Source organism: Paraburkholderia sp. BR10141 (genome assembly GCF_056155635.1).
The window spans coordinates 224,687-282,357 of the sequence record NZ_JBMIQH010000007.1 but is presented as its reverse complement, the minus strand read 5'-3'; the positions used below and the strand labels follow the sequence as shown (position 1 = coordinate 282,357).

The 57,671-nt window shown below is 66.1% G+C and carries 49 protein-coding genes and 2 tRNA genes (2 of these 51 running past the window's edge); 23 read left to right on the top strand and 28 right to left on the bottom strand.

Annotation, left to right across the window (positions count from 1 at the left end; all coding sequences use genetic code 11):
- The 7 genes from minD to ACOJB8_RS13090 all read right to left on the bottom strand — a co-directional run.
- On the bottom strand, positions 1-720 hold the 5' portion of the coding sequence (gene minD / locus ACOJB8_RS13120; protein WP_042260914.1) for a septum site-determining protein MinD. Its footprint begins 96 nt before the window's first position; the window shows 720 of its 816 coding nt (coding positions 1-720); its start codon is at positions 718-720; the stop codon falls past the left edge of the window.
- 92 nt (positions 721-812) lie between these two features.
- Positions 813-1,691, bottom strand: coding sequence for a septum site-determining protein MinC (gene minC, locus ACOJB8_RS13115; protein ID WP_368603991.1), 879 nt, complete (start codon positions 1,689-1,691; stop codon positions 813-815).
- 136 nt (positions 1,692-1,827) lie between these two features.
- Complete coding sequence (locus ACOJB8_RS13110; protein ID WP_069262697.1) at positions 1,828-2,364, bottom strand: GNAT family N-acetyltransferase; 537 nt, start codon at positions 2,362-2,364, stop codon at positions 1,828-1,830.
- Between the two features lie 142 nt (positions 2,365-2,506).
- Positions 2,507-3,292, bottom strand: a complete 786-nt coding sequence (gene map / locus ACOJB8_RS13105) for a type I methionyl aminopeptidase (RefSeq protein WP_069262698.1) — start codon at positions 3,290-3,292, stop codon at positions 2,507-2,509.
- 324 nt (positions 3,293-3,616) lie between these two features.
- Positions 3,617-3,707, bottom strand: a tRNA-Ser gene (locus ACOJB8_RS13100).
- Between the two features lie 145 nt (positions 3,708-3,852).
- A complete protein-coding gene (gene serS / locus ACOJB8_RS13095; RefSeq protein WP_368615981.1) occupies positions 3,853-5,145 on the bottom strand; it encodes a serine--tRNA ligase in 1,293 nt (430 codons plus the stop codon).
- A gap of 96 nt (positions 5,146-5,241) precedes the next feature.
- Positions 5,242-6,573, bottom strand: a complete 1,332-nt coding sequence (locus ACOJB8_RS13090; RefSeq protein ID WP_342948541.1) for a replication-associated recombination protein A — start codon at positions 6,571-6,573, stop codon at positions 5,242-5,244.
- Positions 6,574-6,799: 226 nt separating this feature from the next.
- Between ACOJB8_RS13090 and cytX the strand changes: the two genes are divergently transcribed.
- A complete protein-coding gene (gene cytX / locus ACOJB8_RS13085; RefSeq protein WP_368728513.1) occupies positions 6,800-8,116 on the top strand; it encodes a putative hydroxymethylpyrimidine transporter CytX in 1,317 nt (438 codons plus the stop codon).
- A 79-nt stretch (positions 8,117-8,195) separates the two neighbouring features.
- On the opposite strand, the gene bioB is transcribed toward cytX, so the two are convergent.
- The 10 genes from bioB to ACOJB8_RS13035 all read right to left on the bottom strand — a co-directional run bounded on the left by bioB (position 8,196) and on the right by ACOJB8_RS13035 (position 19,759).
- Positions 8,196-9,281: a biotin synthase BioB gene (gene bioB, locus ACOJB8_RS13080; protein WP_368682171.1), complete on the bottom strand. Its 1,086-nt coding sequence runs from the start codon at positions 9,279-9,281 to the stop codon at positions 8,196-8,198.
- A 49-nt stretch (positions 9,282-9,330) separates the two neighbouring features.
- Positions 9,331-10,041, bottom strand: a complete 711-nt coding sequence (bioD, locus tag ACOJB8_RS13075) for a dethiobiotin synthase (RefSeq protein ID WP_368603996.1) — start codon at positions 10,039-10,041, stop codon at positions 9,331-9,333.
- Positions 10,038-11,234 carry an 8-amino-7-oxononanoate synthase gene (gene bioF / locus ACOJB8_RS13070; protein WP_368728514.1) on the bottom strand — a complete coding sequence of 399 codons (1,197 nt, stop codon included), beginning with the start codon at positions 11,232-11,234 and terminating at the stop codon, positions 10,038-10,040. Before bioF ends, bioD begins: the two co-directional genes overlap by 4 nt.
- Position 11,235: 1 nt before the next feature.
- Positions 11,236-12,606 (bottom strand): adenosylmethionine--8-amino-7-oxononanoate transaminase, encoded by a 1,371-nt coding sequence (bioA, locus tag ACOJB8_RS13065; RefSeq protein WP_368728515.1) that lies wholly within the window; start codon positions 12,604-12,606, stop codon positions 11,236-11,238.
- A 415-nt stretch (positions 12,607-13,021) separates the two neighbouring features.
- On the bottom strand, positions 13,022-14,416 hold the full coding sequence (locus tag ACOJB8_RS13060; protein ID WP_342948536.1) for a dienelactone hydrolase family protein: 1,395 nt from the start codon (positions 14,414-14,416) through the stop codon (positions 13,022-13,024).
- 562 nt (positions 14,417-14,978) lie between these two features.
- Complete coding sequence (locus ACOJB8_RS13055; RefSeq protein ID WP_368728516.1) at positions 14,979-15,443, bottom strand: YchJ family protein; 465 nt, start codon at positions 15,441-15,443, stop codon at positions 14,979-14,981.
- A 53-nt stretch (positions 15,444-15,496) separates the two neighbouring features.
- Complete coding sequence (locus tag ACOJB8_RS13050) at positions 15,497-16,174, bottom strand: SDR family oxidoreductase (RefSeq protein ID WP_069262706.1); 678 nt, start codon at positions 16,172-16,174, stop codon at positions 15,497-15,499.
- 80 nt (positions 16,175-16,254) lie between these two features.
- Positions 16,255-17,451, bottom strand: a complete 1,197-nt coding sequence (locus ACOJB8_RS13045) for an acetyl-CoA C-acetyltransferase (RefSeq protein WP_368682177.1) — start codon at positions 17,449-17,451, stop codon at positions 16,255-16,257.
- A gap of 51 nt (positions 17,452-17,502) precedes the next feature.
- On the bottom strand, positions 17,503-19,305 hold the full coding sequence (gene aceK, locus ACOJB8_RS13040) for a bifunctional isocitrate dehydrogenase kinase/phosphatase (protein WP_368728520.1): 1,803 nt from the start codon (positions 19,303-19,305) through the stop codon (positions 17,503-17,505).
- 25 nt (positions 19,306-19,330) lie between these two features.
- Positions 19,331-19,759, bottom strand: coding sequence for a MerR family transcriptional regulator (locus tag ACOJB8_RS13035; protein ID WP_342948533.1), 429 nt, complete (start codon positions 19,757-19,759; stop codon positions 19,331-19,333).
- 229 nt (positions 19,760-19,988) lie between these two features.
- On the opposite strand from ACOJB8_RS13035, the gene ACOJB8_RS13030 reads away from it, so the two are divergent.
- Positions 19,989-21,059: an MBL fold metallo-hydrolase gene (locus ACOJB8_RS13030; protein WP_368728517.1), complete on the top strand. Its 1,071-nt coding sequence runs from the start codon at positions 19,989-19,991 to the stop codon at positions 21,057-21,059.
- Between the two features lie 78 nt (positions 21,060-21,137).
- Here ACOJB8_RS13030 and lolA read toward each other — a convergent pair whose 3' ends face one another.
- A complete protein-coding gene (lolA, locus tag ACOJB8_RS13025; protein ID WP_342948531.1) occupies positions 21,138-21,845 on the bottom strand; it encodes an outer membrane lipoprotein chaperone LolA in 708 nt (235 codons plus the stop codon).
- A gap of 90 nt (positions 21,846-21,935) precedes the next feature.
- Complete coding sequence (locus tag ACOJB8_RS13020) at positions 21,936-24,257, bottom strand: DNA translocase FtsK (RefSeq protein WP_069262711.1); 2,322 nt, start codon at positions 24,255-24,257, stop codon at positions 21,936-21,938.
- Positions 24,258-24,665: 408 nt separating this feature from the next.
- Here ACOJB8_RS13020 and trxB point away from each other — a divergent pair, with 408 nt between their 5' ends.
- Complete coding sequence (gene trxB, locus ACOJB8_RS13015) at positions 24,666-25,661, top strand: thioredoxin-disulfide reductase (protein WP_475012805.1); 996 nt, start codon at positions 24,666-24,668, stop codon at positions 25,659-25,661.
- 35 nt (positions 25,662-25,696) lie between these two features.
- Positions 25,697-26,473, top strand: a complete 777-nt coding sequence (locus ACOJB8_RS13010) for a Smr/MutS family protein (protein ID WP_069262713.1) — start codon at positions 25,697-25,699, stop codon at positions 26,471-26,473.
- A 98-nt stretch (positions 26,474-26,571) separates the two neighbouring features.
- On the opposite strand, the gene ACOJB8_RS13005 is transcribed toward ACOJB8_RS13010, so the two are convergent.
- From ACOJB8_RS13005 to ACOJB8_RS12990, 4 genes are all read right to left on the bottom strand, one after another.
- A complete protein-coding gene (locus ACOJB8_RS13005) occupies positions 26,572-27,690 on the bottom strand; it encodes an ABC transporter ATP-binding protein (RefSeq protein WP_069262714.1) in 1,119 nt (372 codons plus the stop codon).
- Between the two features lie 40 nt (positions 27,691-27,730).
- Entirely contained in the window at positions 27,731-28,588 is an 858-nt protein-coding gene (locus tag ACOJB8_RS13000; protein WP_176732845.1) for a carbohydrate ABC transporter permease, read from the bottom strand.
- A complete protein-coding gene (locus tag ACOJB8_RS12995; protein WP_069262716.1) occupies positions 28,578-29,519 on the bottom strand; it encodes a carbohydrate ABC transporter permease in 942 nt (313 codons plus the stop codon). Before ACOJB8_RS12995 ends, ACOJB8_RS13000 begins: the two co-directional genes overlap by 11 nt.
- A gap of 124 nt (positions 29,520-29,643) precedes the next feature.
- Complete coding sequence (locus ACOJB8_RS12990) at positions 29,644-30,891, bottom strand: ABC transporter substrate-binding protein (protein WP_069262717.1); 1,248 nt, start codon at positions 30,889-30,891, stop codon at positions 29,644-29,646.
- A 577-nt stretch (positions 30,892-31,468) separates the two neighbouring features.
- Here ACOJB8_RS12990 and zwf point away from each other — a divergent pair.
- From zwf to ACOJB8_RS12975, 3 genes are all read left to right on the top strand, one after another.
- A complete protein-coding gene (zwf, locus tag ACOJB8_RS12985; RefSeq protein WP_069262718.1) occupies positions 31,469-32,938 on the top strand; it encodes a glucose-6-phosphate dehydrogenase in 1,470 nt (489 codons plus the stop codon).
- 93 nt (positions 32,939-33,031) lie between these two features.
- Entirely contained in the window at positions 33,032-33,733 is a 702-nt protein-coding gene (gene pgl / locus ACOJB8_RS12980) for a 6-phosphogluconolactonase (protein ID WP_368682180.1), read from the top strand.
- Complete coding sequence (locus ACOJB8_RS12975; RefSeq protein ID WP_475012803.1) at positions 33,714-35,630, top strand: bifunctional transcriptional regulator/glucokinase; 1,917 nt, start codon at positions 33,714-33,716, stop codon at positions 35,628-35,630. Before pgl ends, ACOJB8_RS12975 begins: the two co-directional genes overlap by 20 nt.
- Before the next feature lie 92 nt (positions 35,631-35,722).
- On the opposite strand, the gene ACOJB8_RS12970 is transcribed toward ACOJB8_RS12975, so the two are convergent.
- Positions 35,723-36,955, bottom strand: a complete 1,233-nt coding sequence (locus tag ACOJB8_RS12970; protein WP_475012801.1) for a Bcr/CflA family multidrug efflux MFS transporter — start codon at positions 36,953-36,955, stop codon at positions 35,723-35,725.
- Positions 36,956-37,175: 220 nt separating this feature from the next.
- Between ACOJB8_RS12970 and ACOJB8_RS12965 the strand changes: the two genes are divergently transcribed.
- The 9 genes from ACOJB8_RS12965 to ACOJB8_RS12925 all read left to right on the top strand — a co-directional run bounded on the left by ACOJB8_RS12965 (position 37,176) and on the right by ACOJB8_RS12925 (position 47,055).
- A complete protein-coding gene (locus tag ACOJB8_RS12965; protein ID WP_475012800.1) occupies positions 37,176-37,715 on the top strand; it encodes a hypothetical protein in 540 nt (179 codons plus the stop codon).
- Positions 37,716-37,923: 208 nt separating this feature from the next.
- Complete coding sequence (hemL, locus tag ACOJB8_RS12960; RefSeq protein WP_475012798.1) at positions 37,924-39,249, top strand: glutamate-1-semialdehyde 2,1-aminomutase; 1,326 nt, start codon at positions 37,924-37,926, stop codon at positions 39,247-39,249.
- Positions 39,250-39,327: 78 nt separating this feature from the next.
- Positions 39,328-40,446 carry a bifunctional diaminohydroxyphosphoribosylaminopyrimidine deaminase/5-amino-6-(5-phosphoribosylamino)uracil reductase RibD gene (ribD, locus tag ACOJB8_RS12955; protein WP_475012796.1) on the top strand — a complete coding sequence of 373 codons (1,119 nt, stop codon included), beginning with the start codon at positions 39,328-39,330 and terminating at the stop codon, positions 40,444-40,446.
- A gap of 35 nt (positions 40,447-40,481) precedes the next feature.
- Entirely contained in the window at positions 40,482-41,120 is a 639-nt protein-coding gene (locus tag ACOJB8_RS12950; protein ID WP_475012795.1) for a riboflavin synthase, read from the top strand.
- Positions 41,121-41,524: 404 nt separating this feature from the next.
- Complete coding sequence (locus tag ACOJB8_RS12945; protein ID WP_475012793.1) at positions 41,525-43,360, top strand: ABC transporter ATP-binding protein; 1,836 nt, start codon at positions 41,525-41,527, stop codon at positions 43,358-43,360.
- Positions 43,361-43,606: 246 nt separating this feature from the next.
- On the top strand, positions 43,607-44,773 hold the full coding sequence (ribBA, locus tag ACOJB8_RS12940) for a bifunctional 3,4-dihydroxy-2-butanone-4-phosphate synthase/GTP cyclohydrolase II (RefSeq protein WP_069262725.1): 1,167 nt from the start codon (positions 43,607-43,609) through the stop codon (positions 44,771-44,773).
- 57 nt (positions 44,774-44,830) lie between these two features.
- Positions 44,831-45,346, top strand: coding sequence for a 6,7-dimethyl-8-ribityllumazine synthase (ribH, locus tag ACOJB8_RS12935; RefSeq protein WP_069262726.1), 516 nt, complete (start codon positions 44,831-44,833; stop codon positions 45,344-45,346).
- Positions 45,343-45,777 carry a transcription antitermination factor NusB gene (gene nusB, locus ACOJB8_RS12930; RefSeq protein WP_042260852.1) on the top strand — a complete coding sequence of 145 codons (435 nt, stop codon included), beginning with the start codon at positions 45,343-45,345 and terminating at the stop codon, positions 45,775-45,777. Before ribH ends, nusB begins: the two co-directional genes overlap by 4 nt.
- A gap of 84 nt (positions 45,778-45,861) precedes the next feature.
- Positions 45,862-47,055: a pyridoxal phosphate-dependent aminotransferase gene (locus tag ACOJB8_RS12925; RefSeq protein ID WP_342948521.1), complete on the top strand. Its 1,194-nt coding sequence runs from the start codon at positions 45,862-45,864 to the stop codon at positions 47,053-47,055.
- A gap of 75 nt (positions 47,056-47,130) precedes the next feature.
- On the opposite strand, the gene ACOJB8_RS12920 is transcribed toward ACOJB8_RS12925, so the two are convergent.
- Positions 47,131-48,360 (bottom strand): transglycosylase SLT domain-containing protein, encoded by a 1,230-nt coding sequence (locus tag ACOJB8_RS12920; RefSeq protein ID WP_475012791.1) that lies wholly within the window; start codon positions 48,358-48,360, stop codon positions 47,131-47,133.
- 643 nt (positions 48,361-49,003) lie between these two features.
- Here ACOJB8_RS12920 and ACOJB8_RS12915 point away from each other — a divergent pair.
- From ACOJB8_RS12915 to ACOJB8_RS12905, 3 genes are all read left to right on the top strand, one after another.
- Positions 49,004-50,581: a UbiD family decarboxylase gene (locus ACOJB8_RS12915; protein WP_475012789.1), complete on the top strand. Its 1,578-nt coding sequence runs from the start codon at positions 49,004-49,006 to the stop codon at positions 50,579-50,581.
- 139 nt (positions 50,582-50,720) lie between these two features.
- A complete protein-coding gene (locus ACOJB8_RS12910) occupies positions 50,721-52,187 on the top strand; it encodes an NAD-dependent succinate-semialdehyde dehydrogenase (RefSeq protein WP_475012824.1) in 1,467 nt (488 codons plus the stop codon).
- 92 nt (positions 52,188-52,279) lie between these two features.
- Positions 52,280-52,954, top strand: a complete 675-nt coding sequence (locus ACOJB8_RS12905) for a LysE family translocator (protein ID WP_406953973.1) — start codon at positions 52,280-52,282, stop codon at positions 52,952-52,954.
- A 166-nt stretch (positions 52,955-53,120) separates the two neighbouring features.
- Here ACOJB8_RS12905 and ACOJB8_RS12900 read toward each other — a convergent pair whose 3' ends face one another.
- Together ACOJB8_RS12900 and ACOJB8_RS12895 are read right to left on the bottom strand one after the other, a co-directional pair.
- A complete protein-coding gene (locus ACOJB8_RS12900) occupies positions 53,121-53,429 on the bottom strand; it encodes a hypothetical protein (protein ID WP_069262732.1) in 309 nt (102 codons plus the stop codon).
- A 428-nt stretch (positions 53,430-53,857) separates the two neighbouring features.
- Positions 53,858-54,019 (bottom strand): hypothetical protein, encoded by a 162-nt coding sequence (locus tag ACOJB8_RS12895; RefSeq protein WP_165822777.1) that lies wholly within the window; start codon positions 54,017-54,019, stop codon positions 53,858-53,860.
- 599 nt (positions 54,020-54,618) lie between these two features.
- On the opposite strand from ACOJB8_RS12895, the gene ACOJB8_RS12890 reads away from it, so the two are divergent.
- From ACOJB8_RS12890 to trmB, 4 genes are all read left to right on the top strand, one after another.
- Positions 54,619-54,939, top strand: a complete 321-nt coding sequence (locus tag ACOJB8_RS12890) for an EthD family reductase (RefSeq protein WP_475012787.1) — start codon at positions 54,619-54,621, stop codon at positions 54,937-54,939.
- 104 nt (positions 54,940-55,043) lie between these two features.
- Complete coding sequence (locus ACOJB8_RS12885; protein ID WP_069262734.1) at positions 55,044-55,607, top strand: YggT family protein; 564 nt, start codon at positions 55,044-55,046, stop codon at positions 55,605-55,607.
- 107 nt (positions 55,608-55,714) lie between these two features.
- Positions 55,715-55,789: transfer RNA gene (locus tag ACOJB8_RS12880), tRNA-Gly, on the top strand.
- Between the two features lie 534 nt (positions 55,790-56,323).
- Complete coding sequence (trmB, locus tag ACOJB8_RS12875; RefSeq protein WP_368682185.1) at positions 56,324-57,091, top strand: tRNA (guanosine(46)-N7)-methyltransferase TrmB; 768 nt, start codon at positions 56,324-56,326, stop codon at positions 57,089-57,091.
- A 57-nt stretch (positions 57,092-57,148) separates the two neighbouring features.
- Here the strand turns inward: trmB and ACOJB8_RS12870 are convergent, their stop codons facing one another.
- Positions 57,149-57,671, bottom strand: the 3' portion of a protein-coding gene (locus ACOJB8_RS12870; protein WP_475012786.1) for an undecaprenyl-diphosphate phosphatase. It continues 332 nt past the right edge of the window; the window shows 523 of its 855 coding nt (coding positions 333-855); its start codon lies beyond the right edge, outside the window; it ends in the stop codon at positions 57,149-57,151.

The window sequence follows — 57,671 nt, the reverse complement described above, 5'->3', positions numbered from 1 at the left end:
CTTGTACGACTCGGCGACGTCGGTGCCGTCCAGATGCACTGCCGGCAGACCCTGGTTCGATGCGTGCAGCACCGCTTCCGATTCGGGAATCACGCCGATCAGTTCAATGCGCAGGATTTCCTGAATGTCGTTCAGCGAGAGCATTTCGCCTTCGCTCACGCGCTTCGGGTTGTAGCGGGTGATGAGCAGGTGCTCCTTGATCGGGTCCTTGCCTTCGATCGCACGCTTCGTCTTCGACGACAGCATGCCGAGGATACGGTCCGAGTCGCGCACGGAAGACACTTCCGGGTTCGTCACGATGAGCGCTTCGTCGGCGAAGTGCATCGCGAGCAGCGCGCCCGACTCGATGCCCGCGGGCGAATCGCACACGATGTACTCGAAGTCCATCTTGCGCAGGTCCTCGATCACCTTCTCCACGCCTTCTTTCGTGAGCGCGTCTTTATCGCGCGTTTGCGAGGCCGGGAGAATGAAGAGGTTTTCGCACTTCTTGTCCTTGATGAGCGCCTGATTGAGGTTCGCCTCACCCTGGATCACGTTGATCAGGTCGTACACGACGCGGCGCTCGCAACCCATGATGAGGTCGAGATTGCGCAGGCCCACGTCGAAGTCGATGACCGCGGTCTTGTGGCCGCGCAACGCGAGGCCCGATGCGAAACTCGCGCTCGTGGTCGTCTTGCCGACACCACCTTTGCCCGAAGTCACCACAATGATTTTTGCCATTCCCTTACCTTGCGTTCGTCAGTTTCTCAGTTTGGTCTCATCGCGTGCCGCTCATGCCCCTGATCGCCTGCGCACGACGCTCGAGCTGCGACTCAGGTGAGCCTCAACGGTTCGATCAACAGCTTTTCTTCCTCGAGCCGGATTTGCGCCGGCTTGCCCCGCACGTCGTCGGCGAGTGGAACTTCAGTCGTACGGTAGATGCCCGCAATCGAAATCAGTTCCGCCTCGAGGCTCGTGCAGAAAATGCGTGCGTCGTGGTTGCCGTGCACACCCGCGAGCGCGCGGCCGCGCAGCGGCGCGTAAATGTGGATGTTGCCCTCGGCGATCACTTCCGCGCCGTTGGATACGAGGCCGAGCACGACCACGTCGCCCTTCGCGTAGATGCGCTGGCCCGAGCGCAGCGGCCGGTCGATCACGAGCGTGGGTTCCGCGCGCGTGCCCGACGCGCCGGCGTCGAGGGCCGCCGCGGCACTCACCGTTGCCGCTGCGCTCGCTTCGGCGGCGGCCGGGTCCGTTTCGGCCGTAAAGAGTTCGGGCTGCGCAGCGGTGGCGTGCGGCGCGGCCGAACCGGTGGCGGATGCGCTCGCCGAAGCATTCGCTGCCTCGCCTTCGCTTGCGCCTTCTTCGGCGGCCGGCTTCGCGCCCGCGCCGCGGCGGTCGCGGGCCTCGAGGAACGGCAGGCCTGCCGCAGCGGCCCAGCTGTGTTGTTCAGGTTGCGCAACCACGCCTACCGGACGCATGCGCACGCTTTCGAGCAGGCGCGCGATGTCGCCGAGCGCGACCTGCTCGCCGTCGGCGAGACGCCGCACGTCGATCGCGACAGTGTCGTTCGCGAAGAATTCGGGCGTCGCCTCGAAGCGCCGCGTGAGCTCGGCGCGCATGGCGTCGAGCTCGGTCGTCTTGACCACGAACAGAAGCGTATCGACTGAACCGCTCTTCAGTTCAAAATATGGCGATTTCTTGGGCGACATGGCGTTCGGCTAAAAATTTTGCGTATTTTACAGGCGCGGACGCACACGGCCATTATTTTTAATGGTGTTTCGGTGTGACGTGCGGAGGGCAGCGAAACGCGCGCGACGCCGCACGCAGCGGCGCGAACGCGGGGCGTTACGGCGAGGAAGCGGACTTCGTATGCTCGCCGAGCGTGCGCATGAGCAGCGTTTCCCACTGCTCGGGCTGCTGCTGGCTGCGCGCGTGGTCGCCGGTGGCGACAAAGCCGAGGCGCTCGTAGAAGCGCATGGCCGTGGCGTTCGTGTCGGTGATCCAGGCGTAGACCTGCGTGGCGCCTTCGCTCACGAGCCAGTCGATGGCGCTGTTCAGCAGCAGTTCGCCGCCGCTCAGATGACGCACCGCAGGCGCGACCCACAGCGCCGAGACGAACGCGCGGCGCGCCGGCGCGCTTTCGAAGCTCGCGCCGATCAGACCGGCCGGATGGCCCTCGGTATAGAGAATGAACGACGTGCCCGTGTGCGAGACCGCATGCCGGGCCGCCGCGGCGTCGAAAACGGCGACATCGGCGGATAGCGCGTCTTCGAGCGTGTCGCCGAATGCATAAGGCGCGTCGCGCAGCGAAGCTGTTCGAAGCTCGCGGAGCACGGCACCCTGATCGGCGGCGATACGGCGAACGGTCAGTGACGGACTCATGCAGTCGTAAACCCCAATAAAGCGCTAACGCGTAGCTTTAACCGAACTGGCTTGAGAGTCAAATCCTTATTTGACAATTGCCGGCACGCGACGCCCCGCGCGCGAGCCTTGACAGACGGCCCCAGAGGCCGCACAGCCACGCTCACGGGGCCTCGTAGGCGCCTGTGCCGTCCGGCCAGGGCGTGAGGAGTTCGTAGCCGTCGTCGGTAACCGCGACCATGTGTTCCCACTGCGCCGAAAGCGAGCGGTCCTTCGTGACGACCGTCCAGCCGTCGCGCTGCACCGATGTGCCGGCGCGGCCCGCGTTGACCATCGGCTCGATCGTGAAGACCATGCCCGGCTTCAGGCGCACGCCCTGCCCCGGCTGGCCGTAGTGCAGCACCTGCGGTTCCTCGTGGTAGACCTTGCCGATGCCGTGGCCGCAGTACTCGCGCACGATCGAGAAGCCGTCCGCCTGGGCGCGCTTCTGGATGGCGTTGCCGACGTCGCCGAGCGTCGCCCCCGGCTTCACCTGGCGGATGCCCGCGAGCATCGCCTCGTAGGTCGTGTCGATCAGCTGGCGACCCACCGAACTCGGCGTGCCGACGCAGTACATGCGGCTCGTGTCCCCGAAATAGCCGTCCTTGATCACGGCCACGTCGATGTTGATGATGTCGCCGTCCTTGAGCACCTCGCCGCGATTCGGAATGCCGTGGCAGACCACGGAATTGACGGACGTGCAGATCGTCTTCGGAAAGCCGAGGTAGCCGACATTGGCCGGCACGGCCTTGAGCGTGTTGACGATGTAGTCGTTGCAGATCGCGTCGAGGTCGTCGGTGGAGACGCCCGGCTTCACGTGCTCGCCGATCATCGCGAGCACGTCGGCGGCGAGCCGGCCCGAAATGCGCAGGCGGGCGAGATCATCGGCAGACTTGTAGGTGATAGGCATCGATGGACCGGAGTGGGCGCGGCGGTGACAGAGAAGCCTGCGCCGCAATTCAAAGGAGCGATTGTACCGGCGCTGCGGCGTCGCCAGCGCAGCAACCCGCAGCAATCTGTGTCATCCCGATGACGCCGGACGCCGAATTTTCAGAGATCTCCGATCGTTCGAGCAAAAGCCGCCGTCAAGAATGAGAAATATCTTACATCGCGCGCTGGCAGTCCGATCATGACCCCAAGCGCAAGTGAATGCGCGCGCCGGCCTGCATGCCGGAACTCGAGCAGAAAAGCAAAAACCCCTGCAGCGGGTAAGCATGCAGGGGTTTTCTGAATCTGGCGGAGAGGGTGGGATTCGAACCCACGGTACGGGGAAACCGTACGCCTGATTTCGAGTCAGGTACATTCGACCACTCTGCCACCTCTCCGGTGTACGGCTCTTTACTGCTTCCCCGGTGTTGGTCGGCAACCGGAGAAGCGAAGATTATAGAACATTTTTTGACTTCTGCAAGCCCTCATCGGAAAAAAGTTTCGAGGGCAAGGAATCACATGTCCTGCGCGCGAGACAGCGCCTCAGGCGCCGGCTTCGAGACGCGCCACGCCGCCCATATACGGCCGCAGCACCTCCGGCACGGCGACCGAGCCATCGGCTTCCTGATAGTTCTCCAGCACGGCAACCAGCGTGCGGCCGACGGCGAGGCCCGAGCCGTTGAGCGTGTGCACGAGTTCCGGCTTGCCCTGCGCGTTGCGATAGCGCGCCTGCATGCGGCGCGCCTGGAACGCTTCCGTGTTCGAGCAGCTCGAAATTTCGCGATACGTGTTCTGCGCAGGCAGCCACACTTCGAGGTCATACGTCTTGGTGGCCGAGAAACCCATGTCGCCCGTGCACAGCGTGATGACGCGATACGGCAGGCCAAGCTTCTGCAGAATGGTTTCCGCGTGGACGACCATCTGCTCGAGCGCGTCGTACGACGTTTCGGGCGCAACGATCTGCACCATCTCGACCTTGTCGAACTGGTGCTGACGGATCATGCCGCGCGTGTCGCGGCCATACGAACCGGCTTCCGAGCGGAAGCACGGCGAATGCGCCGTGAGCTTGATCGGCAGCGCGCTGCCTTCCACGATGCTCTCGCGCACGGTGTTCGTGAGCGAGATTTCCGAGGTCGAAATGAGGTACTGCGTGACCGTGTTTTCGCCGCCGCCCTTTTCCACGCGGAACATGTCGTCGGCGAACTTGGGCAGCTGGCCCGTGCCGTACAGAATTTCCGGGTTGACGATGTAGGGCGTGTACGTTTCCGTGTAGCCGTGGTGGAGCGTGTGGGTGTCGATCATGAACTGCGCGAGCGCGCGGTGCAGGCGCGCGATCTGGCCGCGCAGCATCGTGAAGCGGGCGCCCGAGAGCTTCGCGCCCGTTTCGAAGTCCAGACCCAGCGGCGTACCGACGTCCACGTGATCCTTCACCTCGAAGTCGAACGCGCGCGGCGTGCCCCAGCGGCGCACTTCCACGTTGTCGGCCTCGTCCTTGCCCGCGGGCACGCTTTCGTGCGGCAGGTTCGGCACGCCGAGCAGCAGGTCCGAGAGCTTCGACTGGATCTCGTCGAGCTTGGCCGCCGACGTCTTCATCTCGTCGCCGATGCCGCCCACTTCGGCCATGACCGCCGAGGTGTCCTCGCCACGGCCTTTCATCGCGCCGATCTGCTTCGACAGGCTGTTGCGGCGCGCCTGGAGCTCTTCGGTGCGGGTCTGGATGGCGCGGCGTTCCGCTTCGAGCGCGGAGAAGGCCGCGACGTCGAGGGTGTAGCCGCGGTCGGCGAGGCGCTTCGCGACGCCTTCGAGGTCTTTGCGCAGCAGCTGGATGTCGAGCATGGGATTGTGAGACGCAGTTTCGTTGTGTGAAGGGACGATTTTAGCGCACCGGCCGGGCAGCCCGGCGCGGCGGGCATCGCCGTTGTTTGGGGCGATTCAGCCCTTGCGCTTCCTCTCGCGGATGTCCGCGCGGTGCTCCTCGCGCCAGTGCGCGTCGAGATCGGCCAGGCGCGCGAGCTTTTCGCCGATCTTGCCCTCGAGCCCGCGCGGCGTGGGCTGATACCAGCGCGGCTCGCGCATGCCGTCGGGCAGATAGGTCTCGCCGGCTGCGTAGGCGTCGGGTTCGTCGTGCGCGTAGCGATATTCGTGACCGTAGCCCAGCTCCTTCATCAGCTTCGTCGGCGCATTGCGCAGATGGATGGGCACCGCGCGCGACTGGTCCTTGCTCACGAAGCGCCGCGCCTCGTTATAGGCGTTGTAGCCCGCGTTCGACTTCGGCGCGACGGCCAGATAGATCACGGCCTGCGCGAGCGCGAGTTCGCCTTCGGGCGAACCGAGGCGCTCGTAGGTTTCAGCGGCATCGAGCGTGATGCGCCCGGCGCGCGGGTCGGCCAGGCCGATGTCCTCCCACGCCATGCGCACGATGCGCCGCGCGAGATAGCGCGGGTCCGCGCCGCCGTCGAGCATGCGGCAGAACCAGTAGAGCGCGCCGTCCGGATTGCTGCCGCGCACCGACTTGTGCAGCGCGCTGATCTGGTCGTAGAAGGCGTCGCCGCCCTTGTCGAAGCGGCGCAGGTTCTCCGCCAGCGCGCTGCCGAGCAGTTCGCCGTCGATCTCGGTCTTCTTTTGCTGGGCGGCCGCGCGCGCGACGATTTCGAGGTTGTTCAGGAGCTTGCGCCCGTCGCCGTCGGCGGAACCGATCAACGCCTTCTTCGCTTCGTCCGTGAAAGTCAGGCCGCCCAGTTCCTCGCTCGCGCGCGCGAGCAGTTCGCCCTGCTCTTCCTCATCGAGGCTCTTGAGCACGTACACGGCGGCGCGGGACAGCAGTGCGCTGTTCACCTCGAACGACGGGTTTTCCGTCGTCGCGCCGACGAACACGAAGAGGCCCGACTCCACGTGCGGCAGGAAGGCGTCTTGCTGGCTCTTGTTGAAGCGATGGACCTCGTCGACGAACACGAGCGTCTGGTGGCCATGCGCACGATGCAGCTGCGCCTGCTCCACGGCCTCGCGGATGTCCTTCACGCCCGAAAGCACCGCCGAGAGCGCAATGAATTCGGCGTGGAAGGCATCGGCCATGAGGCGCGCGAGCGTGGTCTTGCCCACGCCCGGCGGCCCCCAGAGAATCATCGAATGCGCTTCGCCGGACTCGAACGCGACGCGCAGCGGCTTGTTGGGCCCGAGCAGATGCTTCTGGCCGATGACCTCGTCGATGGAGCGCGGGCGCAGCCGTTCGGCGAGCGGGACGTTGGCACGGGTTTCTTCAAACATGACGTTTTCGCGATAATGACGGCTTTCCGGCTGGCCGCACATGTGCGGCAAATTCGGTGGCAGATTCGGGGACACAGCGCCCCACTCCACAAAACGGCGCGCCGCACCGGATGCAGTCGTGCATTATGACAGCGTGCGCCGCGGCGCGAAGCGCGGGCCGAGCTGCTGAAGCCGACGCACCCGGACAAAACAGACAAAACAGACGATACAGAGGAAAGCGTTCCACATGACTCAAGATTCGCACGCCGGCGAGACCGGCTCCACCTACGCGCCGAATGTGCCCGTGCCCGACGCGCGCCGTCAGTTCCGCACCGGCGACGCCTTCGCGCTATGGTTTTCGCTCGGCATCGGCCTGCTCGTCGCGCAGGCAGGCGCGCTGCTCGTGCCGGGCCTCTCGCTGCCCCACGCGCTTATGGCCATCGTCATCGGCAGCGTGATCGGCGTCGTGCTGCTCGCGCTCGCGGGCGTGATCGGCACGGACACGGGCCTCGCCGCCATGTCGTCGCTGCGCCCGACGCTTGGCGTTCGTGGCGTGTCGGTGCCGGCCGTCATCAACATGGTGCAGCTCGTGGGCTGGGGCTCGTTCGAGATCATCGTGATGCGCGATTCCGCCGATGCGCTCGCCAGGCAAGCCTTCGGCCTGTCGATGCCGCTCGTCTGGACCGTGATCTTCGGCGTGCTCGCCACGCTGCTCGCCGTGAGCGGGCCGCTCTCCTTCGTGCGGCGCTTCCTGCGCACGTGGGGAATCTGGCTGCTGCTCGCGGGCGCCGCCTGGCTCACGTGGGGCCTGCTCGTGAAGCAGGACCTGGGCGCGCTGATGCGCCGCCCCGGCACGGGCGAAATGCCGTTTGGCAGCGCCATCGACCTCGTGGTGGCGATGCCGCTCTCGTGGCTGCCGCTCATCGCCGACTACACGCGGTTCGGCCGCAAGGCGGGCGAAACCTTCCGCGGCACGCTGTTCGGCTATGGCATCGCGAACCTGTGGTTCTATGCGCTCGGCGCGATCTACGGCCTCGCCGCGGGCGGCGGCGACGCCCTCCTCACCACGGCGCTCGCGCAGGCCGGCGGCGGCTTCGCGCTGCTGCTCGTGCTGATCGACGAAATCGACAATGCCTTCGCCGATATCCACTCGGCCGCGGTCTCGACCGGCACGTTCTGGACGCGCGCCAGTGTGCCCTGGCTCTCGGCGGCGTTCGGCGCGCTGTGCACGCTGATCGGCCTCGTCGTGCCGATGGCGAAGTACGAGAACTTCCTGCTCTTTATCGGCTCGGTGTTCGCGCCGCTCTTCGGGGTAGTGCTCGCCGATCACTTCGTCGTGCGCCGCCGCCGCATCGACACCCAGGCCCTCGCCGATCTGAACGGCGCCTATGGCTATTCGGGCGGCTGGCACGTGAGCGCGTTCGTCGCGTGGGTGGTCGGTTTCGGCGCGTATCAGGCGCTCAACCAGTGGCTGCCGAATCTCGGCGCGACGCTGCCTTCGCTCGTGATCGGCGCCCTGTGCTATCTCGCGCTCGCGGGGCGCCGGCGCGCGGCTTACGCGTAACGCGCCGTACTTTCGCTGGACAATAAAAAACGCCAGGCTACGCAGCCTGGCGTTTTTGCTTTTGGCGACATGCGCAGCGTCACTCGCAATGGCCGCAGCCGCCGTGCGCATGACCGTGATGGTCGTGATGAGCGTGGTCGTCGGCGGGCAGATGCTGCGCGGCCTGCGCCGTGATGCCCAGGCGCTGCAGCAGCTTGCGGTCGGCTTGCGCCTGCGGGTTGCTCGTGGTGAGCAGCTGGTCGCCGTAGAAAATCGAGTTCGCGCCCGCCATGAAGCACAGTGCCTGGAGCGCGTCGTCCATCTGCTCGCGGCCCGCCGAGAGGCGCACCATCGCCTTGGGCATCGTGATGCGCGCCACCGCGATCGTGCGCACGAATTCGAACGGGTCGATCGGTTCCGTGCCTTCGAGCGGCGTCCCCGCGACTTGCACGAGGTTGTTGATGGGCACCGACTCCGGATACGGCTCCATGTTCGCGAGCTGGGCGATCAGGCCCGCGCGTTCGCGGCGCGACTCGCCCATGCCGACGATGCCGCCGCAGCACACGTTGATGCCCGCGTCGCGTACGCGTTCGAGCGTCTCGAGGCGGTCCTCGTAGGTGCGCGTCGAAATGATCTTGCCGTAGAACTCCGGCGACGTATCGAGGTTATGGTTGTAGTAGTCGAGGCCCGCATCGGCCAACGCCTTCGCCTGGTGATCTTCGAGCATGCCGAGCGTCACGCAGGTTTCGAGACCCATCGCCTTCACGCCGCGGATCATGTCCTTGATCGGTTCGAGGTGGCGATCCTTCGGATTGCGCCACGCCGCGCCCATGCAAAAGCGCGTCGCGCCGTTTGCCTTGGCCGCGCGCGCCGCGTCCAGCACGGCGTCGACTTCCATCAGCTTGCCGGCTTCCAGTTCCGTGTCGTGATGCGCCGATTGCGGGCAGTACGCGCAGTCTTCCTCGCAGCCGCCGGTCTTGATCGAGAGAAGCGTGGAAAGCTGCACGGCGTTCGCATCGAAATGCTCGCGATGCACCTGCTGCGCGCGGAACATCAGGTCGTTGAACGGCAACTCGTAGAGTGCGGCGACGTCGGCGACTTTCCAGCGCGCGGCGGCTTCGGCTGCGGCCTGGGCGCTCGGCGCGGTGGCCTTGAGCGTTGTGATGTCGATGTGGGTTTGCGTCATGGTGTCGGGTCCTTCTTTACGTGACTGTGCTTGACTGTGCTTGAGTGCATTACGCGTTGGCGCGCAGGCGTGCGAGCAACGCATCGATGTTCAGATGTCCGGCTGCGTCGTCGGCGCTCGCACCGCGCATGTGCGGCACGACGCCGACGAGCGGCGCACCGTACTGAGCGGCGAGGCGCTCGCGCAGCGTGCCGATGTTTTCCTCGGGGAACGTCATGGCCGGGTCGATACGGTTCGCGACCCAGCCCGCGAGCGTCAATCCGCGCGCGGCAATCGCTTCGGCAGTGAGCAGCGCGTGGCTGATGCAGCCGAGGCGCATGCCCACCACGAGCACGACGGGCAGACCGAGCGCGACGGCGAGATCGGCGGTGTCTTCGGTCGGCGTAAGAGGCACGCGAAAACCGCCCACGCCTTCCACGACGACGGCATCCGCGCGCTCGCAGGCCGCCTCGTAGCAATCGACGATGCGCGCCATATCGAGCGTCACGCCTTCGAGCGCGGCGGCGATGTGCGGCGCGGCGGGCTCTTTGAGCAGGAACGGCGTGCGGATCTCGGGCGGCAGCAGCACGCTCGCGGCGGCGTCGAGCTGATCGGCGTCCTCGTTGTGCCACACGCCGTCGCGCTCGTAAGCGCCCGCGGCGATCGGCTTGAGCGCCGTGGCGCGCAGCCCCGCGCGAGCGAAGCCGCGCAGCAGCGCCGCGCTCACGAAGGTCTTGCCGATCTCGGTATCGGTGCCGGTGACGAAAAGCGAAACCGTCATTGCACAAGCTCCCGTGCTTCGAGGCTCGCGCGTTGCAGCGATGCGTTCAGCCGGTCGAGGTCGGCATCCGAATGCGCAGCGGAGAGCGAAATGCGCAGACGCGAGGTGCCCTCGGGCACGGTCGGTGGACGAATGGCGGGCACCCACAGGCCGTCGCGCTCGAGCGTGGCCTGCAGCGCGAGCGTCGCCTCGTTCGCGCCGATGACGAGCGGCTGCACGGCGGTATGCGAATCGACGGGTTGCCAGCAGGTATCGCTGAGCAGCGCGCGCGTGCGCGCGATCAGATGCTTGAGATGCGCGCGGCGCGCGTCGCCCTCCTCGCCTTCGATCAAACGCAGGCTCGCGGACACCGCATGCGCAACCGCCGGCGACGAAGCCGTGGTGAAGATGTACGGACGCGCACGCTGCACAAGCCACTCGATCACGGTGCCATGCGCGCAAATGAACGCGCCCGACACGCCCGCCGCCTTCCCGAGTGTGCCGACCATCACGAGATGCTCCGAGCGCAGCGCGGCTTGCGCGAGCGAGCCGCGGCCCTGCGGGCCCAGTACGCCGAAACCATGTGCGTCGTCGACCACGAGCCACGCGCCATGCTGTTGCGCGAGTTCGACGAGACGCGCGAGCGGCGCGACATCGCCGTCCATGCTGAACACCGTGTCGCTCACGATCAGCTTCGCGCTCGCGTCGGAGGCTTCGAGCATCGCGGCGAGCGCCGCCATGTCGGCATGCGGATAGATCTGGATGTCGGCGCGCGAGAGCCGCGCGCCGTCGATCAGCGAGGCGTGGTTGAGCGCATCGGAAAAGATCGTCGTGCCGCGCCCCGCGAGCGCCGTGAGCACGGCCAGGTTGGCCATGTAGCCGGTGCTGAAGTACAGCGCGCGCGGCGCAGCGACGAAGGTGCCCGCGAATGCCGCGAGATCGTCTTCGAGCTGGGCGTGAGCGCGCGAGTGGCCACCGAGCAGATGCGAGCCGCCGCTGCCCGCGCCGTAACGCTGCGCGCCTTCAGCGATGGCCGCGACCAGTTGCGGGTGCGCGGCGAGGCCGAGATAGTCGTTGCTGGCAAAACCGATAGTCGCGCGGCCGTCCACCTGCATATGGGCGCTGCAAGGCGAGTCGGCGGTGCGGCGGCGCCGGCGCAGGCCGTGCGCGTCGATATCGCGCAAGCCCTGTTCGAGGGTATCGAGCAATGCCATGTCAGAGGTCCTCCGCGACGGTGGCGTCGAAAGTCTCGCGCGTGCGTGCAGCGAGGAACGCCTGCATTTCGTTGTCCAGAATATACGGCGGCATGACGTAGACCGTCGTGCCGATCGGGCGCAGCAGCAGTTCGCGCTGCAGTGCGTTTTCGAAGAAGCGGCGCGAAAACGTCGCCGCGCGCTGCGCGTCTTCGAGCGCCACGTCGAACGCGAGAATCGTGCCGCACTGGCGCAGGTTGCGCACGAGCGGATGCGCGGCGAGAGGATCGAACAATTCGCGCAGATGCGCCGATTTGCGGGCGTTCGCAACCAGCACGTCATCGCGCTCGAACAAATCGAGCGTGGCGAGCGCGGCGCGGCACGCGAGCGGATTGCCCGTGTACGAATGCGAATGGAGGAAGCCGCGCGTCGTGTCGTCGTCGTAGAACGACTCGTAGATCGCGTCGCGCGACAGCACGATCGAAAGCGGCAGATAGCCGCCGCTGATGCCCTTCGAGAGCGTGAGCAGATCGGGCCAGATGTCGGCCTGCTCGCACGCGAAGAACGTGCCGGTGCGCCCGCAGCCGACGGCGATTTCATCGGCGATCAGGTGAACGCGATGGCGGTCGCACAGCGCGCGCAGGCCCTTGAGATACGCGGGATCGTGCATCGCCATGCCGGCGGCGCACTGCACGAGCGGCTCGACGATCAACGCAGCGATGCGCCCCTCGCGCTCGATGAAAAGACGCTCGACATCGGCCAGCGCGCGCGCGGCGACATCCGCCGCCGTTTGGCCGGGTTGCGCCGCGCGGGCGTCGGGCGAAGCGACCACATGCGCGTGATGCAGCAACGGATCGTACGCATCCCTGAAGAGCTTCACATCGGTCACGCCGAGCGCGCCGATGGTCTCGCCGTGATAGCTGTTGGCAAGGCAGACGAATTCACGCTTGCCGCTCTCGCCGCGGTTGCGCCACGAATGAAAGCTCATCTTGAGCGCGATTTCGACGGCCGACGCGCCGTCGGAAGCGAAGAACGCATGGCCGAGCACGCCGCCCGTGCGCGCCGACAGCCGCTCGGCGAGCTCCACGGCGGACTCGTGCGTGCAGCCCGCGAGCATGACGTGCTCGAGCGTGTCGAGTTGCGCCTTGAGCGCGGCATTGATCGAGGCGTTGGCGTGGCCGAAGAGGTTCACCCACCACGAACTGATCGCGTCCAGGTAACGGCGGCCCTCGCGGTCATGCAGCCACGGGCCTTCGCCCCGTGCGACGGCCACGAGCGGCAGGCGCTCGTGATGTTTCATCTGGGTGCAAGGGTGCCACACGGCGCGCAGGCTGCGAGCGACCCAATCGGTCGCGGCGCGATCTTCGCGGGCAAGGTGAGATTGCGAATTCAAATACGACTCCCGATACGACAGCGGGATCGAGATTAACGTGTTAGCTGCCGCAATGCACTACCCCGGAAATCGCCCTCCAACGCACGGCGGTGCGGCGTTTCGCGCCGTTCGGGACAACTCCGGACCGATGGAAAAGAAAGACCAGAAATGCGCGGAGATGACGACGGCAAAGTGAACCCGCCTTACGCAAAAAAATCTGCGCGGCGGTGCGAAATTGCAGAATGCAGGACGGCGCGGCGGATATTTTTGGCGACGCGTCCGCCGGCGCGGGCGCGCGAAAGTCAGCCGATAGTGGGCGGCACAACGGGTTGCGTGCGAGGCAATGGGCCGCGCAAAGGCAAAGCGGCCCGCTCTGGGGCCGCAAGCTTCAAACGCGATGGAGAGTGTGAGCCCGGCGCTCGCCGGGCAGCGGTCCTTACCGGCTCGCCAGCGGGTGGTCGCTGTCGTTGGCGGTGTTGTCCGCCGTGGCGCGCGTGGTGTCGCTCTCGTCGGTCTGGGCGGTCTGCGTGCCGCCGTTGTTCCAGACCACCGTGTTGTTGACGGCATAGAGGCGGCAAGGATCGGCGCTGTGCTTTTCACAGTTCGAGATCGCCACGGCCATCGGATTGTCGCCGCCTTCGGCCCATGACCACGCGCCGGAGTCGGACACCGCGAAGGCGCGGCTCGGATACTGCTTGAGGAAGTTGCGATAACCGTCGCGGCCCGCCTGATCGACGAACGGCACCGCGCCGACCGAGTCGATTTGCGCGAAGCCGGTGCCGCGCGGCGCGACCGGCGAGGCCACGCGATACTGCACCGCCGTCGGCAGGCCGCGGTTGGCGAGGAACGCCTCGACCGTCGGCCACCAGATCTTCACGCCGTCGCGATCGCCCACGAGGCGATGCGCGTCGTTCTTGTAGGCGCCGAAGTCCACGAGCTTGGCCGTCGCGGCCGGGTGATCCTCACCCGTCTGGGCGTCGCGGTAAGCGGCGAACATCTTCGCGACGAGATCGGGCGACCAGACCGAGTCGTTGTCGCCGTAGAGCCAGAGCGAGGCCACGCGGGCCTTGCCGCCGTAGTCGCCGAACGCCTGCGTCAGGTTGTTCTGCCAGCCCGTGCAGGCGTCCTGGCGCAGGCCGCCCGAGAAGTTGATGAGTGCGCGCACGCCGTTGGCCGCCTCGGTGCCATAGGCCATGGTGGCAAGGCCGCCGTGCGAGGTGCCCGCGACGATGATCTGGCTCGCGTCGACATAAGGCTGCTTCGACATGTACGCGATGGTCGAGGCAACATCGGCCGCCTGGCCCAGGCCGTTGTTCGCGACATCGCAGCCGTCCTGCTGATACGAGCCGCCCGACTCCGCGAAGCCCTGGCGGTTCGGCGCGACGACGACGTAGCCGCGGCGCACGAATTCGCGCGCGAACGAGAGCGGGTCGCTGCGTGACTGGAGGTGCGGGTCGCCGGGAATCTTGCCGTGGTTGAAGATCACCATCGGGAACGGGCCGGGGCCGTTCGGGCGGTAAATCGTGGTTTCGAGCGTGACGTCACCCGATGCATCGACGGGAACGCGGATCACCTGCTCGTTCATGCTGGCGGGCACGACGGGCAGATACGCGTCGTCGAGCGCGATGCGCGGCACGTTGGCGCTGCCGAGGGGACCGCCTGCGAGGCTGGATTGGGGGCCGTTGGCGGAATGCGTGGCCGGGGTGTTGGCGGCGAGTTGCGCGTTCGCGCTCGCACTTGCCGGATCGGAAAGCGACGCTGCGTGAGCCACCGAAAGCACACACGCGGTGCCGGCTACGACCCATCCGGTAAGGAGCTTCCTGAACGCCATGCGCTACACCACCTGCAAAAGACCTGCTGCTGTGAACCCGACAACCGTCCGACCATTACCCACGCTTCAGCCCTTTCAGGGCACAACGAGACACCGTTGCGCCTGGCCGCGACGCCAGGAGCGGGCGTGTACCCGTAACGGGGAATTGCATCGATCGGAACACCTGCGCGGCGCAGTTCTATCGTCGATCAGACCCGCCGCCAGCACCCGTTGCAGTCGATACACGCATCACGTGAAAAAACTTCTTCACTATGCACTTACGTATCGTGCGGGGCACCGTGATTAGATACTCGCACGACAAATATTTGTTGTGCAATTCAGGGCTAACCCGGCATAACGCATGCCAACCTCGCGCGGCCCTACGAGGCAAGGCGGACAAGCACTTTCGGCCCGCGCCGGACGCGCGCGTTTTAAAAAAGGTCCGGGTGGTGAGCGTCGCGCGCGGACAACAGCCGCGGGATTCTGCAGTAAGCGCCTGTTTGCAAAGGCATTAATTTTGGCGTCGTCAGCGAACCGGCGAGGGAATTCGCTGCGGAAAATATTGCCGGCAGTCAGTTATTCGTTAGCCCGACGAAACGTCGCCGTCAACATAACGCCAGCGGCCGTCGTCGCCGCGCGTAAAGCGGCTCGTCTCGTGCAGCCGGAACGCGCGGCCGCCCGTTTTGTAGCGCGCGACGAATTCGACAATCGCGTGCGCGTCGTCGCGTTGTTCGTGGCGCTTCACCGCGAGACCCAGCCAGCGCGGGGCGCCTTCGGCTGCGGGATCGACGTCGAGATCGGCGGGACAGGTTTCGGGCGCCCACGTCGAGCGCAGATACGCCTCCTCACCCAGCACATAGGCCGTGTAGCGCGAGCGCATCAGCTCGAGCGCCGTGGCGGGGATCGCCGCTGCGTCGATGAAGCGGCCACAGCACTGCGCGTAACGCGGCGGCTTGCTGACCGCCTTCTGGTTGGGCGCAGCGCCGCCGCAAGGACAATCGGTGGGCCGGGTGGCGGGCGAGACAACGCGCGCGGTTTCAGCGTTCATGGGTCGAGGCTCCGTTGCGAGAGGCCGCAAGCGTAGCGCAGACGGGCGGCGCTTTACCAGTCGAGTTCGGTGCCGTCGTACTGGAAGAAGCGGCCATTGAAGACGTCGCGCGCGGCGGCCGCCTCGGCCACCACCTCGCGCATGCCGGCGACGCTCACCGCCGGGTCGATCGCCGCGTGCGCGCCGCCCATGTCGGTGCGCACCCAGCCCGGATGCAGCGCGACGCAGGTGGCGCGGCGAGTTTGCAGCGAGGTGATCTTCAGCACGTCGTTGAGCGCGGCCTTGCTCGCGCGATAGAGCCAGCCCGTCGTGCCCGTGGTCTCCGCAATGCTGCCCATGCGGCTCGACAGCACGCCGAGCACGCCGTGGGCGTCGTCGACGAGCGGCAACAGAACGGGGATCAGTTGCATCGGACCGCGCACGTTGGTGTTCATCACGTATTCGAAGTCTTCGGCCGTGATGGTCTCCACGCCCTCGGTGCGCGGGCCGTAGACGCCGCAGACGACGAGCGCCACGTCGAGCCGTTCGCCGTCGAGCTTCCAGCCGAGCGCAGCAATTTCCTCGGGCCGCGCGATATCGAGCTGGAAGGTCTGCGCGCCGATTGCGCGCAGGGCTTCGAGCGCTTCGGGCCCGCGCGCCGTGGCCAGCACGCGCCAGCCGGCTTTCGCATACTGCCGCGCGAACTCGAAACCCAGGCCCCGCGACGCGCCCACGATCAACGCTGTTTTCATCTCGTCACCTTGCTTGTCCGTGCATGGAAACCGCTGCAGCGCGCCGCCTTGCAATGCGGCGCGCTTCGTCTGGCGCCAGCCTACAGCAGTTCGACGCCCATCGCCGTGGCCTCTCCGCCGCCGATGCACAACGTCGCCACGCCGCGTTTGCCGCCGCGTGCGCGCAATGCGCCGATCAGCGTCACGAGAATGCGTGCGCCCGAAGCGCCGATCGGGTGACCGAGCGCACACGCGCCGCCGTTCACGTTGACCTTCTCGTGCGGCAGATCGTGCTCCTTCATCGCGGCCATCGTGACCACGGCAAAGGCCTCGTTGATCTCGTAGAGATCGACGTCGCCCGCCGCCCAGCCGGTCTTCTCGAACAGCTTCCTGATCGCACCCACCGGCGCCGTCGTGAACTTCGCGGGCTGCTGTGCAAAGGTCGAATGGCCCGTCACGCGTGCGAGCGGCTTGAGGCCGAGTTGCTTCGCCGTCGATTCGCGCATCATCACGAGCGCCGCCGCGCCGTCCGAAATCGACGACGAATTCGCCGCCGTCACCGTGCCGGTTTTGCTGAACGCGGGCTTGAGCGTCGGGATCTTGTCGAGATTGGCCTTGAACGGCTGCTCGTCGCGTTCGATGGTCGTTTCGCCTGCGCGCGAGGCCACCTTCACCGGCGCGATCTCCCATGCGAACGAGCCGTCCTCGTTGGCGCGTTTCGCGCGCTTGAGCGACTCGATCGCGAACGCGTCCTGGCGCTCGCGCGAGAAGTCGTACTCGCCCGCGCATTCTTCCGCGAACGTGCCCATCAGGCGGCCCTTGTCATAGGCGTCTTCGAGGCCGTCGAGGAACATGTGGTCGAGCACCTGGCCGTGGCCCATGCGCATGCCGGAGCGCGCCTTCGGCAGCAGATAAGGCGCGTTCGACATGCTCTCCATGCCGCCCGCGACGATCACATCGGCCGAACCCGCCAGCAGCATGTCGTGCGCGAACATCGCCGCGCGCATGCCCGAGCCGCACATCTTGTTGACGGTCGTGGCACCCGCTGCGAGCGGCAGCCCCGCGCCGAGCGCCGCCTGGCGCGCGGGCGCCTGGCCCTGCCCCGCGGGCAGCACGCAGCCCATCACGACCTCGTCGACCTGTTCGGGCTTCAACCCGGCGCGCTCGACGGCCGCCGCGATCGCCGCCGCGCCAAGCTGCGGCGCGGTGAGCGTCGCGAAATCACCCTGAAAGCCCGCCATCGGCGTGCGCACCGCCGAAACGATCACGATGGCGTCCTGCTTTTGCGTCTCACTCATGTTTTGCTCCTTGATGAATCCGTTTGCATTCGCTGTTGGCCGCACGCGCGTTCAGGCAACGCGCGCGACCGGCGCGTCTTCACGCGCGAAACGTTCTGGGTAACACACGCTAAAACGAATCGATGCGTCGTAAGGAAAGCAGTCCGGCACTTCGCCCGCGATGAGCCTCGCGCGGCTTTCCTGCCAGAGCCCGGGCTCGAAGAAGTCCGCGTGATGGGCGAGAAATGCGCGCTTCACGCGCGGATCGCCGAGCAAAAATGTGCCGTACGTCTCCGGAAAGATGTCGCGCGGGCCGACCGGGTACCATGGCTCGCCCGATAGTTCGTCTTCCTCATTACGCGGCGGCGGCACGGCGCGCACGTTGCAGTCGGTGAGGTATTCGATCTCGTCGTAGTCGTAAAACACCACGCGGCCGTTGCGCGTCACGCCGAAATTCTTGTAGAGCATGTCGCCCGGAAAGATGTTCGCGCGCAGCAGGTCCTTGATCGCGTTGCCGTATTCGCGAATGCCATGCTCGACTTCCGCGTCGCTGCCGTTCTGCAGATAGAGATTGAGCGGCACCATGCGCCGCTCGATGTAGACGTGACGGATCACGAGGTTATCGCCCTCGTACTCGAGCATCGAGGGCGCCAGCGTCTGCAGCTCACGCACGAGCGCGTGGTCGAGCCGCGCGATGGGCAGCGCCACGCTCGAATATTCCAGCGTGTCGGCAAGGCGCCCAAGCCGGTCGTGGCGCTTCACGAGCTGATACTTCGCTTCGACCTGCTCGCGCGTAGTCTCTTTCGGCGCGGGAAAGCTGTCCTTGATGACCTTGAACACATACGGATACGAAGGCAGCGTGAACACGATCATCACCATGCCGCGGATGCCGGGCGCGACGATGAACTGGTCGCTCGAATGCGAGAGGTGGTGCAGCAAGTCGCGATAGAACAGGTTCTTGCCCTGCTTCTGCAACCCGAGCGACGTGTAGATTTCGCCCTTGGCCTTGCGCGGCATGATGGTGCGCAGAAACTCGACATAGGCAGACGGCACTTCCATGTCCACCAGAAAGTACGAGTGCGAGAAGCTGAAGAGGATGAGCAGCTGCTCCGTGCGCAGCAGCACCGTGTCCAGTGCAAGCTTGCCCGACTCCACATGACGGATCGGCACGACGAACGGCGCGAGCAGATCGCCGTTGATGATGCGCCCGACGATATACGCGCCTTTGTGCCGGAAAAACAGCGACGACAGCACGTGAATCTGGAAGTTCGGCTTGGGCTCGACCACACCAAAGGAGTCGAGCATCGTCTGCATGATGCAGTCGACGTCGCGCCCGAGATCCTCGAACGGCGTCTGCAGCTGGAAGTTCGTGACGATGCGCTCGAGCGTCGCCGCGACGCCGTCCTTGCCCGGATAGTACGCGCGGTAAGTGGGCTTCGCGGCGGGCTCGTCGTTCTCGATGTATTCGGTCGAGATGGCGGGCCGCACGAAGATGAAATCGTTGTTGAAGTACGAGCGATGCAGGATCTTGCAGCACACGGAGTTGAAGAACGTCTCCGCGCATTCGGGCTGCCGGTGCGTCGTGAGCAGGCCGATGTAGTGCAGCTTGATCTGCTGCCACACCTCGTCGTCGATGCTCTCGGCACCGTATTCGTCTTCGAGCGCGACCACGCATTCCTTCACGCGATCGTCGTAAGAGGCGATGCGCTCGCGCGCAAGCTGCTGCAGGGCGCGCCAGTCGGCGGCCTCGAAGAACGTCCGCGCCCTCGCCGCCGCGTCGCAGAAGTTGTGGTAGTGACGGTTGAAGCCGTCGAGCATGGTCTGCGCGACATCGAAGCCGATCTGCGAAGAAAGCAGTTTCGGGAAGTGTTTCATGGCGGCCATGCCCGTTGCGCGGGCGTCAGGGTTTCGCGCGAGCGGCGGCGGGAGCGTCGCTTTCGTGCGCCACATTCCTGTCGAGCAGCGCGCGCGCCTGGGACTCGTACTGCGCGAGGTCTTCGAGCGTCGCGTCGAGGTCCGCGCGCTGGCGCTCGAGTATCTCGCGGTGATGCACCACGGTGTCGAGGAACGCCTGGAGTTGCGGGAGCGTGTCGGTCGGCGACTCGTAGAGGTCGAGCAGCGTGCGGATCTCCGAGAGCGTGAAGCCGAGGCGCTTGCCGCGCAGCGTCAGCTTCAGCCGCGTGCGATCGCGCCCCGAAAAGACGCGCTTCAGGCCACCCGCGCCTTCCCGGCTGGGTGCCAGAAGGCCCTGGTCCTCGTAGAAACGGATCGCGCGCGGCGTTACGTCGAATTCCCGGGCGAGTTCGGTAATCGTGTACTGGGTCGTCATGGTGTGCGAAAGGCGGCTGGCCCGGCTGTTGTCTGCACGACAGCGCGAGGGACGATAGAATCGACGTTTACGTTATCGTCAAGTACGCGGTTACGCAACCGGCAGGAGCGACGCGCAAGACGCGCTTTGCATGGGGCCGGAGTCGGTGCTCAAGCGCTAACTCTGGTCGACCGTTTTACATGGGACCAGAGTAAGCGCTAACTCTGGTCGACAAGAGAAGACACCCCCAATGAACGCCCTCGAACACCAGCTCGACTATCCCTACGCCGACACCCTGCCGGAGCCCGGCCTCGCCTTCGACGTCGCGCCCGGCGTGAAATGGCTGCGCATGCCGCTGCCGTTCGCGCTCGACCACATCAACCTCTGGCTGCTGCGCGACGAGATCGACGGCCAGCAAGGCTGGACTGTGGTGGACTGCGGCATCACCAACGACACCATCAAGGCCCGCTGGGAAGCCGTGTTCGAGAACCAGCTGGAAGACCTGCCGGTGCTGCGCGTGCTCGTCACGCATTGCCACCCCGACCATATCGGCCTTGCACACTGGATCTGCGCGGGCGGAGACAAAGCACGCTGGGACGTGCGCCTGTGGACCACGCTCGGCGAATATATGCAGGCCCGCGTGATGGCGGCCGGCGACGGCTCGAACGCGGGCGGCGAAGGCGCCGCGCGTCATTTCGCGCGTCACGGGCTTAAGGACGAAGCCTCGCTCGACAAGCTGCGCAACCGCCGCGGCTACTACGGCAGCCTCGTGCCAGCGCTCCCCACGCAGTACCGCCGCCTGCGCGAAGCCGATACGGTGGCGATCGGCGGCCGCGACTGGCGCGTCATCACAGGCTACGGCCACTCGCCCGAGCATTGCGCGCTGTTCTGCGAAGCAACCGGCGTGCTGATCTCCGGCGACATGGTGCTGCCGCGCATCTCGACCAACGTCTCCGTGTTCGACATGGAGCCGGAAGGCAATCCGCTCGGCCTCTACCTCGAATCGCTCGGTCGCTACGAAACGCTGCCCGAGAACACGCTCGTGCTGCCCTCGCACGGCAAGCCGTTTCGCGGCGTGCGCACGCGCATCGCGCAGTTGCGCGCGCACCATGACGCGCGTCTTGCCGAAGTGATCGAAGCGTGCGGGCGAGCGCCGCAAAGCGCCGCCGACATCGTGCCGATGATGTTCAAGCGCGAGCTCGACATCCACCAGATGACTTTCGCGATGGGCGAAGCGCTCGCGCACCTGAACCTGCTGTGGCTCGAAGGCAAAGTCACGCGCACGACCGGCGCGGACGGCGTGATCCGCTTCACGGCCTGACAAACCGCTGCGCACAAAGAAAAACGGGCGGCCTGCAAAGAGCCGCCCGTTTTTACGTGGTGCGTGAGGTGAACGGCTTTAGTTCGAGCCGCCCGTGATCAGATCGGCGCCTGGCGGCCGCACGAACTTGAAGGTCGAAGCCGGCAGCGTCGGGTTCTTCTCGATGTTGGAGAACGTGAGCAGCGTCACGTTGCCGAACACGTCGTGCAGCTCCATGGCTTCGAGGTTGCCGTCGCGAAAGCCGATGCCCACGCTCTTGAACTGCGTGTCCTTCGACTTCGGAATCAGCTCCAGCCAGTCGATGCCGTTCTTCACGCCCGCGTCGGAGAGCGTGAAGTTCTTGTCGAGATCGTTGCTGCCGAACAGGATCGCCGCCGGGCTCGCGCCGAGCGCGCCGCCGAGCTTGCGCTCGGTCACCTGGTTCAGGTCCTTGTCATAGACGTAGAGGTTGTCGCCGTCCGACTGCAGCACCTGCTGATACGGCTTCTCATACGACCAGATGAACTTGCCGGGCCGCGCGAACACGAATGTGCCGCTCGAAGTCTTGGCGTTCATCGTGGCCGTGGCAATGGCGTCGCTGGCGTTCTTCGCGCCCGAGGGCGCCTTGAGTTCCCGCTGCACGAAACTGCCGCGCGCGGAATGGACCTGTGAGACGAACTGCTTCAGTTGATCGGTGCCGCTCGCATACGCCTGCGAGACCATCAGGACCGACGCGCCAAGCGCAACGAAGAGCGCGCGGCGCGCTGCGCGCGCAAAGCGGGTCGGAAGTCCAGCCGGATACTGCATCTATCGTTCTCCAAGAGGTGTGTCTTTGGCCGTCGGGTTGCCGCAGCCGCTGCCGGGCCGTTGCCAAGGCGCGCGGCGGCCTGGCATGGCTTATTCGGCGTCGCCGCGGTTGGGCACGAGGATCTCGCGGTTGCCGCTCGACGACATCGCCGAAACGAGCCCCGACTGCTCCATCTGTTCGAGCAGCCGCGCCGCGCGGTTGTAGCCGATGCGCAAGTGCCGCTGCACGAGCGAAATCGACGCGCGGCGATTCTTGATGACCACTTCGACGGCCTGGTCATACAGTGGATCGGACTCGTCGCCAGTGCCGCTGGTTCCCGCAGCGGTGCCCTCGTCGCCTTCGCCGCCCACCCCGCCTTCGAGAATGCCCTCGATATAGTTCGGCTCGCCCTGCTCCTTGAGCTTCTCGACGACGCGGTGCACCTCGTCGTCGGCGACGAACGCGCCGTGCACGCGCACGGGCAGACCCGTGCCCGGCGGCAGGTAGAGCATGTCGCCCATGCCCAGCAGCGACTCGGCGCCCATCTGGTCGAGAATCGTGCGCGAGTCGATCTTCGAGGAGACCTGGAACGCAATGCGCGTCGGCACGTTGGCCTTGATGAGGCCGGTGATGACGTCCACCGAAGGCCGCTGCGTCGCGAGAATCAGGTGGATGCCGGCGGCGCGCGCCTTCTGCGCGATACGTGCGATCAGCTCCTCGACCTTCTTGCCGACCACCATCATGAGGTCGGCGAGTTCGTCGATCACGACCACGATATGCGGCAGCTTCTGGCACGGTTCCGGATCGTCCGGCGTGAGGCTGAACGGGTTCGGGATCTTCTCCTCGCGCTTGTTCGCCTCTTCGATCTTGTTGTTGTAGCCCGCGAGATTGCGCACGCCCAGCTTGCTCATGAGCTTGTAGCGGCGCTCCATCTCGGCCACGGTCCAGTTCAGCGCGTTGCCGGCCTGACGCATGTCGGTCACGACCGGGCAGAGCAGATGCGGAATGCCCTCGTAGACGCTCATTTCGAGCATCTTCGGATCGATCAGGATCATGCGGACCTGCTCGGCGCTCGCCTTGTAGAGCAGCGAGAGGATCATCGCGTTGATCCCCACCGACTTGCCCGAGCCGGTCGTGCCGGCCACGAGCAGGTGAGGCATCTTCGCGAGATCGGCGCATACCGGCTTGCCGCCGATGTCCTTGCCAAGGCCCATGGTGAGCGCCGAAGGCGCGTCGGAATAGACCGCCGAGCCGAGGATTTCCGAAAGACGCACAGTCTGGCGGCGCTGGTTCGGCAGCTCCAGCGCCATGAAATTCTTGCCCGGAATCGTTTCCACCACACGGATCGAGACGAGCGAGAGCGAACGCGCGAGATCCTTCGCGAGGCCCACGATCTGGCTGCCCTTCACGCCCGTGGCCGGCTCGATCTCGTAGCGCGTGACGACCGGGCCCGGATACGCGGCCACCACGGCGACGTCCACGCCGAAGTCCTTGAGCTTCTTCTCGATCAGGCGCGAGGTGAATTCGAGCGTGTCGTCGGAGATGGTTTCCTGGGTGGCCGAAGCCGGGTCGAGCAGCGAGATCGCCGGCAATGTTGAATCGCCCGGCAGATCCTTGAAGAGCGGCACCTGACGCTCTTTCTCGACGCGCTCGGAGCGCTGCGGCGTGACCACCGGCGGCACGATCGTAACCGGCTCGTGTTCCTCGATCTTCACGCGGCCACGCTCGACCTTGCCTTCGCGCTTGACGGCCGCCGCTTCGCCGAGCTTGCGGTCGCGGCCCGCCTCGCGGCGCAGCCTCGCCATGGTCACGGCGTTGATGATGTATTCGCCGACCTTTTCGGCGACCGAAAGCCACGAAAAGCGGAAGTAGAGTGAAAGACCGATCGCGAGCCCGAGCAGCAGCGCGAGCGTACCGCCCGTGAAGCCGAGCGCGTGTGAAACGCCGCGCGCCACCGCGCCGCCCACCACGCCGCCGGGCGTCTGGGGCAGTTGCACCTTGAGCGACCACATGCGCAGCGCTTCGATGCCGCAGCTCGACAGCATGACGAGCACGAACGACAAGGCTTCGGCGACCCAGCTGATATCGCGCGGCTTGTCCTCGTCATCGTCGGCAATCGCTTCGTGGCGCGTGATGCGCTGGTAGTTTGCCGAGATGAGGCGCCCGAGCAGCACGATCCACCAGTAGGCGGACAGGCCGAACAGCAGCAGCAGGATGTCCGAGACGCGCGCGCCGACGCGCCCCGCCCAGTTCGAGATGTGGTCGACCTGGGCCGCGTGCGTCCAGCTCGGGTCGTGGCGGCTGTAACTGATGAGCGCCATCAGCAGGAATACGCCTAGCGCGACCTGCAGAATCCAGCGAATTTCGGTGAAAAGGCGCGACATGCGGTGAGGCAATGCCTGCGCCTGCGCGGAAAAGGGAGCTTTGGCCATTGAATCCTGGGCTGATTCTTGATGCGTTTGCGGTCCGCCAGTCCTTCCGTATGCCCGAAACCCCGGGCAGACGGGCGCGGCCGCCGTCGTCCGATCGGGCCTATTGTAAACGCGTTGTTTCGGCCCCGGCGGCCCCTCGCTGTAAATGACGGTAACTGACAACGCTGCGGGCGCGCCACAAAGCGACGTCCGGCCGCATCGCACCCGCCGATCCGCACTGCGCGCCCCGCCCGCGACGCTCAGGCTATCGCGCCGATGAGGAAGCTTCATCGAGCGGCGAACGTCCCCCGCCTTTATAATTGCCGGCTGATGCCCAATTACATGCGTGAGCCCCGCCGCAATGCCGGGCGGCCCTCGCCGGGCGCCCGACCTTACGCGCCACGCAGCGTCTTTCTACGGAATTCGATCATGTCTGCAACCAAACACGCCAAAGTCCTGATTCTCGGTTCCGGCCCCGCCGGCTACACGGCCGCCGTCTATGCGGCGCGCGCGAACCTGTCGCCGCTGCTCGTCACCGGCCTGGCCCAAGGCGGCCAGCTCATGACGACGACCGACGTCGAAAACTGGCCCGCAGACCCGAACGGCGTGCAAGGCCCCGAACTGATGCAGCGTTTCCTCGAGCATGCCGAGCGCTTCAATACGGAAATCGTGTTCGATCACATCCATACGGCCAGGCTCGACGAAAAGCCCATCCGCCTGATCGGCGATTCGGCCGAGTACACCTGTGACTCGCTCATCATCGCGACCGGCGCGTCGGCGCAATACCTCGGCCTGCCGAGCGAAGAGCTGTACATGGGCCGCGGCGTCTCGGCGTGCGCGACCTGCGACGGCTTCTTCTACCGCAACCAGCACGTCGCCGTGATCGGCGGCGGCAACACGGCCGTCGAAGAAGCGCTCTACCTCTCGGGCATCGCGAAGAAGGTCACGGTCATTCACCGCCGCGACAAGTTCCGCGCCGAGCCGATCCTGATCGACCGCCTGCTGGAAAAGGAAAAGGAAGGCGTGGTCGACATCAAGTGGGACCACGTGCTCGACGAAGTCAAGGGCAACGAAGGCGGCGTAAACGGCCTGCGCATCAAGAACGTGAAGACGGGCGTGACCACCGAGCTCGACCTGCAGGGTCTGTTCGTTGCGATCGGCCACAAGCCGAACACGGACATCTTCGAAGGCCAGCTCGAGATGAAGAACGGCTACATCATCACGAACGGCGGCCTGAACGGCAATGCTACCGGTACGAGCGTGCCGGGCGTGTTCGCGGCCGGCGACGTGCAGGATCACGTCTATCGCCAGGCGATCACGAGCGCGGGTACGGGCTGTATGGCCGCACTCGACGCGCAGCGCTACCTCGAGACCGTCAACGAGCTGGGCCAGGCGCACGTGATGAGCGCCGAAGCCGACCGCTGAGCCGGACGAGCGGGCTTCACCCAGCGTTTTTCGTCATGCCCAAGAACGTGCCCCACCCGGGCGAGCCCAGGCGCCCCGCCCCGGCTCGCCAGGCTCCAGCGCCCACGCCGGCTCCCGCAACGGAAGAAGCCACGCCAGGCAAGACGGCTTCTGGCTTCGCCGGCCTCGGCAGCCTGCGCGACGCGCTCAAGGTGCAAACCCGCCAGCGCGAGCGCGAACGCGTGGCCGCGCAGGCGGCGCGTGTCGAAGCCGCCGCCGACAGTGATCTCTTTCGCCGCGAGATCGGCCAGATCGCGCCGCTCAAGCAGCCCGCGCGCGCGCAGCCGCGCCGGGCAGCACCCGTGCCGTTGCCGCTGCAAACGCGGCTCGACGAGCAGGCCGTGCTGCACGAAGCGATCTCCGACGAATTCGACCCGGAAGCGTTTCTCGACACCGACGACTCGCTCTACTATCACCGCCCCGGCGTGAGCGAGGAAGTCGTCAAGAAGCTGCGGCGCGGCACGTGGATCGTGCAGGCGCAACTCGACCTGCACGGCATGCGCCGCGAGCAAGCGCGCGAGGCGCTACAGGACTTCATCCGTGAAGCGGGCAAGCGCGGGCTGCGCTGCGTGCGCGTGATCCACGGCAAGGGCCTCGGTTCCGTCGGCAAGGAGCCCGTGCTCAAGGGCAAGGTGCGCGCGTGGCTCGTGCAAAAGGAAGAAGTCATCGCGTTCTGCCAGGCGCGGCCGCACGACGGCGGCGCGGGCGCCGTGCTCGTGCTGTTGCAGCCGCACCCGGTCGGACACGGGCAGCATCATACACACGCGCCCTGACCGAACCCGTCATCGTCGCGCCGATACGAAAAAACCCCGTTGCTGCTTGCGCAGCGAACGGGGTTTTTTATCGCGCCGGACAAACCGGTGAACGAAGATCAGGCGATACGTGCTTCCGTCTTCGGGTCGAACAGCACGGCCTTCGAAACGTCGAACAGCAGATCCATGTTGTTGAGCGGCTGCGGATTCGCGCCCGGGTGCACGCGGCTCACGATGCGCTTGCCGTTGACCTGCGCGAACACGAGCGTGTCCGGACCAGTCGGCTCGATCACATCGACCTGCACCGCGTGGCGCTGCAGTTCGTGGCCGTGGCCGTCGTGCGAGCTGCGCGCGTCGGTGATGCGCTCGGGGCGCAGGCCCAGCACCACATTCTGGCCGATATGGCCGCGCACCTTGTTCGCGTCGAACGGCAGGTTCAGCACGTTGCGCGCCACGCCCGTGTCGAGCTCGATGCCGATGCCCGAACCCTGCTCCACCAGCTTGCCTTCGATGAAGTTCATCGGCGGCGCGCCGATGAAGCCCGCGACGAACAGGTTCGACGGCGAGTCGTAGATGTCCTGCGGCGCGCCGAACTGCTGCACGATGCCGTCCTTCATGACCGCGATGCGGTCGCCGAGCGTCATTGCCTCGATCTGGTCGTGCGTCACGTAGACGATGGTCTTGCCCACGCGCTGATGCAGCAGCTTGATTTCCGAACGCATCTCGATACGCAGCTTGGCGTCGAGGTTCGAGAGCGGTTCGTCGAACAGGAACATGATCGGATCGCGCGCCAGTGCGCGGCCCATGGCGACGCGCTGACGTTGGCCGCCCGAAAGCTGGCCCGGCTTGCGGTCGAGCAGATGCTGGATCTGCAGCATGCTCGACACGCGGTCGACGATCTGGGTCTGCTCGGCCTTCGGCACCTTGCGGATGTTCAGGCCGAACGAGATGTTCTCGCGCACCGTCATCGACGGATAGAGCGCGTACGACTGGAACACCATCGCGATATCGCGATCCTTCGGCGAGAGGTTGTTCACCACCTTGCCGTCCATCATGATCTCGCCCTTGGTCACGGTTTCGAGACCCGCGATCATGTTGAGCAGCGTCGACTTCCCGCAGCCCGAGCCGCCGACCAGAATCAGGAACTGGCCGTCTTCGATGTCGATGTTGACGCCCTTGAGGACGGGCACCCCGTTCGGGTAGGTCTTGTAGACGTCGCGAATGGAAAGGCTTGCCATGCTATGAATCCTTTAATCGAATGCGCGTTCTGTCGCGCAGTTAGCCCTTCACCGCGCCCGCCGTGAGGCCACGCACGAAGTAGCGGCCGGCGATTACGTAGACGAGCAGCGTGGGCAGCGCGGCGATGATCGCGCCGGCCATGTCGACGTTGTATTCCTTCACGCCCGTGGACGTGTTCACGAGATTGTTCAGCGCCACCGTGATCGGCATCGAATCGACGCCCGAGAACACGATACCGAACAGGAAGTCATTCCAGATCTGCGTGAATTGCCAGATCAGGCACACCATGAAGATGGGCAGCGAGATCGGCAGCATGATGCGCGTGAAGATCATGAAGAAACCGGCGCCGTCGATGCGCGCGGCCTTCACGAGTTCAGCGGGCACGCTCACGTAGAAGTTGCGGAAGAACATCGTGGTGAACGCAATGCCGTACACGACGTGCACCAGCACCAGACCGCCGATCGTGTTCGACAGGCCGAGGAAGCCTTCGAGACGCGCCATCGGCAACAGGATGGCCTGGAACGGGATGAAGCAGCCCACCAGCAGCATCGTGAAGAGCGCGTCCGCGCCGCGAAAGCGCCAGTGCGTGAGCACGTAGCCGTTGAACGCGCCGATGATCGACGAGATCAGCACGGCCGGAATCACCATCTTCACCGAGTTCATGAAGAACGGCTGCATGCCGTCACAGCGAACGCCGGTACACGCTTCGCTCCACGCCTTGATCCACGGCGCGAAGGTCGGGCTCGTGGGCAGCGAGAGCATGGTGCCCGTGTGAATCTGGTCGAGCGACTTGAACGACGTCGACAGCATCACGTAGAGCGGGAACAGGAAGTACAACGCGAACAGGATCAGCGCCGCATAGATGACCACGCGGCTCACGTTCATCTTAGGCTGCATTGCGCGTGCTCCTCGATTCCAGATACATGAGCGGCACGAGCACGGCCACGACCGTGGCGAGCATCATCATCGACGAAGCTGCGCCGACGCCGAGCTGCCCGCGGTTGAACGAAAACGTGTACATGAAGATGGCCGGCAGCGACGACGACGTGCCCGGACCACCGGCCGTCAAGGCGACGACGAGGTCGAACGTCTTGATCGTGATGTGGCACAGGATCAGCAGCACGGAGAAAAACACCGGACGCATGCTTGGAATCACGATCTTCCGGTAGATCGTGGGCAGCGTCGCGCCGTCCACCTGGGCCGCCTTGAAGATTTCGCTATCGACACCGCGCAGACCGGCGAGGAACAGCGCCATGCAAAAGCCCGTGGATTGCCACACGGCGGCGACCACGATACAGAAAATGGCCTTGTCCGGGTCGTTGAGCCAGTCGATGTGGAAGCTCGTCCAGCCGATGCTGTGCATCACCTGCTGAATGCCGAGGTCCGGATTGAAGATCCACTGCCATGCCGTGCCCGTCACGATGTACGAGAGCGCCATCGGATAGAGGAACACCGCGCGCAGCGCGCCTTCCTGACGAATCTGCTGGTCGAGCAGGATCGCGAGGAACAGCCCGAGCCCTACGCAGATCGCGATGAACGGGATGCCGAACCATCCGAGGTTCTGCGCCGACGTCCACCAGACGTCGTTCGCGAACAGCTCGCGATAGCGGTCGAGACCCGCGAATTCATAGCGCGGCATCAGTCGCGAGGTCGAGAGCGACAGATACCCGGTAATGAGAATGAAGCCGTAGACGAATACGAGGCTGATCAGAATGCTGGGCGAAAGCACCAGCTTCGGGATCCAGCGGTCTGCGAGCGCCGCCATGGGCGACGCGCGGCGGGTAGCAGGCGTGGCCGCCTTGCCGTTGCCGCTAAGAGAAGCAGTCACTGCGCAACTCCTGGTACGGTGCGAAAACCGCTTTCGCACGATGATGGGGTTCAGAGAGTGAACCGTCATGCCCGGGGCGCGCCACGTATGGCGCCCCCCGTCTTACAGCACTAACCTGCTACGCTCACTTCGTCTTCGCAGCCTTCGCGAGCGCTTCGACCGCGCTCTTCGAATCCTGGTTCGAGTTCATGAACTTCGTCACGACGTCGGTGATCGCACCGGCCGTTGCGTCCGGCTGAGCCATGCCGTGAGCGAGCGACGGCACATAGCCGCCGGCCTTGATCGCGACCTGCTCATCCGCGTACGACTTCTTCGCGCATGCGTCGAACTTGCTCATGTCCACGCCGAGACGAACCGGAATCGAACCCTTGTACAGGCTGAACTGCTCCTGGAAGCCCGGGCTCATGATCGTCTTCGCGAGGGCGAGCTGGCCAGGCGTTGCCTCCTTCTGGCCCTTCTGCTGGAAGAACACGAACGAGTCGACGTTAAAAGTGTAGGCCTTTGCCGTGCCCGGCACGGCTGCGCAAACGTAGTCCGTATCCGGCTGCTTGTTCGCGTTCGCGAACTCGCCCTTGGCCCAGTCGCCCATGAACTGCATGCCGGCCTTGCCGTTGATGACCATGGCCGTGGCGAGGTTCCAGTCGCGGCCCGTGCGGCCGTTATCCATGTACGACTCGATCTTGCGGACCGTGTCGAACACGCCGACCATCTGCTGCGACGTGAGGGTCTTCTGGTCGAGGTCGACGAGTGCCTTCTTGTAGAAGTCCGCGCCCTGCGAGAGGACCACGTCTTCCCACAGCGTCAGGTCCTGCCACGGCTGACCACCGGCGGCGACCGCCTGGATGCCCGCGGCCTTCATCTTGTCGGCCAGCGCGAAGAATTCCGGCCACGTTGTCGGCGCCTTGCCGCCCACCTTGTCGAGCGCTGCCTTGTTGATCCACACCCAGTTCACGCGGTGCACCGAGAACGGCGCTGCCACGTAGTGGCCGTCGGCGTGCATGATCTTGTCGATCTGCGGCGGCAGATTGGCCTTCCAGTCGCCGGCGACGGAGTCGACGTTCACCAGCACGCCCTGCTCAGCCCATTCCTGGATCAGCGGACCCTTGATCTGGGCGGCCGTCGGTGCGTTGCCCGAGATCACCTGGGTCTTCAGTGCGGTCATGGCCGCCGCGCCCGCGCCACCGGCGACCGCGAAGTCCTTCCACACATAGCCCTGCTTCGTCATGTCGTCCTTGAGCACGCCGACGGCCTTCGACTCGCCGCCCGAAGTCCACCAGTGCAGCACTTCGAGGGACTCGGCCGCTTGCGCCGTGGCGACGCCACCCAACAGACCTGCTGCGCACAGGGCGCCCATGATCGCGCGGAATTTCATTGCTTATCTCCTCCAGACACCTGAACAAAAAACGATTGGCCCCTGATCACCAGGGTGCGGTGGTTGGTCAAACAGGCAAAACAGGCAAAACACTGGACGGACGGGCGCCGGAGTGCCGCGCGCGCGTGCTTTTCATTAGATGCGCGCGGGCCGCGTGCCGGTTACCGGCCGCAGGACGCTCAAGAGATGAGTGGTTCGGAATGCAACTTGACTGTCTCCTCTTTTGATTTTCACCGGTCACCCGACCGGCCGAGGCGCCGCTTGCGTCACGCGGCCTTGAAGCCTCCGCACGGCGGGGAACCGGGCGCACGGCTCACTGGCAAGCCGGGCTGAGTCCCGCGTGGTTCTCCGTTAACATGAGGGGGCATTCCGTCCGCTCGCGAAACCGCGCAAACCGCCTTGCTGGCTGCGTTCCACGCTTTTTTCATCGAATGAACGTTACCTCTTGATTTGGATTGTAGTTAAACTACAATTCAGTGTCAAAAAAAATTTTATCGGACTACGGCCGCCCGATCGCCCACACAGACGGGCACCCGTTGTACCCTGCAGCGGCCCCCCAGGACTCTGACCGAGACTCATGCAAACCCCGATCGATTCAGGTTTCACGTTCGTGCTCTTCGGCGCCACCGGCGACCTGTCGATGCGCAAGATCCTCCCCGCCCTGTATGAAGCGCACCGTTCAGGCATGCTCGCCCAGGCCGGCAAGATCGTGGGCGTCGCGCGCCACGAAGAGGATCGTGCAGCGTACATCCAGTGGGTCGACGAGCACGTCAAGCCGCACGTGAAGAAGAACGGCGGCTTCGACGACAACGCGTGGGCCAGCTTCCTCGAACGCATCGTCTATGTGAAGCTCGACCTCTCGCGCGCCGAGGACTTTACTCACTTGCGCGACGGCATCGCGTCGCTGCCCGGCATTCGTGTGTTCTATCTGGCGACGGGCCCGTCGCTGTTCGTGCCGATCTGCCGCGCGCTTGCCGCCGTGGGGCTGAACGAGAATTCGCGCATCGTGCTGGAAAAGCCGCTCGGCTACGACCTCAAGTCGTCCAACGCGATCAACGACGCCGTGGGCGAGATCTTCGCCGAAGGCCAGATCTACCGGATCGACCACTACCTCGGCAAGGAGCCGGTGCAGAACCTGCTCGCGCTGCGTTTCGGCAACGCGCTCTTCGAGCCGCTGTGGCGCCGCGAATGGGTCGAGAGCATCCAGATCACGATTGCCGAAGAACTGGGCGTCGAAGCGCGCGGCGACTTTTATGACAACACTGGCGCGCTGCGCGACATGGTGCAAAATCACCTGTTGCAGTTGCTTTCGATCGTCGCCATGGAGCCGCCGCATTCGATGGATTCGGATTCGGTGCGTGACGAAAAGCTTCGCGTGCTGCGCGCGCTCAAGCCGATCAACCCGCTCGACATCAGCAAGGTCGCCGTGCGCGGGCAGTACCATGCGGGCGTGATCCGCGGCCAGGCGGTGCCGGGCTATGCGACCGAGCATGGCGTGAAACCCGAAAGCCACACGGAAACCTTCGTCGCGCTCAAGGTGGAGATCGAAAACTGGCGCTGGGCGGGCGTGCCCTTCTTCCTGCGCACCGGCAAGCGTCTTGCCGACCGCGTGGCCGAGATCGTCGTGAACTTCCGTCCGGTGCCGCATTCGGCGCTCGGCGCACCGGCGCTGCGCCCCGGCGCGAACCGCCTCGTGATTCGCCTGCAACCGAACGAGAACATCCGCCTCTACTGCCTCGCGAAGCAGCCCGGCGAAGGCATGAATCTCGCGAGCGTGCATCTGGATCTCGCGTTCGACCAGTTCTTCCGCGAAGGCCAGATGGAGGCCTACCAGCGCCTGCTGCTCGACGTGATCAACGGTCGCCTCGCGTTGTTCGTGCGGCGCGACGAGCAGGAAGCGGCGTGGACGTGGGTCGAGCCGATCCTCAACGAGTGGGCGGCAACGCCCCGCGCGCCCAAGCCGTATGCGGCCGGCACATGGGGACCGGCGGCCGCGAGCGCGATGCTTGCGCAGCACGGCACCTGCTGGCTCGAAGAAGAGAATTGATGGGATTGCATGGCGGCGCGCACAGCAAGCGCGACGCCGGACCGGCCAGATGAACTACCCCGTAGACCTACAAAAAAGCAGCATGGAGGAGAAGTGATCGAGCTTCACGTATTCGACGACCCGCGCGTCCAATCCGACGCGCTGGCGCGAGCCGTGGGCGACGCGCTACATGCGTCGCTCGCCGCTCAGCAGGCGGCGCCCGGCACTGCCGCGCGCCGTGCAACGCTTGCCGTCTCCGGCGGCACGAGCCCGCGCCCCTTCCTCGAGGCCCTTTCGACGCACCGTTTCGACTGGGCGCACATCGACGTCACGCTCGTCGACGACCGCTGGGTGCCGGACACCGACTCCGCGAGCAACGCGCGCCTCGCGCGCGAGACGCTGCTCACGCACGAAGCGGCGCACGCGCACTTCCTGCCGCTCGTCGACGTGGCGCAAGACCTCGACGCGCATGTCGCCGCGCTCAACGCCGACCCTGCCCGCAAGCTGCCGAACGTCGCCGTACTCGGCATGGGCGAGGACGGCCACACGGCCTCGATCTTCGCCGACGCCCCCGAATGGCACCAAGCGATCACCACGGCGCGCCCGTTCGTGGCCGTGCATCCGCAGGCAGCGCCCCATGCGCGCGTCTCGTGGTCGATGCAGGCGCTGCGCCAGGTCGATCGGCTGTTCCTGCTGATCGCGGGACAGCGCAAGCTCGAAGTGCTGCAACAGGCCGCCGCGGCCGAACAAAACAACGCCATCTCGAAGCTGGCGAACGACAAGGGAGTGAGACTCGATGTCTACTGGTGCGCCTAATAAAAACGCCCCTGGCGCAGGCCAGCACGCCGACGGTCCGAGGCTGCTCGCCGACATCGGCGGAACCAACGCGCGCTTCGCGCTGGAAACGGGTCCGGGCGAAATCGGCCAGGTGCGCGTGTATCCGTGCGCACAGTATCCCGGCGTCGCGGAAGTAATCCAGCAATACCTGAAGGACAACAAGATCGGCCGCGTGAATCATGCGGCCATCGCGATTGCGAATCCGGTCGACGGCGACCAGGTGCGCATGACCAACCACGACTGGACCTTCTCGATCGAAGCGACGCGTCGCTCGCTCGGCTTCGACACGCTGCTGGTCGTCAACGACTTCACCGCGCTCGCCATGGCGCTGCCCGGCCTGACCGACTCGCAGCGCGTGCAGGTAGGCGGCGGCCAGCGCCGCCAGAACAGCGTGATCGGCCTGCTCGGTCCGGGCACGGGTCTCGGCGTCTCGGGCCTGATTCCCGCCGACGACCGCTGGATCGCGCTCGGCAGCGAAGGCGGCCACGCAAGCTTCTCGCCGCAGGACGAGCGCGAAGACATCGTGCTGCAGTTCGCGCGCAAGAAGTGGCCGCATGTGTCGTTCGAGCGCGTGTGCGCGGGGCCCGGCCTCGAGCTCATCTACCGTGCGCTCGCCGCACGCGACAAGAAGAAACTGCCCGCCGATCCCGGCACGGCTGAAGTCGTGCAGCGCGCGCACGACGGCGAGGCGCTCGCGCTCGAGACCGTCGAATGCTTCTGCGGCATTCTCGGCAGCTTCGCGGGCAACATCGCGATGACGCTCGGCTCGCTCGGCGGCATCTATATCGGCGGCGGCGTGGTGCCGCGCCTGGGCGACCTCTTCACGCGCTCGTCGTTCCGCCAGCGCTTCGAGGCGAAGGGCCGTTTCGACACCTATCTCTCGAACGTCCCCACCTACGTGATCACGGCGGAGTATCCGGCGTTCCTCGGCGTGTCGGCGATTCTCGCGGAGCAGCTGTCCAATCGCGCGGGCGGCGGCTCGTCGGCCGTGTTCGAACGCATTCGCCAGATGCGCGACGCGCTCACGCCCGCCGAGCGCCGCGTGGCCGACCTCGCGCTCAACCATCCGCGCTCGATCATCAACGATCCGATCGTCGATATCGCGCGCAAGGCCGACGTGAGCCAGCCCACGGTCATCCGCTTTTGCCGCTCGCTGGGCTGCCAGGGCCTCTCGGACTTCAAGCTCAAGCTCGCCACGGGCCTCACGGGCACGATTCCGGTGAGCCACAGCCAGGTGCATCTGGGCGACACCGCCACCGACTTCGGCGCGAAAGTGCTCGACAATACCGTCTCGGCCATCCTGCAACTGCGCGAGCACCTGAACTTCGAGCAGGTCGAGAATGCGATCACGCTGCTCAACGGCGCGCGCCGCATCGAGTTCTACGGCCTCGGCAACTCGCACATCGTCGCGCAGGACGCGCACTACAAGTTCTTCCGCTTCGGCATCCCGACCATCGCCTATGGCGACCTGTACATGCAGGCCGCTTCCGCCGCGCTGCTCGGCAAGGGCGACGTGATCGTGGCCGTGTCGAAGTCGGGCCGCGCGCCGGAACTGCTGCGCGTGCTCGACGTCGCCATGCAGGCGGGCGCGAAGGTGATCGCGATCACGTCGAGCAACACGCCGCTCGCCAAGCGCGCGACCGTGGCGCTCGAAACCGATCACATCGAGATGCGCGAATCGCAGCTTTCGATGATCTCGCGCATCCTGCATCTGCTGATGATCGACATCCTCGCGGTGGGCGTCGCGATTCGCCGTGCTTCGCCCGATGCGGACCTTGGCAACGCCGTCGAAAAGGTGCGCGAGCATGCCGACGACGATGCATCGGCCGTGCTCGACTGGCTGAGCCACGGTGCTTCGCCCACGGCGCGCGACTGAGGTCGGCTCATTCATCGACTCATTCGAGCGATGAAAAAATGGGACGCCTCGGCGTCCCATTTTTTATTTTGCACGTCGTATCGACGTACGGCTCACGGCGTTGCCGTTTGCGGCGCGTCCGGCGCCGGCGTGCCGTGCCACTTCACGACGAGCGCGCGCCCCACCCACGTGAGCAGGCCGCATACGCCGATCGTCACGCCCATGCCGAACGGCGAGATGCCCGGGAACCAGCCGACGACGGCGCTCGCGAACGCGCCGAGCGCGAGTTGCGTCGCGCCGAACACGGCCGCCGCCGCGCCCGCGTTCTTCGGATAGCGGTACATGAGATCGGTCGCGCAGTTCGCGCCGAGCAGCCCCACCACGCTCACCACGAAGAACAGTCCAAACACGATCGACCACAGGCCGCCCCAGCCCGTCACGCACATGAGCGCGACGAAGAGCGACGCGACGATGCTCACGCCCGAAGCGATCGATACCATGCGCAGGGTGCCGAGCCGCCCGATGAAGCGCGTGTTGAGGAAGTTGCCGAGCATGATGCCGAACACGTTCGCGCCGAAGAAGAAGCCGTAGTGCTGCGGCGAAACGTGGAAGTACTCGATATAGACGAACGGCGTGGCCGAGATATAGGTGAACATCGCGGCGAACGCCATGCCGCCGCAGAGCATGTGCCCCCACACGAGCGGATCGCGCAGCAAGCGCCCATACGCCGCGAACGAGCGCAGCACGGCCGCGCTTTCGCGCTTTTCCGGCGGCCAGGTTTCCGGTACGCGCAGGTAGGCCGCCACGGCGCATGCGAGGCCGAACAGCGTGAGCGCAACGAACACCACGCGCCAGCCGCCGATAAGCAGCAACTGTCCGCCGATCAGCGGTGCGAGCAGCGGCCCGATCGCCGTGACGATCGCGACCATCGAGAGGACTTTGGCAGCGTCCGATGGCTCGTGGGCGTCGCGCGCGATGGCCCGCGAGAGCACCGAGGCCGCGCCCGCGCCGAGCGCCTGCAGAAAGCGCACGATCACGAGCTCGCCCACCGAGAACGAGAGCCAGCAGGCAATGCTGGCCACCGTGAAGAGCGCGATGCCGCCGAGCAGCACGGGGCGGCGGCCGTAAGCGTCGGAAACCGGGCCGTAGAGCAGCATGCCGATCGAAAAGCCGGCCATGAAGCTCGTGAGCGTCGAGGCCGCAGCGGCAGCGCTCACGCCGAACGACTGCGCGATGGCGGGCAGGCTCGGCAGATACATGTCGGTGGCGAGCGGGCCGCAGGCGGCGAGTGCGCCGAGCAACAGAATCAGCCGGCCATCGGGCCGGCGGCGCGGGGAATGGGACATGGTGTGTGTGGCGGCGAAACTCGCGCGGCTCGCGCGGTCTCGATGTCAGGGGCCGATTCATCCGTCGCTGCAGGAGCGGACGAAAGCGGACAAAAACAGCAACGGAGTGCCGCCGAATTGTACCTGACACCCCTTGCCCGCCATCTGCCGCCCTACATGCGGCGGCGGCGCGGCTTTGCGCTAAGCTGCCCGCTTTCGCTCAACTTGCCGCGTTGCCGACATGACCGCCTTCCTGCTCATCTGGAGCCCCAAGAAGTGGCCCTGGCCCGAACTGCCCGACTTCGCGCGCCGTGTGCGCGCCGGGGAAGCCGTAGCCGACACCTGGGGATGCGGCTTCGCACGCGGCATCCTGCCGGGCGACCGGGTGTTCCTGCATCGTGTGGCTGCCGAGCCGCGCGGGCTCTTCGGTTCCGGCTACGTCACGCGTGCACCCTACGAAGTGCCGGACGCCGCGTACAAGCGCGGCTACCGGCTGTGTATCGACTTCGTCTACGACTGGCTCGTCGACGCGGGCGAGGATGTCGTCATCGCGCGCGACGACTTGCGCGTGCACCCGTTTTCGATCCAGACCTGGGACGCACAGAGTTCGGGCACCGTCATCAAGCCGGCGGCCGAAGGCGCGCTGGAAAAACGCTGGGCCGAACTGACCGGGCGGCGGCCCATGCCGGCGCCGGCCGTCGCGGCCATGCAGGCATGGCACGACAATCTGCGCGACACGGCGCCGCAGTTCGCGCCGCCAGCCCGCAAAGGCAGAAAGTAGCAGGCAAAAAGGGGCCGTCAGCGCGCTGACCCGGGGCGCGCCGGGGACCGCCCAGACCGACCGGACGGGCCGGCCCGATCCGCGCGACTCCGGTACAATTTCAAGAGAACAGCCCCATCGCCCGCGCCCCTGCGGCGCCGCATGGGTCCGTACGCCAGCCCGTTTCGTCAGCGCCGCGCGCCACACCACTTTCGCAGGTCCAGCACTCATGTCCAACACCCAGTCCAGCACGCAGAACCGCAACGAAGCCCTCTTCGAACGCGCCCAGCGCACCATCCCGGGCGGCGTGAATTCGCCCGTGCGCGCGTTCCGCTCGGTCGGCGGCACGCCGCGCTTCATCGAGCGCGCGCAAGGGCCGTACTTCTGGGACGCCGAAGGCAAGCGCTATATCGACTACATCGGCTCCTGGGGCCCGATGATCGTCGGCCACGTGCATCCGGAAGTGCTCGAAGCGGTGCAGCGCGTGCTCGCGAATGGCTTCTCGTTTGGCGCGCCCACCGAGGCCGAGATCGAGATCGCCGAAGAAATCTGCAAGATCGTCCCGTCGATGGAGCAAGTGCGCATGGTGTCGAGCGGCACCGAGGCGACCATGAGCGCGCTGCGTCTCGCGCGCGGCTTCACGAAGCGCGACCGCATCGTGAAGTTCGAAGGCTGCTACCACGGCCACGCCGACAGCCTGCTCGTGAAGGCCGGCTCGGGGCTGCTCACGTTCGGCAACCCGACGTCGGCGGGCGTGCCGGTGGACATCGCGAAGCACACCACCGTGCTCGAATACAACAACGTCGCGGCGCTCGAAGAAGCGTTCAAAGCGTTCGGCGACGAGATCGCCGCCGTGATCGTCGAACCGGTCGCGGGCAACATGAACCTCGTGAAGGCCACGCCCGAGTTCATCGGCGCACTGCGCAGCCTCACGGCGAAGCACGGCAGCGTGCTGATCTTCGACGAAGTGATGTGCGGTTTCCGCGTCGGCCTGCGCGGCGCGCAGGCGCTCTACGGCGTCGAGGCCGACATGGTATGCCTCGGCAAGGTGATCGGCGGCGGCATGCCGGCGGCGGCCTTCGGCGGCCGTCGCGAAATCATGGATCACCTCGCGCCCAACGGCTCGGTCTATCAGGCAGGCACGCTCTCGGGCAATCCGATCGCGGTCGCGGCGGGCCTGAAAACGCTGCAGCTCATCCAGGCGCCCGGCTTCTACGAGCAGCTCACCGCGAAGACCGAACGTCTCGCGAAGGGGCTGTCGGCCGCGGCGCGCGAAACGAAGGTGCCGTTCGTGGCGGATTCGGTGGGCGGCATGTTCGGCCTCTATTTCGCCGACAACGTCCCGGGTAGCTTCGCCGAGGTCACGAAGAGCGACATCGCGCGCTTCAACCGCTTCTTCCACCGCATGCTGGACGCGGGCGTCTACTTCGCGCCGTCGGCCTACGAGGCGGGTTTTGTCTCGAGCGCCCACGACGACGCGATCCTCGACGAGACCATCGCCGCGGCGCGCAGCGCGTTTGCAGCGGAAGCCGCGGCGGAAAACGTCACGCAATAAGGCATCACGCCAACGACTGCCGGCGCGGCGCGCGCCTCGCCGGCCCCATCTGACCGCCGCCCGGGAGAAAGCCCGACGATGTTTTCGCAATCCGATTTCGTCCACATGGAGCGTGCGCTCGCGCTCGCCCACCGCGGCCTGTACACGACCGACCCGAACCCGCGCGTCGGCTGCGTGCTGGTGAAGGACGGCGTGGTGATCGGCGAAGGCTTTACGCAGCCGGCCGGCCAGGATCACGCCGAAATCCAGGCGATGAAGGACGCCCGCGCGCGCGGGCACGACCTGCGCGGCGCGACCGCGTATGTGACGCTCGAGCCGTGCAGCCACTTCGGCCGCACGCCGCCCTGCGCGAACGCGCTGATCGAAGCGAAGGTCGCGCGCGTGATTGCGGCGATGGAAGACCCGAACCCGCTCGTGTCGGGGCGCGGGCTTTCCATCCTGCGCGACGCGGGTATCGACGTGCGTTGCGGGTTGCTGGCCAACGAGGCGCGCGAGCTGAACATCGGCTTCGTTTCGCGCATGACGCGCAAGCGTCCGTGGGTGCGCATGAAGGTGGCTGCATCGCTCGACGGCCGCACCGGCCTGCCCTCGGGCGAAAGCCAGTGGATCACGGGCGAAGCCGCGCGCGCCGACGGCCACGCCTGGCGCGCGCGCGCCTCGGCCATCCTCACGGGCATCGGCACGGTGAAGGAAGACGACCCGCGCATGACCGTGCGCGCCGTCGACACCCCGCGCCAGCCCAAACGCGTGCTGATCGACAGCCGGCTCGACGCCTCGCCGCTCGCGCAGATTTTCGTGGGCGCGCCCACGCTCGTGTTCTGCGCGGCGCTCGACGCGAGCAACGAAGAGCGCGCCGAAGCGTTGCGTGTGCGCGGCGCCGAGATCGTCGCGCTCGGCAACGACCAGGGCAAGGTCGATCTGCCGGCCATGCTCACGGAGCTCGCTGCGCGCGGCGTGAACGAACTGCACGTGGAAGCGGGCTACAAGCTCAACGGTTCGCTGCTGCGCGAAGGCTGCGTGGACGAACTGCTCGTGTACGTGGCGCCGTCGCTGCTCGGCACGAATGCGCTCGGCATGATCGACATCGCTGCGCCCGCAACGCTCGACGAGCGCACGCGCCTCGCCTTTCATTCCGTCGATCGTCTCGGCAGCGATCTGCGCATTCTTGCGCGTGTCGTCACGACGCAAGACGCCTGACCCTCACTGAAGCACTGAACACAAGGAACAGCACGATGTTTACCGGAATCGTCGCGGCAGTGGGCCGCATCGAATCGATCAAGCCGCTCGGCACGGGTGCCGACGCAGGCGTGCGCCTCGCCGTCAATGCAGGGAGCCTCGGCCTCGACGACGTGCAGCTCGGCGACAGCATCGCGATCCAGGGCGCCTGCATGACCGTCATCGAGAAGTCGGCAACGGGCTTCGACGTCGATGTTTCGCGCGAAAGCCTGAACCGCACCGTGGGCCTCGCGGCGACTGGAGAAGTGAACCTCGAAAAGGCGCTGCGCGCGAACGACCGCCTGGGCGGCCACATCGTCTCGGGTCACGTGGACGGCCTCGGCACCGTCACGCGCTTCGCGCCCGTGGGCGAGTCGCACGAGCTGCGCATTCTCGCGCCGGCGGATATCGGCCGCTATCTCGCCTACAAGGGCTCGATCACCGTGAACGGCGTGAGCCTCACGGTCAACTCGGTCGACGATCGCGCGGACGGCTGCGAATTCTCGATCAACCTGATTCCCCACACCGTGGAAGTCACCACGCTCAAGCATCTTCAGGCCGGTACGAAGGTGAATCTCGAAATCGATCTGATTGCGCGCTATGTGGAGCGGATGCTCTCGGCGGAGAAGGCCGCCAATTCGGCCGCGCAGGACTAAGCGCCGCCTGGACGGCGCCATGCCTGCCCCGGACGCGCGCAAGCACGCGCGCCGGGGCGCTGATAGAATCTAGCTTTTCCCTACGCGCTCGCCGCACGGCGTGCCGCGTTCCCATCACCCGAATCGAACCAGGAGGCACAGTTGGCAACGATTGACACGAGCGCCGCCATGCCGATGGTCCGGGTGATGTTGCACGTTGCGTCGCGTCACGCAACCGTCCCGCTTCCAGCGCAGCCATAGCGCGTCCCGCGCGGCATGTTTTCAGACGCCGCGCCGTATTCAGCGAATTCGAGGTCAGGCCGTCCGGCAACCGATGCCCGGGCGTGCGAAGCCCGTTTTCCGTCTTAACGCTTCACGCTTGCTTCAGGAGAGTCTTCGGGCATCACGTCCGGAGCATGCTGTCCATGACAGAGCTAAACAACAAACCCGAATCGGGCGGACAAACCTTCCGCAAGGTCCTCGGCTTCACCTTCCGGCACTGGGCGCGCCAACCGGTGCGCGTCACGGCCGTCGCGCTCGCCTCGCTCCTCGGCGCGCTCGCCGACGTGCTCACGCCGCACTACGCCGGCCAGCTCGTCGACGCCCTCACGCACGGCGGCGCAGCCAGCAGCGCCGCCGCCTGGCATGCGGCGGTCGTCGCATTCTGGGCGCTCACGGCGCTCGGGCTCGGCGGCACGATCATGCGCCAGGCCGCGTACCGCAACATCATCACGCTGACGCTGCGCATGATGAGCGAGATCGCCACGCAGGCCTTCCATCGCGTGCAGCGCTTCTCGACAGACTGGCACGCGAACAGCTTTGCCGGCTCCACGGTGCGCAAGGTCACGCGCGGCATGTGGGCGCTCGATCTGCTCAACGACACGCTGCTCGTCGCCCTCTTCCCGTCGCTCGTCATGCTGGTCGGCTCGACGATCCTGCTCGCGGTGCAGTGGCACGTGATGGGCCTCGTTATCGGCCTCGGCTCGGCCGTGTATCTGGCGATCACGGTCTCGCTCTCGCTCTTTTACGTCGCGCCCTCGGCCCGGCTCGCGAACCAGTGGGATACGAAGATGGGCGGTGCGCTTGCCGACGCCATTTCGTGCAACGCCGTCGTCAAGGCGTTCGGCGCGGAAACGCGCGAAGAAGCGCGGCTCGCGCGCGTCGTCACGAAGTGGAGCAGCCGCACGCGGCGCACGTGGCAGCGCGGCACGCTCAACGGCGGCGTGCAGGGCGCGCTGCTCGTGGGCATGCAGGCGGCCATCCTCGGCGCGGCGCTGCTGCTCTGGGCGCGCGGTCTCGCAAGCGTCGGCGACATCACGTTCGCGCTCACGCTGTTCTTCCTGCTCAAGGGCTACCTGCGCGATGTGGGCATGCACGTGCGCAACCTGCAGCGCTCGGTCAACGACATGGAAGAACTCGTCGCGCTCGACGCGGCGCCGCTCGGCATCGAGGACCAGCGCGATGCGCCGCCCATCGTGATCGATCAGGGCGACATCCGCTTCGAGAACATGACGTTCCGCTACGGCGATCACGCGGACGCCCGGCCGCTCTACGAGAACCTCACGCTGCGTATCGCGCCTGGCGAGCGCGTGGGCCTCGTCGGCCATTCGGGCTCGGGCAAGACGACGCTGATCAAGCTGATCCAGCGCCTTTACGACGTGTCCGAGGGGCGCATCACGATCGACGGCCAGGATATCGCGCGCGTGCAGCAGGCGTCGCTGCGCTCGCAGATCGCCATCGTGCAGCAGGAGCCGGTGCTGTTCCACCGCTCGCTCGCCGAGAACATCGCTTACGCCCGGCCCGGCGCCACGCACGCCGAAATCGAGCGCGCGGCGAAGCTCGCGAGCGCCCACGACTTCATCACGGCGCTGCCGCACGGCTACGACACGCTCGTGGGCGAGCGCGGCGTGAAGCTCTCGGGCGGCGAGCGCCAGCGCGTGGCGATCGCGCGCGCGTTCCTCGCGAATGCGCCGATCCTGATCTTCGACGAAGCGACCTCGAGCCTCGACAGTGAAAGCGAGGTGCTGATCCAGCAGGCCATGGAGCGGCTCATGGAAGGCCGCACGACCGTGGTCGTCGCACACCGGCTCTCGACCGTGCGCGCGCTCGACCGGCTGCTGGTGCTCGAACGCGGACGCGTGGCGGAGGAAGGCACGCACGACGCGCTCGTGCGCCGCGAAAACGGCCTGTACCGGCGCCTGTTCGAGCGCCAGGCGCTGGAACTGACGAAGGGACTCGCCGACGATGTGATCCTGCGCTGACGCCTCGCCCGTTCGTGCCCCCTCGCGGCCGCGCCCTCCCGCCGCAAGCCGGCTCAGGCGGGAGCCGCGCCCGCGTGCGGCGCAATGCGCGCGAGCACGCGAGATGAACCGCGAATAGGAACGCTTCACCTGAATGACGCATGGCGTTACTAGCGTGAAACAGACGCGATTCGCGCCTTCCCGCGTTCTGGGCGACGCGCCCGCCCGCGTGGCGTAAAATGTGGCCTTTCCAGCCAGAATCCCAACATGACGCTCGCCTCCACCCCTGAGATCATCGCCGAGCTCAAAGCCGGCAAGATGGTCATCCTCGTCGACGAAGAAGACCGGGAAAACGAGGGCGACCTCGTCATCGCTGCGGAGTTCGTCACGCCTGAAGCCATCAACTTCATGGCGAAGTACGGCCGCGGGCTGATCTGCCTCACGCTCACCCAGGAACGCTGCAAGCTGCTCAACCTGCCGCTCATGACCTACCGCAACGGCACGCAGTACGGCACGGCGTTCACGGTCAGCATCGAGGCCGCCGAAGGCGTTACGACCGGCATTTCCGCCGCCGACCGCGCCCGCACGATCAAGGCGGCCGTCGCGCACGACGCGCGCGCCGAGCACATCGTGCAGCCCGGCCACGTGTTCCCGATCATGGCGCAGCCAGGCGGCGTGCTCGTGCGCGCGGGCCACACCGAAGCGGGCTGCGACTTCACGGCGCTTGCCGGCCTCACGCCGGCCTCGGTGATCTGCGAGGTCATCAAGGACGACGGCACGATGGCGCGCCTGCCCGACCTCATGGAGTTCGCCCAGGAGCACGGCCTGAAGGTCGGCACCATCGCGGACCTGATCCACTACCGCAGCCGCACCGAATCGATCGTCGAGCGCGTGGCGGAACGCACCATGCAAACCGCGCACGGCCAGTTCCGCGCAATCATGTACGTCGATCACCCCACGCGCACGCCGCACATCGCCCTCGTGCGCGGCACGCCGAAGCCCGACGTCGATACGCCCGTGCGCGTGCACGAGCCGCTTTCGGTGCTGGATCTGCTCGAAACGGGTTCGTCCACGCACTCGTGGACGCTCGACGCCGCCATGCGCGAAATCGCCTCGCGCGACGTGGGCGTGATCGTCATGCTCAATTGTGGCGAACCCAAGGAACATCTGATCGACGTCTTCAAGGCGTTCGACCAGAAAGAGCGCGCGGAGGCGCTCGCACGCCGGCCCGTGGACTTCAAGACCTACGGCATCGGCGCGCAGATCCTGCGCGAACTCGGCGTGGGCCGCATGCAGGTGCTCTCGAAGCCGCGCCGCCTCGGCAGCATGTCGGGCTACGGTCTAGAGGTCACCGGCTTCGTGCCGATGCCTGGCGGGGACGCGCAAGCGCCCTGCCCGCCTGAAGCCGCTGACCCAGCCTCGTCGCGCGCCTGAAGTCGCATCGCGCTCTTTTCACGCGTCACCACGCTCAACCGAACTTACGGACACCACATGGAAATCGGACAATACCAACCGAACCTCGACGGCGACGGACTGCGCATCGGCATCGTCCAGTCGCGCTTTAACGAACCCGTCTGCAACGGCCTCGCCGACGCCTGCATCGAAGAACTCGAACGCCTTGGCGTGACGGGCGAAGACGTGCTGCTCGTCACCGTGCCGGGCGCACTCGAAATCCCGCTGGCGCTGCAAAAGCTCGCCGAAAGCGGCCAGTTCGACGCCCTGATCGCGCTCGGCGCGGTCGTGCGCGGCGAGACGTACCACTTCGAGCTCGTCTCGAACGAGAGCGGCGCGGGCATCTCGCGCGTTTCGCTCGACTTCAACGTGCCGATCGCGAACGCCGTGCTCACCACCGAGAGCGACGAGCAGGCCGTGGCCCGCATGACCGAGAAGGGTCGTGACGCCGCTCGCGTCGCCGTGGAAATGGCGAACCTGACGGTGGCGTTGGAGCAGCTCGACGGCGGCGACGACGACGAAGAAGACGAGGAAGACGAAGAGGAACAGCAATGAAGAGCGCGCGCCGCCGCTCCCGCGAACTGGCCACGCAGGGGTTGTATCAGTGGCTGCTGTCGGGTGTGCCCGCCGGCGAGATCGACGCGCAGCTGCGCGGTTCGCAGGGCTACGACAAGGCCGATCACGAGCATCTGGACGCGATCCTGCACGGCGTCATCCGCGAGTCGGACGAACTGTCCGCCGCCATCACGCCGTGCCTCGACCGTCCGATCGAGCAGCTTTCGCCCGTCGAACGCGCAGTGCTGCTCGTCGCGACCTACGAGTTCAAGCATCACGTCGACATTCCGTACCGCGTCGTGATCAACGAGGCGGTCGAGCTCACGAAGACCTTCGGCGGCTCGGACGGCTACAAGTACGTGAACGGCGTGCTCGACAAGCTCGCGGCGCAACTGCGCGCCACCGAAGCACAAAACGCCCGCAAGTCGTAAGAACGCGAGCCGCCGGGGCGAGCGGGTGCGCCTGAGCGCCCGGCCCCGCGCGCCGCGTGATCTGTCAGTATTGGAAAGACCCGCATGAACACCGTTGCCGAACCGCTGCTGCGGCTAGCCGCGCGCGTCGACGAGATCCAGCCTTTCTACGTCATGGAATTGGCGAAGGAAGCCGCGAAGCTCGAACGCGCTGGACGCGACATCATCCACATGGGTATCGGCGAGCCGGACTTCACGGCGCCCGAGCCCGTCGTCGAGGCGGCCGCCGCCGCGCTGCGCCGCGGCGTCACCCAATACACGAGCGCGCTCGGCATCCACGCGCTGCGCGAGGCGATCGCCGCGCACTACCAGCACGCGTACGGCCTCACGGTCGACCCTGCGCGCATCGTCGTTACGGCCGGCGCCTCGGCGGCGCTCCTGCTCGCCTGCACCGCGCTCGTCGACCGCGACGACGAAGTGCTGATGCCCGACCCCTGCTATCCGTGCAACCGCCACTTCGTGGCCGCCGCGGAAGGCAAGCCGGTGCTCGTGCCGAGCGGCCCGCAAGCGCGCTTCCAGCTCACCGCCGCCGATGTCGAGCGCCTGTGGTCGCCGCGCACGCGCGGCGTGCTGCTCGCCTCGCCGTCGAACCCCACCGGCACCTCGATCGAGCCCGACGAACTCAAGCGCATCGTGCAAAGCGTGCGTGCGCGCGGCGGCTTCACGATCGTCGACGAAATCTATCAAGGCCTGTCCTACGACACGCCGCCCGTCTCCGCGCTGTCGTACGGCGACGACGTGGTGACCGTCAACAGCTTCTCGAAGTACTTCAACATGACCGGCTGGCGTCTGGGCTGGCTCGTGGTGCCGCCCTCGCTGGTCGGCGCATTCGAAAAGCTCGCGCAGAACCTGTTCATCTGCGCGTCGGCGCTCGCGCAGCATGCCGCGCTCGCCTGCTTCGACCCGGACACGCTGAAGCTCTACGAAGGCCGCCGGCTCGAATTCAAGCGCCGCCGCGACTTCATCGCGCCAGCGCTCGAGTCGCTCGGCTTCACGGTACCCGTGATGCCCGACGGCGCTTTCTACGTCTACGCCGACTGCTCGAACGTTGCGCACCCTGCCGCCGGCGACAGCGACGCGCTCACCCGCGCAATGCTGCACGACGCGGGCACGGTGATGGTGCCCGGCATGGACTTCGGCGTCGCCGCGCCGCATCAGTACGTGCGGCTCTCGTATGCCACGGCGTACGAGCGCCTCGAGGAAGCGGTCGAGCGGCTGCATACGTTCTTCGGACGCTAATGCGCTAGTGGTCGAGAAATGGAAAAAGGCACCCGCGGGTGCCTTTTTGTTTGGTCCGGTCTTTCAGCTAGCTGCTCAGGCACCCAGTTCGGACGAAGCGTGCTTCTGGGCCGTCGTGCTGGTGCTGGCGTCGTCCTGAGCGGAACCGCTGTTCGCGGACGACGACTTCTCGACGATTGCGTGGGCGTTGTCGAGCGTCACGTGCACGCGCTTCTCGCCGTTGATGCTCGCCACCTTCTGCGCAGACGTGCTGGCCGTGGTGGTGACGGGCGCCTGCGGCGCGTTGATCGGCACGTTGCGGCCGCGTGCGACGTCACGCAGACGCCCGCGCTCGGCCATCACCTTGGCGCCGTAGCCGCCGTCGTCCGGCGACGTCGAACCGACGTAGAGACGCAGGCCGCCCGGCAGCGAACCGCCGCGTGCGATGCAATCCTTGAGCACCAGCGCGCCGACCTTGATGTTGGCGAGCGGATCGAGCGCCGCGCGCTGACCGCCGAAGTACTGGAACTTGTCCGAGTGTACCTTCGACATGACCTGCATGAGGCCCTGCGCGCCCACGCCACTCTCGGCGTACGGGTTGAAGCCCGATTCGATCGCCATCACGGCGAGCAGCAGAAGCGGATCGAGCCCCACTTCACGGCCGGTGTCGAACGCCGCTTTCACGAGTTCGCCGACCGGCTCCTGCGCGACCCGGTAGCGGCGCGCCAGATAGGTGGCGACGAGCGCCTGTTCACGTGCCGAAACGAGCACGCGGTCATCGCGCGCGTCGGGCGTGACGCGCTGGGGCGGAATCATGCGCGCGAGCGAGCCGACGCTGGTCGGCAGCGCACGCGGATCGAGGCCGTTGAGCGTGACGGCATCGAGCGTGGCGATGCCGCCGTTCGACACCGAGTTCGCGACCTTCGCGACCGTGCCGTTGGAGCCTGCAGGCGAAATGCCCGTGGCGCCGGCGGCGGCAGTGACGCCGGCAGCACCGGCATCGGGCGCGAGCGCCGTGGGCAGCATCGCGCCGTCGGCGTTGTCGTCGTTGTTCGTCACGCCGGGGGGCGCGAACGAGGGCAGCGGGTTGCCTTGCAGCAGACGTGCCGGGCCGGCCTGCACCGCCGCCGAGACGAACGGCATCACGCGAGCGGCGAGCGTGCCACGCAGCGTGGGCATGAGCCAGACGGCAACAGCGAACAGAACGGCACAGCCGCCAACAATGCTGAACAGGTGATGGCTAAGACGCGTGCCACGACGCAGCAGCGCACGCAGGCCAAGCGCTACACGCTCGTCGGCGCGCCACCACGATAACCAGGTATTCATCTACAGATCTCCCATGTTGCATGATCCAGCGGGAGGGTCGGCGCGAAGCAGACGACCAATCGCAGGATCAAGACACCGCGCGCCCTGGCTGGTGCGGCAGCGGCGTCGGGAAAACGGCAAGTCGCCGTGGGTGGAACTCCTTTTGTACGACCAGGCACGCAGTGTGCGCGCGCGGAGTTCTCACGCGAAAAGCCAGCGCGAAGAGGCGCTGACGAGAACAGCCAATCTAAACCGTGGACAGCCGTGCAGGGATGCGGCTAAACGGCGACGCGTTGCGTCTGAAGGACCGGGAAGGTGGCTAAAAATTTCAAAACCTGCAACCAATGTGGACGGATTCTAGCAGCGTTTTATAGATCGTCAATACTATAGAATCCCGAAAACATAACCAATAGTAATAATAAACACTGTTCAATCGGGCGGAGTCCGCGTCGCACGCGCGTCTGCGGGCGCTTATGCAGATTGGCACCCAGCGTGCGTTAGCCAACGCAGGTAAAATCGACAATCGTTACGCCGCGTCTGCCCGGCCAGATGTCTGATACGTCTTGATACGTCTGATACATCTGATACGGCGCCCGCGGAACCCGTGCCGCCGCCCCATGCGGCCCCCAAGCCGGCCATCCCCGTTGGCCACGATTGGTTCCCAATGAAATACAAAGACCTGCGCGACTTCGTTGGTCGCCTGGAGACGCTCGGCGAATTGCGCCGCGTCCCCCAAGCTGTCTCTCCGGTGCTGGAAATGACCGAGCTGTGCGACCGCGTCCTGCGCGCCGGCGGCCCGGCCCTACTCTTTGAGAACCGTTCGACGCACGCGTTCCCGGTGCTCGGCAATCTGTTCGGCACGCCCCGGCGCGTCGCGCTCGGCATGGGCATCGACGCGCCGGAAAGCGGCGGCGACGGCGCCGCGCTCGAGTCGCTGCGCGACGTGGGTCGGCTGCTCTCGGCGCTGAAAGAGCCCGAGCCGCCGCGCGGCCTGAAGGATGCGGGCAAGCTCCTCACGCTCGCCAAGGCCGTCTGGGACATGGCACCGAAGACCGTGAACGCGCCGCCCTGCCAGGAGATCGTCTGGGAAGGCAGCGATGTCGATCTCGCGAAGCTGCCGATTCAGACCTGCTGGCCCGGCGACGCCGGCCCGCTCGTCACCTGGGGCCTCACCGTCACGCGCGGTCCCAACAAGACGCGCCAGAATCTCGGCATCTACCGCCAGCAGCTGATTGGCCGCAACCAGCTCATCATGCGCTGGCTCGCGCATCGCGGCGGCGCGCTCGACTTCCGCGAGTTCGCGCTGAAGAACCCCGGCAAGCCTTACCCGGTGGCGGTCGTGCTCGGCGCCGACCCGGCGACGATTCTCGGCGCCGTCACGCCAGTGCCCGACACGCTCTCCGAATACCAGTTTGCGGGCCTGTTGCGCGGCGCCCGCACCGAGCTCGCGAAGTGCCTGACACCCGGCGTCGACACGCTGCAGGTGCCCGCGCGCGCCGAGATCGTGCTCGAGGGCTTCATCTACCCGCAGGCGGGCGAGCCCGGCCCGGCCCCCGCTGGCGCGCCGCCCCGCCCCGCCAAGGGCGCGAGCGCCGCGTACGAACACGCGCTCGAAGGCCCCTACGGCGACCACACGGGCTACTACAACGAACAGGAGTGGTTCCCCGTCTTCACGGTCGAGCGCATCACCATGCGCCGCGATGCGATCTACCATTCGACATACACGGGCAAGCCGCCCGACGAGCCCGCGGTGCTCGGCGTGGCGCTCAACGAAGTGTTCGTGCCGCTCTTGCAGAAGCAGTTTGCCGAGATCACCGACTTCTATCTGCCGCCAGAGGGGTGCAGCTATCGCATGGCGATCGTGCAGATGAAGAAGAGCTACCCCGGGCACGCAAAACGCGTGATGTTCGGGGTATGGAGCTTCCTGCGCCAGTTCATGTATACAAAGTTCATTGTCGTGGTCGACGATGACGTGGACATCCGCGACTGGAAGGAGGTGATCTGGGCGATCACCACGCGTATCGATCCGGCGCGCGACACCGTGCTCGTCGAGAACACGCCGATCGACTATCTTGACTTCGCTTCGCCGGTGGCCGGCCTCGGCTCGAAAATGGGGCTCGACGCCACCAACAAGTGGCCCGGCGAGACGGACCGCGAATGGGGCCGCGCAATCGAGATGGACGCGGCCGTGAAGACGCGCGTCGACCGTCTCTACGACGAGCTAGGCTTTAGCCGCAGCTAGCGCAACCCGGCGCAGTGCCCTCGGCGCCACGCCGGCCGATCCATCCGCGACGCCTTTTCGCGACGCCGCGCTTACCGCGTCACGCCTCGTGCATGGCATGAGCCGCGGCGCCAGTGAACCTGAAGGAGACTCGAGGATGATGCCCGCATCGGAGCGCCTGACGCAACTGAACGACCCCGCCCTCTTCAAGACCCGCGCGTACATCGACGGCGAATGGAGCGGCGGTGCGGCCACGTTCGCCGTGCTCGACCCCGCCGACAACGCCGAGATCGCGAGCGTGCCCGACTTTGGCGCCGACGAGGCGCATCGCGCGATTGCCGCCGCGAACGCCGCGTTGCCGGCGTGGCGCGCGAAGACGGGCAAGGAGCGCGCAGCCATTCTGCGGCGATGGTTCGATCTCGTGATCGAGCACGCCGACGACCTCGCCGCGATCATGACCGCCGAGCAAGGCAAGCCGCTCGCCGAGGCGCGCGGCGAAGTGATCTATGGCGCGTCCTTCCTGGAATGGTTTGCCGAAGAGGCCAAGCGAGTGAACGGCGACGTCCTCGCGAGCCCCGCCAGCGACCGCAAGCTCGTCGTGCTCAAGCAGCCGATCGGCGTGTGCGCCTCGATCACCCCCTGGAATTTCCCGATCGCGATGATCACACGCAAGGTCGCGCCGGCCATCGCCGCGGGCTGCACGATCGTCGTGAAGCCCGCCGAGCAAACGCCGCTTTGCGCGCTCGCGCTCGCCGAACTGGCGCAGCGCGCAGGCGTACCCAAGGGCGTGTTCAACGTGCTCACCGCCGACTCCGCGAACTCCATCGCAATCGGCAAGGCGCTGTGCGAGAGCGACATCGTGCGCCATCTCTCGTTTACGGGATCGACGCCGGTGGGCCGCATCCTCATGCAGCAGTGCGCGCCGACGGTCAAGAAAATCGCCCTCGAACTGGGTGGGCACGCCCCCTTCATCGTGTTCGACGACGCCGACATCGACGCCGCCGTGGAAGGCGCGATGATCTCGAAGTACCGCAACGCAGGCCAAACCTGCGTCTGCACGAACCGCTTCTACGTGCACGACAAGGTGTACGACGTTTTCGTCGAGAAGCTCGCCGCCGCCTCACGCAAGATCAAGGTGGGCAACGGCTTCGAGGATGGCGTGAACCAGGGGCCGTTGATCGACGACGCGGCCGTCGCCAAGGTCGCGCAGCACATCAGCGATGCGACCGCCCAGGGCGCCAGAGTCGTCGCGGGCGGCAAGGTCAGCTCGGGACGCTATGTCGAGCCCACCGTGCTCGCAGACGTCACGCGCGACATGCTGATCGCGCGCGAGGAGACCTTCGGCCCGGTCGCGGCGGTGTTCCGCTTCAACGACGAAGCCGAAGTCGTCGGCCTCGCCAACGACACCGAATTCGGCCTCGCCTCGTACTTCTACAGCCGCGACATCGGCCGCGTCTGGCGTGTGGCCGAAGCGCTCGAGTACGGCATGGTCGGCGTCAACACCGGACTCATCTCGAACGAAGTCGCGCCGTTTGGCGGCGTGAAGCAGTCGGGTCTCGGGCGCGAAGGTTCGAAGTACGGCATCGACGAATATGTCGAACTGAAGTACCTGTGCATCGGCGTTTGAAGCACGCCTGAAGCTGATTTGAGCCGCGACGCCCGCTTGCTCACAGGCGGGCGTGTGCGGTGCGCAGTCCATACCAACAAGAAATCGTTTTCATGTCTCACGTTTCCCTGCTTTCCGACGGCTTTTTTCTGTCGCTTTCGCTTTGCCTCGACATCGGTCTCGTCAACGTCGCCATCATCTCGCTCACGCTCACGCACGGCTTCCGCCCGGGCTTCTGGCTGGGGCTCGGCTCGTGTTTCGGCGACCTCATCTACGCCGCGCTCGCGCTTGCGGGCATGGCCGCGCTGCTGCAGTTCTCGGCCGTACGCTGGGTCGTGTGGATCGGCGGCTCGGCCCTGCTGCTCATGCTCACGTGGAAGATGGCGCGCGAAGCGCTCAATCCAGCATTGGCGCCGCCCGTGGAAGGCGAAGCCGATAACGCCGCGCCGCTGCCCAACCCGTGGCGCAGCTTCATGCGCGGCGTGCTGCTTGCCCTCTCTTCGCCGAGTGCGATTCTCTGGTTCGCGGCTGTCGGTGGCGCGCTCATCGCCAAGTCGGGGGCGACGAGCGCCGGCGCGGCCTCGCTCTTCCTGCTGGGCTTTTTTGCGGGCGGTCTCGGCTGGACCTTTTTCCTCTGCGGACTGGCCAGCCATGGCCGCAAACGCGCCGGCACCAGTCTGCTGCGCGCCTGCCATGTGCTTTCGGCGCTGCTATTCGCGTATTTTTCGTACAGCGTGATCGTGCACGGCTATCGCGAACTGATCCTGCAGGGCGCGGGCGCGTCGTAATCCATGTCGGGCGCAGGTGCGCCTATGGACCGCTCGGCGCGCATCGATCTAGCGTGCCATGCACGCGGTGAAAGCGAGCGCCAAAAACAAACAGCGCAACGCGGCGTGAGCCGGCGTTGCGCCGTTCGTGAAAACGCAGCCGGGCGGCGTGCGCCGCCCGTCACACTCAATGACGGTAGTAGCCGCGGCCGTAGTAACCGTGGCCGTAGTAGCCGTGATGCCAGTACGGACGGCCGTAGTAGCCGTAGCCACCGTAGCCGCCTACGACGACGGCGGGCGGCGGCGCGTACACCACCGGCGGCGGCGCATAGACCACGGGCGGGGGCGGCGGTGCGTAGACCGGCGCAGCATAGACGGGATAAGCCGGGGCCACCGGAATGCCAATGCCGATACCCACCGAGACGTGCGCCTGGGCCGCGCTGACGAACCCCACACCCAGCGCCGCGGCAACGATGAACGATACGGTCTTTTTCACTTCTCTTCTCCTGGCGGCCGCCAGCGGCGACGCGCATATAACGGGCAGTGCCCACGCATTCAATGTATCGAAAACGGCGGCCGCCATTGGTAGCCATTTGTTTCGAATTGCAATCCTGTTTTGGGGGCGCTTAATAGCGCGTCAAGCCCGGTGGGCGCGGCAGCCGCGAAAAATCGCCGCACGCGCGCCCGAATACGCCGACATTGGTTACAAAAACCAGGGCGCTGTCATTGTTACCTGCGCGAGGGCATCGGGGAGCCGATCTCCCGGTAATGTTTGATTACAAATTGGTTCACCGGACCACGTTCGGCCTGCGGTCGCCGCGCGCGACGAGGCTGTAAACGACGATGCCCGGTCATGGAACCGGGCATCTCATCCGACCCAGCCGGCGGCACACGAATCGCCGGCCAGACAAGGCAAACTCTCCGCTATCCGACCTTCACGTAGGTGAACTCGCGCGTGACGTTCGGTGGGACATAAGCGCCACTGATGCGCACACGTGGCGTCAGGCGCTTCTTCTGATCCCACCAGCGGCGACGCTGAAAGGGCGTGAGAAACCGCAGATGCTTTCGGTAAGCGAAGATGCTCATGGTGAACTCCCCGAATCGGACTACCGACAGGAACAAACCCAATTGCACGACTGCAACGACGAAACCGAAACGATGAAAAGTATTGTGCTCAGATTTCTAGACAAAAATGGCAGTGTTGCGAGATAGCCTCACAGGCGCCGTATATGCATTGCGCACTGTTCGTTACGGCTTCCGCGTGCTGGGTTTGAGTTGCGGCGCATAAATGCGCCGCGAGCCAACAGCAGAAATCGTGCCGCGTCAGGCTATTGGCGCGGCGCCGCGGCCAACCCCCTCATTTGTAGTCGCACCATCGGCGCGTGATCGGTACGAAGGCGAACACTTCGTGCGCCGCGCGGCTGTGGCGCAACACTCGCGCCGTCCGGCGCCTTCCCTGCGCTGCCTGTCAGAATCACTGTAGCCGTTCGCCGAAAAGCCTGCCGTGAGCGCAGCCATTTTGCGCGGCGCGCGCGCCGCGAGCACCGGCCGCCGCATCGCGCAAGGCCCTCGCGGCGGCATCGCTCGCGGATACTGGCGAGGCGTAAGCCGTGTTAATGTGGCGACGGCGCGCATCGCAGCGGCAGGCAACGCGCGCCCATGGGACTCACCGACGAGCACGCACAATGATCAAGGTCAGCATCCTCTATCCCTATCGCGAGAACGGTCGTTTCGACAGCGGGTACTACTGCACGCACCACATGCCGCTCGCGGCGAAGCTCTTTGGCGAATCGCTCAAGGGCTGGTCGGTCGACATCGGCATCAACGCCGGGCCGCCGGGCACGCCGCCGACGTACGTCGCGGCCGGACACTTCCTGTTCGAGACGGTCGATGCGTTCTACGCGGTGTTTCAGCCGCATGCCGACACCCTCCTCGACGACATTCCCAACTACACCGACGGCGGAAATGGCACCATTCTGATCAGCGAGGTCAAGGTGTCCGTCTGACGTGCTCCGCGTGGTTGAACGGGGCAAACGGAACCCCGACTGACCTTTTATCGGCCGCCACACGCCAAGCGCGCCGCCACCCACACAAGAAGGAAACAACACCGATGTTCGGCGATATCGCCCGCTTTCTGCTCAATACGGTCTTCACGCTGTTCGGCGCCGCCCTGCTGCTGCGCGCCTGGCTCCAGTACGTGCGTGTGCCGCCGTACAACCCCGTGACCCATGCGATCCAGCAGGTCACCAACTGGCTGGTGCTGCCGCTGCGGCACGTGATTCCCGGCGTGCGAGGCATCGACTGGGCGAGCGTGGTCGGCGCGCTGATCGCGGCCATTGCCTACGTGCTGCTGATGGTATGGATCGCAGGCGTGGACCCATTGGGTCTTTTGCCGACACTGCTGATCGTCGCGTTGCTCACGCTCGTGAAATGGGCGCTCAACCTGCTGATCTGGCTGACGATCCTGATGGCGCTGCTCTCGTGGCTCAATCCGCGCTCGGCGGCAATGCCCGTGCTATTCCAGCTGACGGCGCCGTTCCTCAACCCGCTGCGCCGAATCCTGCCGAACCTGGGCGGCCTCGATCTCTCGCCGATTCTGCTCTTCGTGATCGTGCAGGTGCTGCTGATGATCGTCACCCGCGCGGCGGTTTCGCTCACGCTGTTCGGGATTTGAGGGCATCGGCAAACGGTCTGATGCATCTGGCGGCGCGCCTGGCGCGCCGCGTCGCTTGAGCGCGTCATTGCGCAAGAAGGCCAAAAACGCGTAAAATAGCGCGCTCTGCGGGCGTCGTATAATGGCCATTACCTCAGCTTCCCAAGCTGATGACGTGGGTTCGATTCCCATCGCCCGCTCCACGTCGGCTTACCGACCTCTCTTCGAGGCCTGGGCTTCCAGACAGCGCTCCTGCCGGGACACCCTCGGGACGCCAAGCCCGCCCGACCGCCACACGCCGGGCACGACCTGAATTCCTCCGTTGCACAATGCACTCCGGCGCTCCTCGGGTCCTCCCGCACGCGCCGCGAGCTGGTCCGCCGACACGTATTTCGCACGACTTCGTCGTTTCAGCCGATTGAGGCACGGACCGTAGCCTGGCGAGGTACTGCCGCCCTCCTCAGCCGCCAGAGCCGTGCAAGCGCGCTGATATAATGCGCGACGGCTTCGGAGCCGCTTAGCTTCGAGCGCGCCGCGCCCGCCTGCCGGGCCCAAGGCCGTCGCCGATTCCGCCGAACGCGAAAGCGGCCAACGAGGCGTCCGGCCACGCCGGCCCGCGTAGCCTCCGGCACCGCGTCGCCGCGTATGGCCCGACATGCCTCGCACCGAGCCGAAGGCGCAGCCCGCCCCCATTATCGACAGCCGCGACATCCGCCGCTCTCATACCACCTGCGAAGATGAATCACGATCCCAACGACGACGCCCGTCCCGACGCCACGCAGTCCGACGCACAAGACGCCGCCTCCGACACGAACGCGCACGGCGACGCGCTGCACCACCGCCGCATCCGCAGCTTCGTGACGCGCGCCGGCCGCGTCTCGACGGGCCAGCGCCGCGCGCTCGACGAACTGGGCCCGCGCTTCGTCGTGCCCTACGCGCCCGAAGCCGCCGACTGGGACGCCGTGTTTGAACGGCACGCACCGCGCATTCTGGAGATCGGTTTCGGGATGGGCGCAAGCACAGCGGAAATCGCCGCCTTGCGCCGAGAGGACGACTTCCTCGGCGTCGAGGTCCACGAGCCTGGCGTTGGCGCGCTGCTCAAACTGATCGGCGAGCAGAATCTTGAGAACATCCGCATCATCCAGCACGACGCCGTGGAAGTGCTCGAGCACATGATCGCGCCGGCGAGCCTCGACGGCGTGCACATCTTCTTCCCCGATCCGTGGCACAAGGCGCGCCATCACAAGCGCCGCCTGATTCAGCCGAAGTTCGTCGCGCATCTCGTCTCGCGCATGAAGCCGGGCGCGTACCTGCACTGCGCGACGGACTGGCAGAACTACGCCGAGCAGATGCTCGAAGTGCTCAGCGCGGAGCCCGCGCTCGAGAACACGGCCGCCGACTACGCGCCGCGCCCCGACTACCGCCCGGTGACGAAGTTCGAGCGCCGCGGCCTGCGGCTCGGTCACGGCGTGTGGGATCTCGTGTTCCGCCGCCGCGCGGACTAAAACCGCAACCGCGAAGAAGAACGGGCGCCGTGATGTCACGCGGCGCCCGTTGCGTTTTCAGTCGTCCCAGCCTAGCCCGCCGCCATAACCGAACAGCAGGACCACGAGACCGAAAGCGATCCGGTACCAGGCGAAGGCGGTGAAATCGTGCGAAGCCACGAAGCGCAGGAGCCAGCGCACACACGCGAACGCGCTGACGAACGCTGCGACGAAGCCGATGCCGAAGAGCCCGAGCCAGTCCATGGAAAGCTCGTGCCAGCTCTTGTACAGCTCATAAACGGTTGCGCCGAAGATCACGGGAATCGCAAGGAAAAACGAGAACTCGGTCGCGACGCGCCGCTCGAGGCCGAACAGCATCGCCCCGATGATGGTCGAGCCCGAACGCGACATGCCCGGAATCAGCGCGAAGCACTGCGCGCAGCCCACCTTGAAGGCGTCGAGCGGCGTGATCGCGTCAATCGAGTTCACGCGCGCGCCGCGCTGTTCGGCGACCGGCAGCCCCTTCGGGCCACGCAGGCGATTCTCGACCCCCAGGATGACGAGGCCGCCGCCAACAAGGGCGAACGCCACCGGCACCGGC

Coding starts and splice junctions, on each gene's coding strand:
- aceK (WP_368728520.1), bottom strand. CDS start 19,305: ATGAAACACTTCCCGAAACTGCTTTCTTCGCAGATCGGCTTCGATGTC.
- trmB (WP_368682185.1), top strand. CDS start 56,324: ATGAATCACGATCCCAACGACGACGCCCGTCCCGACGCCACGCAGTCC.
- ACOJB8_RS12920 (WP_475012791.1), bottom strand. CDS start 48,360: ATGAATACCTGGTTATCGTGGTGGCGCGCCGACGAGCGTGTAGCGCTT.
- ACOJB8_RS13000 (WP_176732845.1), bottom strand. CDS start 28,588: ATGCAGCCTAAGATGAACGTGAGCCGCGTGGTCATCTATGCGGCGCTG.
- ACOJB8_RS13035 (WP_342948533.1), bottom strand. CDS start 19,759: ATGACGACCCAGTACACGATTACCGAACTCGCCCGGGAATTCGACGTA.
- zwf (WP_069262718.1), top strand. CDS start 31,469: ATGCAAACCCCGATCGATTCAGGTTTCACGTTCGTGCTCTTCGGCGCC.
- ribH (WP_069262726.1), top strand. CDS start 44,831: ATGGAAATCGGACAATACCAACCGAACCTCGACGGCGACGGACTGCGC.
- hemL (WP_475012798.1), top strand. CDS start 37,924: ATGTCCAACACCCAGTCCAGCACGCAGAACCGCAACGAAGCCCTCTTC.
- ACOJB8_RS13110 (WP_069262697.1), bottom strand. CDS start 2,364: ATGAGTCCGTCACTGACCGTTCGCCGTATCGCCGCCGATCAGGGTGCC.
- ACOJB8_RS12970 (WP_475012801.1), bottom strand. CDS start 36,955: ATGTCCCATTCCCCGCGCCGCCGGCCCGATGGCCGGCTGATTCTGTTG.
- nusB (WP_042260852.1), top strand. CDS start 45,343: ATGAAGAGCGCGCGCCGCCGCTCCCGCGAACTGGCCACGCAGGGGTTG.
- ACOJB8_RS12975 (WP_475012803.1), top strand. CDS start 33,714: ATGTCTACTGGTGCGCCTAATAAAAACGCCCCTGGCGCAGGCCAGCAC.
- ACOJB8_RS13090 (WP_342948541.1), bottom strand. CDS start 6,573: ATGTTTGAAGAAACCCGTGCCAACGTCCCGCTCGCCGAACGGCTGCGC.
- ACOJB8_RS13055 (WP_368728516.1), bottom strand. CDS start 15,443: ATGAACGCTGAAACCGCGCGCGTTGTCTCGCCCGCCACCCGGCCCACC.
- ACOJB8_RS12910 (WP_475012824.1), top strand. CDS start 50,721: ATGCCCGCATCGGAGCGCCTGACGCAACTGAACGACCCCGCCCTCTTC.
- ACOJB8_RS13045 (WP_368682177.1), bottom strand. CDS start 17,451: ATGAGTGAGACGCAAAAGCAGGACGCCATCGTGATCGTTTCGGCGGTG.
- ACOJB8_RS12950 (WP_475012795.1), top strand. CDS start 40,482: ATGTTTACCGGAATCGTCGCGGCAGTGGGCCGCATCGAATCGATCAAG.
- ACOJB8_RS12885 (WP_069262734.1), top strand. CDS start 55,044: ATGTTCGGCGATATCGCCCGCTTTCTGCTCAATACGGTCTTCACGCTG.
- ACOJB8_RS13020 (WP_069262711.1), bottom strand. CDS start 24,257: ATGGCCAAAGCTCCCTTTTCCGCGCAGGCGCAGGCATTGCCTCACCGC.
- ACOJB8_RS12915 (WP_475012789.1), top strand. CDS start 49,004: ATGAAATACAAAGACCTGCGCGACTTCGTTGGTCGCCTGGAGACGCTC.
- trxB (WP_475012805.1), top strand. CDS start 24,666: ATGTCTGCAACCAAACACGCCAAAGTCCTGATTCTCGGTTCCGGCCCC.
- bioF (WP_368728514.1), bottom strand. CDS start 11,234: ATGGCATTGCTCGATACCCTCGAACAGGGCTTGCGCGATATCGACGCG.
- lolA (WP_342948531.1), bottom strand. CDS start 21,845: ATGCAGTATCCGGCTGGACTTCCGACCCGCTTTGCGCGCGCAGCGCGC.
- ACOJB8_RS12945 (WP_475012793.1), top strand. CDS start 41,525: ATGACAGAGCTAAACAACAAACCCGAATCGGGCGGACAAACCTTCCGC.
- ribD (WP_475012796.1), top strand. CDS start 39,328: ATGTTTTCGCAATCCGATTTCGTCCACATGGAGCGTGCGCTCGCGCTC.
- serS (WP_368615981.1), bottom strand. CDS start 5,145: ATGCTCGACATCCAGCTGCTGCGCAAAGACCTCGAAGGCGTCGCGAAG.
- ACOJB8_RS13060 (WP_342948536.1), bottom strand. CDS start 14,416: ATGGCGTTCAGGAAGCTCCTTACCGGATGGGTCGTAGCCGGCACCGCG.
- ACOJB8_RS12895 (WP_165822777.1), bottom strand. CDS start 54,019: ATGAGCATCTTCGCTTACCGAAAGCATCTGCGGTTTCTCACGCCCTTT.
- ACOJB8_RS13050 (WP_069262706.1), bottom strand. CDS start 16,174: ATGAAAACAGCGTTGATCGTGGGCGCGTCGCGGGGCCTGGGTTTCGAG.
- minC (WP_368603991.1), bottom strand. CDS start 1,691: ATGTCGCCCAAGAAATCGCCATATTTTGAACTGAAGAGCGGTTCAGTC.
- map (WP_069262698.1), bottom strand. CDS start 3,292: ATGCCTATCACCTACAAGTCTGCCGATGATCTCGCCCGCCTGCGCATT.
- bioD (WP_368603996.1), bottom strand. CDS start 10,041: ATGACGGTTTCGCTTTTCGTCACCGGCACCGATACCGAGATCGGCAAG.
- ACOJB8_RS13005 (WP_069262714.1), bottom strand. CDS start 27,690: ATGGCAAGCCTTTCCATTCGCGACGTCTACAAGACCTACCCGAACGGG.
- ACOJB8_RS12905 (WP_406953973.1), top strand. CDS start 52,280: ATGTCTCACGTTTCCCTGCTTTCCGACGGCTTTTTTCTGTCGCTTTCG.
- ACOJB8_RS12925 (WP_342948521.1), top strand. CDS start 45,862: ATGAACACCGTTGCCGAACCGCTGCTGCGGCTAGCCGCGCGCGTCGAC.
- ACOJB8_RS13030 (WP_368728517.1), top strand. CDS start 19,989: ATGAACGCCCTCGAACACCAGCTCGACTATCCCTACGCCGACACCCTG.
- ACOJB8_RS12965 (WP_475012800.1), top strand. CDS start 37,176: ATGACCGCCTTCCTGCTCATCTGGAGCCCCAAGAAGTGGCCCTGGCCC.
- ACOJB8_RS12990 (WP_069262717.1), bottom strand. CDS start 30,891: ATGAAATTCCGCGCGATCATGGGCGCCCTGTGCGCAGCAGGTCTGTTG.
- ribBA (WP_069262725.1), top strand. CDS start 43,607: ATGACGCTCGCCTCCACCCCTGAGATCATCGCCGAGCTCAAAGCCGGC.
- bioB (WP_368682171.1), bottom strand. CDS start 9,281: ATGACGCAAACCCACATCGACATCACAACGCTCAAGGCCACCGCGCCG.
- ACOJB8_RS13010 (WP_069262713.1), top strand. CDS start 25,697: ATGCCCAAGAACGTGCCCCACCCGGGCGAGCCCAGGCGCCCCGCCCCG.
- cytX (WP_368728513.1), top strand. CDS start 6,800: ATGACTCAAGATTCGCACGCCGGCGAGACCGGCTCCACCTACGCGCCG.
- ACOJB8_RS12890 (WP_475012787.1), top strand. CDS start 54,619: ATGATCAAGGTCAGCATCCTCTATCCCTATCGCGAGAACGGTCGTTTC.